Annotated in this window: 50 protein-coding genes and 1 tRNA gene (1 of these 51 only partly in view); 38 read left to right on the top strand and 13 right to left on the bottom strand. The window is 56.4% G+C overall.

The window, feature by feature from the left end:
• Positions 1-264: 264 nt before the first annotated feature.
• Together B4A77_RS10935 and B4A77_RS10930 are read right to left on the bottom strand one after the other, a co-directional pair.
• A complete protein-coding gene (locus tag B4A77_RS10935) occupies positions 265-1,032 on the bottom strand; it encodes a hypothetical protein (protein ID WP_290729031.1) in 768 nt (255 codons plus the stop codon).
• Between the two features lie 42 nt (positions 1,033-1,074).
• Complete coding sequence (locus B4A77_RS10930; RefSeq protein WP_290740662.1) at positions 1,075-1,923, bottom strand: undecaprenyl-diphosphate phosphatase; 849 nt, start codon at positions 1,921-1,923, stop codon at positions 1,075-1,077.
• A 35-nt stretch (positions 1,924-1,958) separates the two neighbouring features.
• Here B4A77_RS10930 and B4A77_RS10925 point away from each other — a divergent pair, with 35 nt between their 5' ends.
• Positions 1,959-2,672: a DUF2334 domain-containing protein gene (locus B4A77_RS10925; RefSeq protein ID WP_290740660.1), complete on the top strand. Its 714-nt coding sequence runs from the start codon at positions 1,959-1,961 to the stop codon at positions 2,670-2,672.
• 19 nt (positions 2,673-2,691) lie between these two features.
• Here the strand turns inward: B4A77_RS10925 and B4A77_RS10920 are convergent, their stop codons facing one another.
• From B4A77_RS10920 to B4A77_RS10910, 3 genes are all read right to left on the bottom strand, one after another.
• Positions 2,692-4,686, bottom strand: coding sequence for a M23 family metallopeptidase (locus B4A77_RS10920; protein WP_290740657.1), 1,995 nt, complete (start codon positions 4,684-4,686; stop codon positions 2,692-2,694).
• Positions 4,687-4,777: 91 nt separating this feature from the next.
• A tRNA-Ala gene (locus tag B4A77_RS10915) sits at positions 4,778-4,850 on the bottom strand.
• 88 nt (positions 4,851-4,938) lie between these two features.
• A complete protein-coding gene (locus B4A77_RS10910) occupies positions 4,939-5,484 on the bottom strand; it encodes a peptidylprolyl isomerase (protein ID WP_173382523.1) in 546 nt (181 codons plus the stop codon).
• A 106-nt stretch (positions 5,485-5,590) separates the two neighbouring features.
• Between B4A77_RS10910 and pyrR the strand changes: the two genes are divergently transcribed.
• The 9 genes from pyrR to pilQ all read left to right on the top strand — a co-directional run bounded on the left by pyrR (position 5,591) and on the right by pilQ (position 15,266).
• Positions 5,591-6,151: a bifunctional pyr operon transcriptional regulator/uracil phosphoribosyltransferase PyrR gene (pyrR, locus tag B4A77_RS10905; RefSeq protein ID WP_290723254.1), complete on the top strand. Its 561-nt coding sequence runs from the start codon at positions 5,591-5,593 to the stop codon at positions 6,149-6,151.
• A gap of 1 nt (position 6,152) precedes the next feature.
• Positions 6,153-7,088 carry an aspartate carbamoyltransferase catalytic subunit gene (locus B4A77_RS10900; RefSeq protein ID WP_290740654.1) on the top strand — a complete coding sequence of 312 codons (936 nt, stop codon included), beginning with the start codon at positions 6,153-6,155 and terminating at the stop codon, positions 7,086-7,088.
• Positions 7,081-8,328 carry a dihydroorotase gene (locus B4A77_RS10895; protein WP_290740651.1) on the top strand — a complete coding sequence of 416 codons (1,248 nt, stop codon included), beginning with the start codon at positions 7,081-7,083 and terminating at the stop codon, positions 8,326-8,328. Before B4A77_RS10900 ends, B4A77_RS10895 begins: the two co-directional genes overlap by 8 nt.
• 3 nt (positions 8,329-8,331) lie before the next feature.
• A complete protein-coding gene (locus B4A77_RS10890) occupies positions 8,332-9,324 on the top strand; it encodes a PilZ domain-containing protein (RefSeq protein ID WP_290729021.1) in 993 nt (330 codons plus the stop codon).
• 121 nt (positions 9,325-9,445) lie between these two features.
• Complete coding sequence (gene pilM, locus B4A77_RS10885) at positions 9,446-10,594, top strand: pilus assembly protein PilM (RefSeq protein ID WP_173365119.1); 1,149 nt, start codon at positions 9,446-9,448, stop codon at positions 10,592-10,594.
• Positions 10,594-11,205 carry a PilN domain-containing protein gene (locus tag B4A77_RS10880; protein ID WP_290740649.1) on the top strand — a complete coding sequence of 204 codons (612 nt, stop codon included), beginning with the start codon at positions 10,594-10,596 and terminating at the stop codon, positions 11,203-11,205. The genes pilM and B4A77_RS10880 overlap by 1 nt, the downstream gene beginning before the upstream one ends.
• A 1-nt stretch (position 11,206) precedes the next feature.
• Complete coding sequence (locus B4A77_RS10875) at positions 11,207-11,806, top strand: type 4a pilus biogenesis protein PilO (RefSeq protein WP_173365121.1); 600 nt, start codon at positions 11,207-11,209, stop codon at positions 11,804-11,806.
• Positions 11,803-13,713, top strand: coding sequence for a hypothetical protein (locus B4A77_RS10870; RefSeq protein WP_290740647.1), 1,911 nt, complete (start codon positions 11,803-11,805; stop codon positions 13,711-13,713). The genes B4A77_RS10875 and B4A77_RS10870 overlap by 4 nt, the downstream gene beginning before the upstream one ends.
• The gene (gene pilQ, locus B4A77_RS10865; protein WP_290729017.1) at positions 13,710-15,266 is read left to right on the top strand and encodes a type IV pilus secretin PilQ; all 1,557 of its coding nucleotides are present in this window, start codon (positions 13,710-13,712) and stop codon (positions 15,264-15,266) included. The genes B4A77_RS10870 and pilQ overlap by 4 nt, the downstream gene beginning before the upstream one ends.
• A 153-nt stretch (positions 15,267-15,419) precedes the next feature.
• On the opposite strand, the gene holA is transcribed toward pilQ, so the two are convergent.
• Together holA and greA are read right to left on the bottom strand one after the other, a co-directional pair.
• Positions 15,420-16,388 (bottom strand): DNA polymerase III subunit delta, encoded by a 969-nt coding sequence (holA, locus tag B4A77_RS10860; protein ID WP_290729015.1) that lies wholly within the window; start codon positions 16,386-16,388, stop codon positions 15,420-15,422.
• 16 nt (positions 16,389-16,404) lie between these two features.
• Positions 16,405-16,872, bottom strand: coding sequence for a transcription elongation factor GreA (gene greA / locus B4A77_RS10855; protein ID WP_173365124.1), 468 nt, complete (start codon positions 16,870-16,872; stop codon positions 16,405-16,407).
• A gap of 74 nt (positions 16,873-16,946) precedes the next feature.
• On the opposite strand from greA, the gene argJ reads away from it, so the two are divergent.
• Positions 16,947-18,164, top strand: a complete 1,218-nt coding sequence (gene argJ / locus B4A77_RS10850; protein ID WP_072808701.1) for a bifunctional glutamate N-acetyltransferase/amino-acid acetyltransferase ArgJ — start codon at positions 16,947-16,949, stop codon at positions 18,162-18,164.
• Between the two features lie 104 nt (positions 18,165-18,268).
• Here argJ and B4A77_RS10845 read toward each other — a convergent pair whose 3' ends face one another.
• Both B4A77_RS10845 and B4A77_RS10840 read right to left on the bottom strand, forming a co-directional pair.
• Positions 18,269-19,195 carry an FISUMP domain-containing protein gene (locus tag B4A77_RS10845; protein ID WP_290740644.1) on the bottom strand — a complete coding sequence of 309 codons (927 nt, stop codon included), beginning with the start codon at positions 19,193-19,195 and terminating at the stop codon, positions 18,269-18,271.
• A gap of 15 nt (positions 19,196-19,210) precedes the next feature.
• Positions 19,211-20,323 (bottom strand): glycosyl hydrolase family 8, encoded by a 1,113-nt coding sequence (locus B4A77_RS10840; RefSeq protein WP_290740640.1) that lies wholly within the window; start codon positions 20,321-20,323, stop codon positions 19,211-19,213.
• 120 nt (positions 20,324-20,443) lie between these two features.
• Between B4A77_RS10840 and B4A77_RS10835 the strand changes: the two genes are divergently transcribed.
• Positions 20,444-21,307 carry an NAD(P)/FAD-dependent oxidoreductase gene (locus tag B4A77_RS10835; RefSeq protein ID WP_290729009.1) on the top strand — a complete coding sequence of 288 codons (864 nt, stop codon included), beginning with the start codon at positions 20,444-20,446 and terminating at the stop codon, positions 21,305-21,307.
• Positions 21,308-21,344: 37 nt separating this feature from the next.
• Positions 21,345-22,139, top strand: coding sequence for a fibrobacter succinogenes major paralogous domain-containing protein (locus B4A77_RS10830; protein WP_173365129.1), 795 nt, complete (start codon positions 21,345-21,347; stop codon positions 22,137-22,139).
• A gap of 101 nt (positions 22,140-22,240) precedes the next feature.
• Here the strand turns inward: B4A77_RS10830 and B4A77_RS10825 are convergent, their stop codons facing one another.
• Positions 22,241-22,549: a hypothetical protein gene (locus tag B4A77_RS10825; protein WP_290723236.1), complete on the bottom strand. Its 309-nt coding sequence runs from the start codon at positions 22,547-22,549 to the stop codon at positions 22,241-22,243.
• A gap of 230 nt (positions 22,550-22,779) precedes the next feature.
• Here B4A77_RS10825 and B4A77_RS10820 point away from each other — a divergent pair, with 230 nt between their 5' ends.
• From B4A77_RS10820 to B4A77_RS10740, 17 genes are all read left to right on the top strand, one after another.
• A complete protein-coding gene (locus B4A77_RS10820) occupies positions 22,780-23,256 on the top strand; it encodes a division/cell wall cluster transcriptional repressor MraZ (RefSeq protein WP_290723235.1) in 477 nt (158 codons plus the stop codon).
• Positions 23,243-24,256 (top strand): 16S rRNA (cytosine(1402)-N(4))-methyltransferase RsmH, encoded by a 1,014-nt coding sequence (gene rsmH, locus B4A77_RS10815; protein WP_290740637.1) that lies wholly within the window; start codon positions 23,243-23,245, stop codon positions 24,254-24,256. The genes B4A77_RS10820 and rsmH overlap by 14 nt, the downstream gene beginning before the upstream one ends.
• The gene (locus B4A77_RS10810; protein WP_173381322.1) at positions 24,253-24,570 is read left to right on the top strand and encodes a hypothetical protein; all 318 of its coding nucleotides are present in this window, start codon (positions 24,253-24,255) and stop codon (positions 24,568-24,570) included. The genes rsmH and B4A77_RS10810 overlap by 4 nt, the downstream gene beginning before the upstream one ends.
• The gene (locus B4A77_RS10805) at positions 24,560-26,491 is read left to right on the top strand and encodes a penicillin-binding transpeptidase domain-containing protein (RefSeq protein WP_290723229.1); all 1,932 of its coding nucleotides are present in this window, start codon (positions 24,560-24,562) and stop codon (positions 26,489-26,491) included. Before B4A77_RS10810 ends, B4A77_RS10805 begins: the two co-directional genes overlap by 11 nt.
• Positions 26,491-27,915, top strand: a complete 1,425-nt coding sequence (locus B4A77_RS10800) for a UDP-N-acetylmuramoyl-L-alanyl-D-glutamate--2,6-diaminopimelate ligase (RefSeq protein WP_290740634.1) — start codon at positions 26,491-26,493, stop codon at positions 27,913-27,915. The genes B4A77_RS10805 and B4A77_RS10800 overlap by 1 nt, the downstream gene beginning before the upstream one ends.
• The gene (locus tag B4A77_RS10795; RefSeq protein ID WP_173365135.1) at positions 27,909-29,297 is read left to right on the top strand and encodes a UDP-N-acetylmuramoyl-tripeptide--D-alanyl-D-alanine ligase; all 1,389 of its coding nucleotides are present in this window, start codon (positions 27,909-27,911) and stop codon (positions 29,295-29,297) included. Before B4A77_RS10800 ends, B4A77_RS10795 begins: the two co-directional genes overlap by 7 nt.
• A gap of 17 nt (positions 29,298-29,314) precedes the next feature.
• Positions 29,315-30,490 (top strand): putative lipid II flippase FtsW, encoded by a 1,176-nt coding sequence (gene ftsW, locus B4A77_RS10790; RefSeq protein WP_173365136.1) that lies wholly within the window; start codon positions 29,315-29,317, stop codon positions 30,488-30,490.
• Positions 30,487-31,557, top strand: coding sequence for an undecaprenyldiphospho-muramoylpentapeptide beta-N-acetylglucosaminyltransferase (gene murG / locus B4A77_RS10785; protein WP_173381319.1), 1,071 nt, complete (start codon positions 30,487-30,489; stop codon positions 31,555-31,557). Before ftsW ends, murG begins: the two co-directional genes overlap by 4 nt.
• Positions 31,557-32,939 carry a UDP-N-acetylmuramate--L-alanine ligase gene (gene murC, locus B4A77_RS10780; RefSeq protein WP_173381318.1) on the top strand — a complete coding sequence of 461 codons (1,383 nt, stop codon included), beginning with the start codon at positions 31,557-31,559 and terminating at the stop codon, positions 32,937-32,939. Before murG ends, murC begins: the two co-directional genes overlap by 1 nt.
• The gene (locus B4A77_RS10775) at positions 32,930-33,778 is read left to right on the top strand and encodes a cell division protein FtsQ/DivIB (RefSeq protein WP_173365139.1); all 849 of its coding nucleotides are present in this window, start codon (positions 32,930-32,932) and stop codon (positions 33,776-33,778) included. The genes murC and B4A77_RS10775 overlap by 10 nt, the downstream gene beginning before the upstream one ends.
• Positions 33,771-35,012, top strand: a complete 1,242-nt coding sequence (ftsA, locus tag B4A77_RS10770) for a cell division protein FtsA (RefSeq protein ID WP_173365140.1) — start codon at positions 33,771-33,773, stop codon at positions 35,010-35,012. Before B4A77_RS10775 ends, ftsA begins: the two co-directional genes overlap by 8 nt.
• A gap of 38 nt (positions 35,013-35,050) precedes the next feature.
• Complete coding sequence (ftsZ, locus tag B4A77_RS10765) at positions 35,051-36,661, top strand: cell division protein FtsZ (RefSeq protein ID WP_290740631.1); 1,611 nt, start codon at positions 35,051-35,053, stop codon at positions 36,659-36,661.
• A 168-nt stretch (positions 36,662-36,829) separates the two neighbouring features.
• Entirely contained in the window at positions 36,830-38,389 is a 1,560-nt protein-coding gene (locus tag B4A77_RS10760) for a hypothetical protein (protein WP_290740629.1), read from the top strand.
• 29 nt (positions 38,390-38,418) lie between these two features.
• Positions 38,419-39,468, top strand: a complete 1,050-nt coding sequence (locus B4A77_RS10755) for a fibrobacter succinogenes major paralogous domain-containing protein (RefSeq protein WP_290740627.1) — start codon at positions 38,419-38,421, stop codon at positions 39,466-39,468.
• 36 nt (positions 39,469-39,504) lie between these two features.
• Complete coding sequence (gene purT / locus B4A77_RS10750) at positions 39,505-40,689, top strand: formate-dependent phosphoribosylglycinamide formyltransferase (RefSeq protein WP_290740625.1); 1,185 nt, start codon at positions 39,505-39,507, stop codon at positions 40,687-40,689.
• Between the two features lie 14 nt (positions 40,690-40,703).
• Positions 40,704-41,876, top strand: coding sequence for a hypothetical protein (locus tag B4A77_RS10745; protein WP_290740622.1), 1,173 nt, complete (start codon positions 40,704-40,706; stop codon positions 41,874-41,876).
• Between the two features lie 8 nt (positions 41,877-41,884).
• Complete coding sequence (locus B4A77_RS10740; RefSeq protein ID WP_290740620.1) at positions 41,885-43,036, top strand: hypothetical protein; 1,152 nt, start codon at positions 41,885-41,887, stop codon at positions 43,034-43,036.
• Between the two features lie 11 nt (positions 43,037-43,047).
• Here the strand turns inward: B4A77_RS10740 and B4A77_RS10735 are convergent, their stop codons facing one another.
• Positions 43,048-43,980 (bottom strand): tyrosine-type recombinase/integrase, encoded by a 933-nt coding sequence (locus B4A77_RS10735; RefSeq protein ID WP_290740617.1) that lies wholly within the window; start codon positions 43,978-43,980, stop codon positions 43,048-43,050.
• Between the two features lie 88 nt (positions 43,981-44,068).
• On the opposite strand from B4A77_RS10735, the gene B4A77_RS10730 reads away from it, so the two are divergent.
• The 5 genes from B4A77_RS10730 to B4A77_RS10710 all read left to right on the top strand — a co-directional run bounded on the left by B4A77_RS10730 (position 44,069) and on the right by B4A77_RS10710 (position 48,806).
• On the top strand, positions 44,069-45,331 hold the full coding sequence (locus B4A77_RS10730) for a hypothetical protein (protein ID WP_290740614.1): 1,263 nt from the start codon (positions 44,069-44,071) through the stop codon (positions 45,329-45,331).
• A 77-nt stretch (positions 45,332-45,408) separates the two neighbouring features.
• Entirely contained in the window at positions 45,409-46,062 is a 654-nt protein-coding gene (locus B4A77_RS10725) for an STAS domain-containing protein (protein ID WP_173381309.1), read from the top strand.
• A gap of 8 nt (positions 46,063-46,070) precedes the next feature.
• Positions 46,071-46,988, top strand: a complete 918-nt coding sequence (locus tag B4A77_RS10720; RefSeq protein ID WP_173365155.1) for a M23 family metallopeptidase — start codon at positions 46,071-46,073, stop codon at positions 46,986-46,988.
• The gene (locus B4A77_RS10715; protein WP_290740611.1) at positions 46,988-48,085 is read left to right on the top strand and encodes a hypothetical protein; all 1,098 of its coding nucleotides are present in this window, start codon (positions 46,988-46,990) and stop codon (positions 48,083-48,085) included. The genes B4A77_RS10720 and B4A77_RS10715 overlap by 1 nt, the downstream gene beginning before the upstream one ends.
• 1 nt (position 48,086) lies before the next feature.
• The gene (locus B4A77_RS10710; protein ID WP_290723194.1) at positions 48,087-48,806 is read left to right on the top strand and encodes an NUDIX domain-containing protein; all 720 of its coding nucleotides are present in this window, start codon (positions 48,087-48,089) and stop codon (positions 48,804-48,806) included.
• Positions 48,807-48,818: 12 nt separating this feature from the next.
• On the opposite strand, the gene B4A77_RS10705 is transcribed toward B4A77_RS10710, so the two are convergent.
• Positions 48,819-49,031, bottom strand: coding sequence for a hypothetical protein (locus B4A77_RS10705; RefSeq protein ID WP_173365158.1), 213 nt, complete (start codon positions 49,029-49,031; stop codon positions 48,819-48,821).
• A gap of 79 nt (positions 49,032-49,110) precedes the next feature.
• On the opposite strand from B4A77_RS10705, the gene rfbD reads away from it, so the two are divergent.
• Both rfbD and B4A77_RS10695 read left to right on the top strand, forming a co-directional pair.
• A complete protein-coding gene (gene rfbD, locus B4A77_RS10700; protein ID WP_173381306.1) occupies positions 49,111-50,025 on the top strand; it encodes a dTDP-4-dehydrorhamnose reductase in 915 nt (304 codons plus the stop codon).
• 2 nt (positions 50,026-50,027) lie between these two features.
• Entirely contained in the window at positions 50,028-50,168 is a 141-nt protein-coding gene (locus B4A77_RS10695; RefSeq protein ID WP_012820363.1) for a hypothetical protein, read from the top strand.
• Positions 50,169-50,177: 9 nt separating this feature from the next.
• On the opposite strand, the gene B4A77_RS10690 is transcribed toward B4A77_RS10695, so the two are convergent.
• Positions 50,178-51,260 carry a S66 peptidase family protein gene (locus B4A77_RS10690; RefSeq protein WP_290728979.1) on the bottom strand — a complete coding sequence of 361 codons (1,083 nt, stop codon included), beginning with the start codon at positions 51,258-51,260 and terminating at the stop codon, positions 50,178-50,180.
• Positions 51,261-51,362: 102 nt separating this feature from the next.
• On the opposite strand from B4A77_RS10690, the gene B4A77_RS10685 reads away from it, so the two are divergent.
• On the top strand, positions 51,363-51,913 hold the start of the coding sequence (locus tag B4A77_RS10685) for a DUF3418 domain-containing protein (RefSeq protein ID WP_290740609.1). 3,487 nt of this gene lie beyond the right edge of the window; 551 of the gene's 4,038 nt are visible here — the first part of the coding sequence; its start codon is at positions 51,363-51,365; the stop codon falls past the right edge of the window.

The following is a 51,913-nucleotide window of genomic DNA, read 5'->3' as shown; positions in this document are numbered from 1 at the left end:
TCGCGGAGGAAGATTTCCTTGTTGCTGTAAAGGGAGTTGATCATCAAGTTCAGCATGTCGCGAACTTCGGTCTGGAATTCCATCTTCTCTGTTGCCATTTTACGTCCTTTCCTTTTTGTCATTCCCGCGCAGGCGGGAATCTCCGTTATGTTTAATTTTCGAGCGGCTTAGACTGCCAAGATGTTTCAAAATGAAACAAAACAACGGTCCTGCCTTGTTTTCGCTATAGAAGATGCAAGAACCGTGCCAAAAATGGTGGGAAAACTACCGGAGGGCGTTGCCTAGCCAAACTCCCAACATTCTAGCGGCAGTGCCGTATTGAAGGTATCCGGCGATAAATTCTAAAGCGAAGATGGGAATGCCGATAGCTATCCCGATGCGTTCCCGTTTTTTGAAAGCCTTTTGGTCATAGTTTGGAACGGCTTTCTTGAGTAGAACGAGGCCGAGTTTTCCGATGAAAAACCAATAGAACAGGCAGACGATAATGACAATGATGGCATATAAAAAGGGACCGAAGGCTAATCCAGAATAATTAGCCTTTGAAAGCATGTAGAATAAAGATTTGGACACGCACTCAATGCCGAATAGGGGCAAAAAGAACTTTGTGCTGAACTTGTCGGTTTTCTTAAGGTACTTGTAGTGGCATAGCCACGAGACGAAAACTCCGGCCAGAATGACACTCCACAGGACGCCTTTTTGACGGAACTGTTGCTCTATGGCGATGTCCTGTTCTTGCCCGGGCCCTATGACGGCAACGGTATCACCCGGTTCAGGAGAGGTTTCGCAAGACTTGATGTCTGACGCACCGGCATCGGGCAAAGTTTCTGTTGCAACAGGCGCTACCTGCTCCACAACGGTCTGCTTGACAACCGGCGGCACGGCAATGCCAGGAGAGGCTTGCGCAGAAGCCTTTTCGGTAAGGGACGGAGCAGGCTCCTTGTTCAGCGGATGCTCTGGATTGAGTGCGTCACACCAGAGGCACCGCGGCATATCGTCTTCGTATTTTCCACCGCATTTATAACAAACAATCATGCGATTGATTCCTCCTAAACCCAATAATCTCCCTTTACGGGACTAGATAAAGATCAGTCCGAGGATACCCACGGCCCATACGTACCAGGCGAAGTGCTGGAACTTGCCCTTCTGCAAGAAGGTCATGAGCCACTTGAGGGCGATGATGCCGAAGATGAAGGACACGAGCATGCCCACCAAAAGTTCGGGGGTAAAGCCACCGGCATCGGCACACTTCAAAGCCTTTTCCGGGTTCTCGAGGGCCATCTGGGCGACCTTCTCGGCGCTCTGGCATTTGGCCCACTTGATGACGTCGAGGAGGGCTGCACCACCCACGGCGGGGATGCTCATGAGGAAGCTGAATTCGCCAGCGTACTTGCGGTTCACGCCCATGAACATCATGGCGCTGATGGTGGAGCCGCTGCGGCTGATGCCCGGGATGCAGGCGATACCCTGTACCACGCCAGTCACGAGTGCTCGCCACCAGTTCATCTTGACGCCAACGCTCTCCGGATGCTTGGCGCCGGTCGGGCCCCACTGGGAGGTAAACAGGAGCAAACCCGTAAAGAGTTCGGCCACGCACACGGCCCGCGGGTTCTCGAAAAGGCCTTCGAGCAAGTCCTTGAAGCCGAGGCCGATCATCGCTGTCGGGATGCTTGCTAGAATGATGTAGCCTGCTTCGCGCAACTGGTCCGGATTACGGCGGATGCAGCCCACGATGATGTCGGTAATCTTCTTGTGGAACACCACGAAGATGGAAAGCAGCGTTCCGGCATGGAGCATGATGTCGAAGAACATGCCCGCCTCGTTCATGCCAAGGAGTTCGTGGCCCAGCACGAGGTGGCCGGAGCTGGAAATGGGGAGGAATTCGGCGAGGCCCTGCAAAAGGCCGAGGATGATGGATTCAATCATGGATGGAAATATAGTATTTTGCTATCTTCTGCGACATGTGCAAACGGTTTCTCCTGTGCTTTCACGATTTGAGCGTCTGGAATTTCCGGACGGTGGTTCCGGTCTTGGGAACGTTGAAAGACCTTTGCGGACGCGCATTCAGCGTCCTCGTGATTCCCTGCACGGACGGAGCAGACGAACGGACTGTCTCTGAATTCCGGGAGGCGCTGCATCTCCTTGTCGCTGACGGCTTTGAACTTTCGCTCCACGGTTACAAGCACAAGGCCGAATTCAGCCAGGGCCGCAGCTATTTTGGTCTCATGAGCATGAACCTCACGGGAGGCGAGGCGGAATTTGCCGGCCTTAGCGAGTTCGAATCCGGGAGGCTCCTGCGCGAGGCGGAATCCGCATGGAAGCAGCTGTTTGCGGGGGGCGAGAGGCCTGCCGCCTTTATCCCGCCCACCTGGTACAGCAACAGGTTCCTGCCCCATCAGGTCCGGAACATGGGTATGCTGTACGAGAACAGGTTCATGGTGGTGAAGGCCAACGGCAAACGCTATTTTTCGCCGGTGACGAGTTTTGCGGGCATTCCCGATGCCTTGATGAACACGGCCTTCGGGTTCGGCAAGTTTATTCTGGACCTGCCGGTGGGGCTTCCGCGGATCGCGCTTCATCCGGTCGACTTCCCGGACCGTAAGGCCAAGGTCTATGACCTGGTGCGTGCGGCGCTCGGCAGCGACCGCAAGCTTGCGCTTTACAGCGAACTCTAGCCGCGGCGAACCCTAGCCGCTACATGCCCGGAATGGTCACGGTGTAGGTGGCCTTGTGCCTGCCTTCGTCGACTATCTGGATGGTGATCTTTTCACCCTCGTCCGGGAGTCTCGCTCCTTCCAGGATAATTTCGCGCGGTTCGGAGTCGTATTCGGCGGCAATCCAGTTCTTGCCGGATTTTACGGTGATGGAGTTCCCGTCGGGGATTCCGTCGTATTTGAAGTTGACTGGAATCTTGAGGGCGGGCTGGTGCAGTCCCCCGATAATCATGTTGTCCCAGTAGGGGAACCCGAGCGTGGGGGGATCCTGGTTGTCGATTGTTGCGATGTCGCGGAGCTCGTTCATGCTGGCGCAACGCTTCTTGCCGGAGGTCTGCTTGCTGAAGATAAACCAGTTGCGGCTCGTCTCTCCAAGCCAGTAGAGCGGGGCCTGGGCCGTATGCGCATCGATGCAGACTTCCCACTTGCCGGTAAACTGCAGTCCCTTGGGGTGGAACTCGTAGAAGTTCAGGCTGTCGGTGATGTTTTTCGTGAAGGCGAGGACAGGAGTCCCGTCGTTCGTCTTTACGGCCATTCCGGTCACCTTCTGCGAGATTTCGAAATCTTCATCCTTGACGGTCCAGCTGGCGGAAGATGCGCCCTTGTTTAGCGTGGTCATGTAGATGGTGTTCTCGCTATTGCCGTTGGAGTAGGCGATCTTCGTGGCGGCAGGGAAGGTTGCCGCAATCTTTCCGAGGAACGTCAACTTGTGGGGGAACACCTTGCAGAGATTCTCGCTGAGCGTGTTGCCGTTCTTGTCGAGAGCCGCGAAGGTGAAACTCGAATCGCAGCGGCCGAGGTCGAGCGCCGGCCTCGAAAGGTAGGTGATGAGGGGTGTCTTCTGGAAGTTCTGTTTCTGGAATTCGGAGTTGTCTTTGCAGTGGGAGCGGATGGAGAACTTCTTCGTGGTCACGTTGCCGGCGTAGTCTTCCACCTCGATGCGGTATTCGGACTGCGGCGGGAAGAGGGCATCCAGGTGGTGCCAGTCGCCTGCGGTGTCGGCTTCCTCGGCCCACAGGAGTTCGTCGCGGATGCGGAGCTGCTTGCTGAAGGGAATGGTATCCTGGATTTTGCTGTAGATTTTTTCGTCGTAGCGGAAAACTTCGATCCTGCGGATGGACATCGGATTTTCCTTGGGCTCGCGGCTGTAGTCCGCAATCTTGAAGGAGATGTGAACGGGAGCGTCGTTCTCGAAGGTGTTCTTGATGGGAGTCGCTATGCATCCTTTGTCGAGCGCCTCGGTTGACGTGAATGCCACGTCGTCCTTGTAGGTGACCGCTGCCGCGAAAATCTGCGGAGCGATGGTGTCGAGGCAGAGCGCGCCCTCCTTGCAGGGCGAGAGTCCCTTGTTGTCGGCGGTCCGGACTTCCAGGTGCAGGTGCGGGTTCCCGATGCCGGTGCTGCCCGCGAAGGAGAGCGTGTCGCCCTTCTTGAACGCGACCTTGGGCGAAATCACGATGTCGTTCTTCTTGGTACTGTACATCTTCTTGTATACGAGTTCGTCGAGCTGGGCGCTGAAGCTGCTCTGGTGCGCGAACACCCATGTCTTGCCGCTGTTGCCCTTGAAGTAGAGCGCTTTGCCGTAGCCGTAGGGGGATGTCTTGATTTCGCTTGCGATGCCGTCCTCGGGGGCGTAGATGACCCAGCCTTCTTCCATCTGCGTCGAATAGTCTATGCCCATGTGGTAGCGCGTCCCGCGGTTCTCGCCGAAGCTGGACGTGAGGTAGGCATCGCGCTTGAAGGGACTGTATTTCTCGTTGGGGTTGATTACCTTGAGTCTTGGGACTCCGTCATCCTTCTTGTCGCCTGTTCCCGGGATGGGCAGGTTGTGTTCGGCGAGGCAGTCCTCGTAGGCGAAGGCGTCCATCATCTTTTCGTCGCATTCTTCCGCGAATGTGGCCGTAAACCCTGCGCAAAGGCAGAGCGCGAAGGCCTTGCGTGCGGTACCGATAAGTTTGTATGAAATGTTCCTCATGTGCTGAAAGATACAAAAATCTTACGGCATGCCGGAGTTTGTCTGTGCGAAGGGCATAAAAAAAGACCCGCTTTTAAGCGAGTCTTTTTAGTGGAGCTAAGGAGAGTCGAACTCCTGACCTCCTGCATGCCATGCAGGCGCTCTACCAACTGAGCTATAACCCCGAAAGGTGAGCCAAATAGAGAAAAATATTTGGCCCTTGTCAAGGGGGCAGAAGACTTTTTTTTCAAAAAATCTCCGCCGCCGTGAAAATTATGCCTTCTCGATGGTCACGGACTCGATAATCACGTCATCGAAGGGGCGGTCGCTACGGTCGGTCTTGACGCCTGCGATTTCGTCCAGAACCTCGAATCCTTCGTAGAGCTGGCCGAACACGGAGTAGCCGTCAGCCGGGCCGGGGCCCACCTGGTCGTGGTCCAAGAAGTGTACGTTGTCGCCGTGGACGATGAAGAACTGGCTACCGATGCTGTTCGGCATGGCGGTCTTTGCCCAGCTGAGGGCGCCGCGCATGTGGGTGAGGCACGGGTCGTACTTGTCGCCGATAGTGGTGCCGGGGCCCTTGGCGGAATGCCCGCCGGTGCCGTTCCTGCGGGTGAAGTCGCCGCCCTGGATCATGAAGTCCTTGATGATGCGGTGGAACGGGGCGCCGTCGTACTTGCCTTGCTTCGCAAGTTCGATGAAGTTCGTTGCGCATTCGCCGACGCGGTCTTCGAAGAGGCGGAGCTTCATTACTCCGTGGTTGGTGGTCATGATGGCGATGGTTTCGCCCGGCTGCGGTTTATCCAGCTGATTGAACATGTAAACTCCAGTGGTTGATAGCTTGTTTCTCTTTGCATTGTATATATACAAAAATAAGGTGCAGTTTTCCTCTTTTTCTATAAAAAATGCTAGATTAAAACACGATATGAAAGACAACTGCAAACGTATCCAGGAATTGCTTTCCGCGCAGGCCATGGAATTCGCCCTCGACGAAATGGCCGCGAAAATCGCAAAAATGCACCCGTCTGCCGAAAACCTGATTGTTCTCGGCATGGCAAGCCGCGGAATCCCGCTGGCAAAGAAACTGAGCGACAGGCTCTCGCAAAAATTCGGCAAGCCCATTGAGATGGGCTGCCTTGACGCGACATTCTACCGCGACGACTTCCACTACCGCAAGCCCAGCGCTTCCACCGAGATGCGCTTTACCGAAATGCCCGCGACCGTCGAAGGCAAGACGGTTATTCTTGTGGACGACGTGCTCTACACAGGTCGCTCTGTCCGTGCCGCCATGCAGGCGATTTTGGACCTCGGGCGCCCCGCCGCCATCCGTCTTTGTGTGCTGGTAGACCGCGGTCACCGCGAACTCCCGATCGCACCGGATTGTGTGGGGCTTACGGTCGAGACGGCGCAGAACCAGGAAGTGCGCGTGATGATTGAACCCATTGACAGTGAAAATTCCGTTTATCTCGTAGAAGTGGAGGCATAGCGTGAGCGCGCTTGAGATTAAACACCTTTTTGGACTGCGCGGGGTATCGAAGCACGATATCCGCATGATTCTCGATAACGCGAAGCAGTTCCGCGAAATTCTGGAACGCCCGGTAAAGAAGGTTCCGAGCCTGCGCGGCATGACGGTTGTGAACCTGTTCTTCGAGAACAGCACCCGCACCCGCACGAGTTTTGAACTTGCAGAAAAACGACTCTCTGCAGATACGGTGAACTTCACGAGTTCGAACTCCAGCGTGAAGAAGGGCGAAACGCTTGTCGATACGCTCCGTAACATCGAGGCCATGAAGATCGACATCGTTGTCGTCCGCCACAAGGGGACGGGCGTCCCGAAGTTCCTCGCTGACAACAGCAATGCGATTGTCGTGAACGCGGGCGACGGTGCGCACGAGCATCCCACACAGGCTTTGCTCGACATGCTCACCATCGAAGAGAAGCTCGGAACTCTCGAAGGCAAGAACGTGACGATTGTGGGCGATATCCGCCACAGCCGCGTGGCCCGCAGCAACCTCTGGGGCATGACGACGATGGGTGCGCACGTGACGCTCTGCGGACCGTCCACCCTGGTCCCGCGCAATACCGAACTCATGGACAAGGTCACCTGGGAGAGCGACGTGAAGAAGGCAGTGAAGGATGCGGATGCCATCATCGCGCTCCGCCTGCAAAAAGAACGCATGGACGATGCGCTTCTCCCGAGCATGCGCGAATACCGCAACACCTTCGGTATCACGCACGAACTCCTGGAATGCGCGAAGGACAAGGTGCTCATCATGCACCCGGGCCCGATCAACCGTGGCGTGGAACTCGACAGCGAAATTGCCGACGGGGAAAATTCAGTTATCCTCAATCAGGTGACCAACGGAGTGGCTGTGCGAATGGCTGTTCTCTTCCTTTTGGCTGGAGGTCGTGCAAATGCGTAATGTGGTTTTGAACAACGTTCGCCCGTTCGTGGACGGGAAGTTCGGCGAGCCGACGAAGATGTGCCTTGTGGATGGCGCGTGGGCAGATTCCGCTCCCGCAGAGACCGACGAATTCGATGCGAAGGGCGCTCTTGCAATTCCTGCGCTCTTCGGCCTCGGCCTCGACTTCAAGGAACCGCTCCGCGACGATATCTACACGTTCAGGGACGGAGTCTCTGCTATGCGCCGTGGCGGCTTCTTCGGCGGGCTGTACGAAAGTTCTGCAAACCCGATTGACGATTCTCAGAAACTCACCGCGATGCAGCAGCTGAGTGCGAAGTCCGGCATGGAGTTCGCCTTCTTGGGAGCCTTCAGCATGGGCTACCAGTGCAAGGACCTGGCCGAAATGGTGGAACTTGCCCAGGGCGGCGCCGTCGGTTTCGGGGACGGCAACAAGGACTGCTCCCGCTCTCGCTTTTTGCGCCTCGCGATGGAATATGGTTCCATGACGGGCAAGCGATTCTTCTTTATGCCGCTCGACGATTCGCTCCGCCACCACGGGCTTGTGCACGAGGGCTGCTACGCCGACACGCTCGGCATGAAGGGAATTCCCCGTATCGCCGAGACGATTGCCGCCTTCAGGATTCTAGAAATGGCGCGTTTCCTCAAGGTGCCGGTGCATTTCAAACAAGTTAGCTGTGGCGATACGCTCAAACTTATCGAGACGGCGCGCGCGCAGGGCGTGGACGTGACCTGCGACGTGGATATCTACCATCTGCTCCTGGACGACTCCTGCCTGTTCGACCTCGACTCGCACTGCAACGTGCCGATGCCGTTCCGTTCTGCCGAAGACCGCGAAGCCTTGTGGCAAGGGCTCGAATCGGGAATCGTGAATGCAATCAGCATGAATCACGACCCGGTGTTGCGTCAGGACAAGGAAGTGAATTTCGAAGATGCGGTGCCGGGAGCGGTTTCGCTGGAGATAGCGCTCGGCGCTATCTGGAAACCGCTCTGCACGCGGCTGTCCGCCGCGCGCGCGGTGGAACTGCTTTCCACCGCTCCGGCACAGTTGGCCGGCGCCTGCCCTTCCGCTATCGCGAAGGGCGGACGGGCGAACCTGGTCCTCCTGGACCCGGACCGCCCGACGAAGGTCGTCCCGACCTTGTTCGCCGGCCAGACGCGCAACACGCCGCTTCTGGGCAAGGAAATTCCGTCTTCCATAGTCGCCTCCTACATCGGCGGGGTGTGGACCGAGGTGTAGCCTATGATTCTGCCGTCTCATCTCCTATTGATAGTAGTGCTCCTGATTTTGGGGCTATTGCTCCTCGTGTTGGTGGAAATACAGCGTTCCAACGACCGTCGCGAGAACGAGGAGATGTTCGGCACGAAGGATTTCGACCTCAAGGTGGCGGAATACAACCTGAGCCCGAAGGAAATTCGCACGCTCGAAAAACTGGTCCGAGCCTCCAAGTTCGAGAACAAGGATGCGGTGCTCAACTCCTCGCATCTGTTCGAGGCTGCGGTTTCGGATTTCTACGAGTTCCGTAACGTGGACGATGTTCGCGACGAGACGCTCGAAGCCGTGGCGCGGCTGCGCGACAAGCTCAAGTTCGATGCGGCAAACCCGTTCTCGGTCATTGCCAGCACGCGCCAGTTCAACGTGGGGAACCGCGTGGACCTGCTCCTGGATAGTGGCGGGGCCAAACTCAAACATTCCGAAATTGTATGGCGTGCGGAGAAGGAATGGGGGGTCTCGTACGACGGAAGTTTCGGCCCGGCGTCCTCCTTTGTGGGGCGCGAGGTGAAGGTCCGCTGGACCCGTCCTGAGGATGCCGTCTATTCTACGACCATCAGGGTTGCGAGGTGCGAACCGGGAATCCTGGTGCTCCGGCATTCCTGCCAGCTTGAAAAACAGCAGCTGCGTCGCTGGCGCCGTGAAATCGTGAATTTCGATGTCGAGGCGGAACTGCCGGACGGGAAAAAGTGCACCGGCCTGCTCTACGACCTTTCGGCGGGCGGTATCCTTATCGGGCTGCCGGTCGAGTGCGCAAGCGGACAGCATATACGGATTCATTTTGAGCTCCCGAGCTTCGGCCCGGAAGATGTGGAAATTGAGATTTTGCGCAGTTTGGGGCAAAAAAACGCTGAACATCCCGAGTTCTATTCCATGACGGCATCCTTCTCCGGAGCCTTCGGTTGGACCCAGGAAAGGGTGCTTCAGTACATATTTGAGCTCCATAAGTCGAAAAAGGGCTGAAAAACACCCCGAAAAATGCGCTAACTATATAATTTTCAATGACTTAGACGTTTTTTTGCTTGACATTTCGATTTTATAAAGGTAGAATTAGGATAGTACTGTTTCCGATCGGAGTTTTACTTTGGCTTTAGGATTAATTGCTCGAATTCGCGGTGAACGCGAGACAATCGGCATCGATGTTGGCCACTACAGCATCAAGTACGTGAAGGTTTACCATAACAGTCGCGGAGGCCGAGTTGTCGTCGAAATCGATACGGAGCCCGTTCCTGAGGGCGCCATTGTCAACGGAGAAATCCAGCGCCGTGAAGGCGATGAGGCCCCGACGGGCCCTGACGGCAAGAAGGAGAAGGATGGCTACGAACTTCTGAGCGAAGCCCTCTCCAAGCTGATGCTTCGCCATCCGCGCGACCCGAATACGGACCTTGTTGCCTGCGTGAACTGCGGTGCTGGCGCCGGTGGCGTGCTGGTGGACCGCCTGAGCGTCAAGGTCCCGAAAAACGGAAACGAGGCCGCCATTATTCTTCAGACCGCGCAGTCCCGTCCGCCCTTCGACGACCAGGACAACGTCATCGACTACGAGGTCGAGTCCAGGGAAGGCGACGAGGTGAAGGCGAACGTAGTCGCCGCGAAGAACGCACTTCTCGATTCCTGGGCACAGTTCTTTACCATCAAGGGACTCAAGCTTACCGCGATGGATGTAGATATTTTCGGTCTCCTGAATGCGTTCGTGGTGACCGCGTCCGAGGACGACCTGAAGCAGACGACCGCCGTTATCAATATTGGCGAGAAGAAGATGAGCATCGGGTTCATCCAGGGGGGCAAGTTCCACTCCATGCGTGCCATGACCGGCGGTTCCATCGATATGATTATCGCAAAACTCGGCGTCACGCTGGGCATCGATGCCGCGAAGTGCCATCAGTTGTTCGAAACGGGCGATCTGGGCATCGTGGACGGGTATTCCGAAGCCGAAGTGGAAGAAGCCCTGAAGCTTTCTTTCGAAGACATCATGGCGCAGGTCGAGTTCGGTATCCGCTACTTCTCCTCGTCCGAAGACTCCGAACCTTTGAACAAGATTCTCTTGGGTGGAGGCGGAGCTTCCATTCCCGGGCTCAGGGCTTTTATTGCCGAGCATTCCGGTGTCGAAACCGATACGGTCAACCCCTTCCGCTATGTGGAATGTGACGCGAGCGTCGTTGGGGAGTCGGGCGTGTCGCTTGCGCTTTCTAACATCCTGGCGCCCGCTCTGGGCCTTGCAATGAGGAAATTCTAATGGCTGCTAAAAAGACAAAGAATGTAGCGAAGAAATCCCTTTGCATATCTATTAACCTTTTGCCCGGTGAATACCGCAAGGCGCAGAAGGATTTCTCGTGGATCACGGACCGCCGTGTGGTATGGCCTACGGTGGCAATGATTGTCGCAATCGTTGCGGCGATGATGCTCTACTCTTTCACGACCGAAACGATATCGGGTCTGCAAAGCGATGTCGAACGCATCAAGTCGGAGGTGGAACGCGAACGTCCGCTGCTCACCAAGATTGGCGAACTCGAACAGAAGCAGGCGATTGTCAATACCAAGATCAACGCGCTCAAGAGCATCCAGGTGAGCAAGAAGCGCTGGGTGGTGCTGTTCGAGAACGTATCCTCGGTGTTGCCTCCCAACATGTGGCTCACGAGCCTCAACCAGGTATCGGAAAACGATCTCGAAATGAAGGGAACGACGTTCGACTTCTCCGAGGTGGCCGAGTATATGGTCAAGCTCGAAAAGCAGGTGAGTATCGACAAGGTTACTTTACTTACAATCGCCACGACGAAGGTCGATGGCGAGGAAGCCTACAGCTTCACCATCAAGGTTGTCCTGAAACAGGATCTGGGGGAGGGCTAGTATGGGAAATATAGATTTCAAGGATAAGAAGAACATATACGCGATAGTCGTAGTCCTTTTGCTTTTGGCTGCGGGCTATTGCCTGTATTCTTATGTGTGGGATCCGTTCGTGCAGGACCGTGATCGACTCGAACGCGAACGCGATGCCGCACAGTCGGAACTCGACAAAATTAATGCAAAGAAGCACCGCATTGCCGAACTCGAACTGCAGCTGGTGCAGGCCGAGAAGGACTTCGAAAAACTGAAGGAGATGTTCCCCGAAGAGGAAAAGGTCCCGCTGCGTTTGCAGGACCTCTACGCCGTGCTCCGCAGCTCCGGCGTGCAAATTCAGAGGTTCAACCCCGAAGGTTCTTCGCCGAAGGAACACTACGTGGAAAACCGCTACTCCATCGCGGTCAATTCCGGTTACCACATGCTTGGCTACCTGTTCGCCGAAATCGCAAACTTCAACTATCCGACTGCGATTACGAACCTCCGCTTGAACCGCTACTCGGGAATTGCTGCAGAACTCCAGAAGGCTGAAACGCACGGCTGGACGCCTATTACGGTGTCGGTCTCGTTCAACCTGACCACCTATACATCCAAGAAGGTTGCCCAATGATAAAGAACAAATTAATTGCTTTGTTCCTGTTCGTCGCGGTGGCCGCCAATGCAGCCCAGATCAAGGATGTGCGTTTTAACTGCGATTCCAAGAAATGCGCGATGACGTTCCAGTTTGCGTCGGATTCCGATTTGCCGACGTTCTTCCAGAAATATGACGCCAAGACCCACAGGCTCACGCTCGGATTCTCCGCGACGACTTTCGCCCTTGGCGAGGGTGTGTTCGATGTGGACGCCTCCAGCGATTGGGTGAAGGCTATCCGCGTTTTCAAGGAACCGTTCCACGGGACGGATTTCTTGAAGGTGGAAATGGCTGTCGGTTCGGCCATCAATACGGACAAGAATGCCATTGCTCTTGAAAAGTCTGACTTCAAGCTGACTTTCAACGGCAAGAACGGAAAGTCCTGGACGCTCTCCAAGTTGTTTGCCGACCGCAAGAAGGCTGCCGAGAAGCAGGCCGCGCTCGACAAGAAGGCAGCGGAAAAGGCCGCCCTCGAAGAAAAGAAGCGCCTCGCCGAAGAGAAGAAGGCCGCTGCGAAGCAGGCTGCGCTTGACAAGAAGGCAGCGGAAAAGGCCGCCCTCGAAGAAAAGAAGCGTCTTGCCGAAGAAAAGAAGGCCGCTGAAAAGCGTGCCCTCGAAGAAAAGAAGGCTGCAGAAAAGGCTGCTCTCGAAGAACGCAAGCGCGAAGCTGCCGAAAGGAAGGAAGCCGAGAAGCGCGCCCTCGAAGAGAAGAAGGCTGCGGAAAAGGCTGCGAAGGAAGAAGAAAAGCGTCTCGCCGAGGAACAGAAGAACCTTGACAAGGCCATCAGGGAAGGTGGCAAGATTTCGGCGCTGCTTCCGAACCTTAAGGAAATGACGGTGCTTGTCGGCTCGGGCATGGAACAGTTCCGCCTGGTGGCGACGACTCCGATTGAAATCCAGAACGTTTCTGGCCCGGACAAGGCGGCCGTCATCACGATTGGCCTTGCGGGTCCGCAGAAGTCCCCGATATTCAAGATTGGCGCAGGCACTCTCGTAAAGCATGTCACCTGGGGCGCAAACGGTCTCAAGGTCCAGCTCAAGGCCGGTGTTGCTCCGGTAATCGTGGTGCAGGAAGGCGCCCTGATTTTGCAGGTCCGCGAAACGACCATCAAGAAGGACGGGTTCCTTTTCTGGAGCGCCCATCCGGATGGAATTTTCGTTCGCGACTGGATGAAGTCTTCCGAAGAGAAGCCTTCGTTTGAGTCTTTCGTGAACAAGCACGACAAGGAAAGCAAGAAGCTGGTCTCTGGCTCGCAGACATTCCACCTGCGTCCGGTCGTCCGCGAACTCATCGTCGTCGCCGACGAAATCGAACTCTTTGCCGCGCCCAACGACAATTCCCAGGTGCTGAAGCGCCTTACCTTCGGCGAACGCCTGGTGAGCCTCGACGTTTCGGGTCTCTACTGCAAGGTGCAGCACGGTAGCCACATCGGTTTCGTGAACAAGCGCGCCGTGAGCTACATGGACGAACTTTCCGCCGTGCAGATTGAACGCCTGAAACAGGTCGACAAGGAAAGGGGCGAAATTGTTTCCGAGGGTGGCGAGGTTGCCGGAAGCCAGCTTGATGGCCTCTATGATGACCGCGTTACTTACAGTTCTTTCGGCCGTCGCGACCCGTTCGTCGAAATCAAGGGCCTTGTCGAAGAAGGCATCAACATCGACCAGGTCGAACTTGTCGGTATCATCTGGGAATCCGATGTCCCGATGGCGCTCCTCGTGGAATCCAAGAATCCTTCCATCTCCTACACGCTCAAGGAAGGCGACAAGATTCTCAACGGAAAAGTTCTTAAAATCACACAAACAGACGTGCTCTTCCTTATTCAAGAATTTGGCGTGAGCCGTCGCTACTCTATGGGTCTTCCCGATAAATTTGGGGGTCAAAAGTGAAAAAGCTGATTAAAATACTCATGGTCCTGTCCCTGGTTTTGGGACTCTCCTCGGTCTGTGCTGCCCCCGCGTCGGGTTCCGTGGAACCCAACAAGAAGCTGTACGACTTCTCGTTCGTGGATACGGACTTCAGTGCCGTGTTCCGCTCGGTGTCCGTGGTTGCGGGTGTCGATATCTTGCTCGCTCCCGATGTGAAGGGCAAGATGAGCCTCAAGGTCACGAAGAAGACTTGGCAGGAAACACTTGACATTATCTGCGAAATCAACGACCTGACCTGGGTTATCCAGGACAAGTACATCGTGGTGCAGCGCTTGAGCACTTACCAGGCGAAGCAGAAGAAGATTGCCGACGAAGAAAAGCAGCAGGAAGATACGGCTCCGCTCGTCCGCAAGAACTTCCAGATTCACCACGCGAAGGCCGATGAACTCGTGAAGGTGCTTGAAAGCATGAAGAGTGGCCGTGGCCGCATTACGGTCGTGGAACGCACGAACTCCATCATCGTCTACGATACCGATTCGAAAATCGAGCAGATGGAAAATGCCCTTACCGAACTCGATGTGGAAACGCTCCAGATCATGATTACCGCGAAACTCGTGGTGGTGAACAGCCAGCGCGCCCGCGAACTCGGTGTGGACTGGACGGCTACCATGGGCAATGGAACCGTGCTTACGCCGGGAACTGCGAGTGCTGCGAACGGAACCGCCGCGAATGCTACCCGTGCCGGAGCCGTGGTTCAGTCTTTCCCGAACAACGGTGTTTCGCCTGCTGTGAGCGGCGCTTCCACCGCTATTACCACGAGCCTCCTCGACAACCATCTCCAGCTTGCGATTTCGAACTTGATGGGCGACGCTTCGACCGAAGTGCTGGCGTCTCCGCAGGTCTCCACCCTCGACAATACCGAAGCCCAGGTGTTCATGGGTGACAAGGTCTCTATCCGCGTGATTGACGACAGCGGTGAATCTTCGACGCAGCTCGTGGAAACGGGTATCAAGCTGACGGTGACCCCGCACGTTTCGGGCGACAACCGCATCTTGCTCGACCTGCATCCCGAGAACAACTCCTACGATTACGACTCCAAGGGCGAAATCGTGATCAGCACTCAGGAAGCGAAGACGAAGGTCGTGGTGGCCGACGGCGAAACCGTGATTATCGGAGGCCTGACCCGCAACGAAACCCAGGAATCCGAAAGCGGCATCCCGTTCCTCAAGGATATCCCGTTCTTCGGCAACCTCTTCAAGTATTCGCGCAAGTCCGTCACCAAGAAGGACCTCGTGATTTTCGTGACGCCGCGTATCATCCGCAACTACATCGGCAACGTGGATATCTCTGAACCCGCTGCCGAAGTGAAGGACCAGCAGGAAGCCCCGCAGGCGAAGAAGGTTGAACAGCCCGCGCAGGAAGCGGCTCCCGCGGCTCAGCCTGCGGCCGAACCCGCTCCGGCTCCTGCCGCAGAACCTGCCCCGGCTGCCGAAGAGCCTGCTCCGGCCGAGGAACCTGCTGCCGCTGCTCCGGCTGTTCCTGCTACCGAAGAAGTCCAGGACGACTGGAACTAAGTCGTTCTGTCAAGAACTTAAGAAGCCCGCTTCCAGCGGGCTTTTCTGTTTATTCAACGCTTATGCTTGCGTAAGCGCGAGGCAAGTTTGCTTGCCGAAGTTTATTCTCGTTGTTCGGGAGAGCAAACCCCATAGGTGCTCTCCCTAGTTTCATTACCGGATAACGAGGGCCGCGAGCGCGAGTTCCTGCGCAATGCGGGTGCTGCAGAGTCCGCTTTTGAATTCGTAATCGAGGTCGGCGAGTCGGCGGATGACGCGGCAGAGGAGCGGCTTGCTCCAGCGTCGCGCACATTCGGGGGCGCGGCCTTTCACGTTGAAGATGTAGTCGTTCTTGCCGAGTTCTGCGGCTGCATCCTTCGGCGTCATCCCCTTGTCTAGGAGGGAGGAGAAGTTCAGCAGGTCGACGGAGTAACGGTAGAGCGAACCCGCGATCTGGATGGCGTTCACTCCGTTGTTCAAGAGCTCGTTGAGCATGCGGGCGTATTGTTTTGCGTCGCGCAGCCCGAACGAATCGTTGATTTCGTACGATACCATCTCGCGTTGCGGCACGATCATGGTGCGGACGAGGTCGAGCGTAATCTTCTTGCAGTCCGGAGCGAAAAGCAGCACCTTCTCGACTTCTTCGCAGACGAGCTTGGTGTCGGTGCCGAGAGCCTCGGCGAGGTAGCGGCTTGCGTCGCGGTCAATCGCCTTGTTGAAGTGCGAGGGGATGGCGGCGTCGATCCATTCGGCCATCTTGTACTGCTTGGGTTCCTCGAATTTCTCGATTTCGCCTGCGCCCTTGAGCGCCTTGAACAGTTCGCCGCGGGCATCGAGCTTCTCGAATTCGAAGAGGAGCTTGCACTGGGGATTGTGGCTCAGCCACTTGGCGAGGGCCTTGCTGTCGTCTGCCTTGAGCGCTTCGCCCTTGCGGACGACGACAACCTGTTCGGGGGCGAACATGGAGACGGAATCGCAGGCGGTGATGACGGCATCGGCGATGGAAGGGATGTTGGTGTCCGTGGCAAAGAGGATTTGCCTGGACATCGGGTCGTCCTTGCGGTCGCCGAGGGCTTCCTCGAGGAATTTCCCGATTCGAGCTTCCTTGCTGAATTCGTCCTTGCCGATGAGCGTGACAATCATGCGGGTTGGGGGTACCTTAGCTGAAGTCGACGATTTCGAACTTGTTGACGCCTCTCGGGGTTGTCACCTCGACGGTTTCTCCCTTCTTCTTGCCCATGAGGGCGGCGCCGATGGGGCTCTTGAAGCTGATTTTGCCGTTGAGGGCGTCGGCTTCTTCGGGGCTCACCAGCTGGTAGACGACGTTTTTCTTGGTCTTGGCGTTGATGAGCGTGACCTTCGCGCCGAAGCGGATGGTGTCGGAGTTCGGGTCGAACGCGACGACTTCGGCCCTGGCCAGCTGGTCCTGGAGCTTGGGCATTTCGATATTGTCGATGGAGGCGAGACGTTCCTTCGCGGCATGGTATTCGGCGTTCTCGCTCAAATCGCCCTGTGCACGGGCATCAACTAATTCTTGCAGGACGCGCGGGCGTTCTACATTTTTTAAATTTTCGAGTGCTTTGACGAGCTGGTCGTAAGCTTCTTGTGTAAACGGGATCTTTTCCATGCTCTACAAGGTAAAAATTTTAACGGGCGTTGCGAGCCCCGAATCGCAAAGAAAGCTTCTTTTTAGGAGATACTATGTACACTGTGCTGGAAAAAGGCGGCGTTTGCTCCCCCAAGGGCTTTACCGCATCTGGAATTTGCGCTGGCATCAAGGCCAGCGGTAACGCCGACATGGCGCTTTTGAAAAGCGAGAAGGCGGCCCGTTGCTTCGCCGTCTTTACCACCAACAAGGTGAAGGCCGCTCCGGTACTGTACGACAAGGCTGCGCTTGAACATGCCCATTTCGCGACTGCGGTCGTAGTGAACAGCGGCAATGCGAACGCCTGCACCGGCGAACAGGGCTACAAGGATGCCGAACGCATGGCCGTGATGACCGAAGAGGCCCTTGGCCTTACCCCGAAGAGCGTGCTCGTTTGCAGCACGGGCGTGATTGGCCACCTGATGCCGATGGACAAGATCGAGGCGGGAATCCCGAAGCTCGTGGAAAAGCTGCACGCCGACGCTTCCGAGGAATTCGGGCGCGCGATCCTCACGACCGACCTTGCCCTCAAGAGCCACGCCGTGGAAATCCAGACGGAAAAGGGCGTGATTACGATTGGCGGCGCCTGCAAGGGTTCGGGCATGATTCACCCGAACATGGCGACGATGCTTGCCTTCATCACGACCGATATCTCGCTCCCCATCGACTTCTTCGCCGAATTCCGTGCCGACATTGCGGATTCCTTCAACGCGATTACCGTCGACGGCGACACCAGCACGAACGACACGTGCATCTTGCTTGCGAACGGCATGAGCGGACTCCGTTACGAAGACCTGAGCTTGAGCGAACAGGGCGAGTTCCGTGCAGCCCTCATGCTCATCATGCAGAGCCTCGCGAAAGACATCGTGCGTGATGGCGAAGGTGCCACCAAGCTTATCGAACTGCGTATCGAGAAGGCCGAAAGCCACGAAGAAGCGCTCCGCATGGCCCGCTTCATCGGGACATCCAACCTCGCGAAGTGCGCGATGTTCGGTGAAGACCCGAACTGGGGCCGCATCCTCAGCAGTGCGGGTTCCAGCGGTTGCAACATGGTGGCCGAACACACCGACCTGTACTTTGGCGACGTGAAGGTGCTTGAAGGCGGGCGCCCGCTCCAGCTCGACGAAGCTCAGACGGCGGCACTCCATGCTGTGGTTCGCCAGCGTGAATACAAAGTAACGCTCGTGCTCAACATCGGTCAGGCATCCGCAAGCGCGTTCACCTGCGACCTGAGCTACGGCTACGTGAAGATCAACGCGGAATATACGACGTAGTTGTTAGTCATTAGTTATTGGTCATTAGGATTGTAATGGCAAAGCCCTCGGCAGCGACCGAGGGCTTTACTTATAAAGTGAAAAGACTGAAGTGAGAACGCTAGCTAGTCTTTCAGGCAGCGGAGGCTCGCTCCGAATTCGGGATTGAACTTCTCGAACTTCGCGATGTCCTTGTCGTGGTAGAACACGAGCACTTCGCCTTCGGCCGTCCAGAGGTAGGCCTTCTTGCCGGCGTCTTCGAACTTGCGTTCCTTCAGCGGAACATCGCTCTTTGCGAAGTGGGCGCCACCGGCCTTCACGCCGAACCCGAGCTCGTCCTTGCCGTTGCCGTAGTCATTGCCGCCTTCCTTGATGGGATCCCAGCCGAAACCGGCCTTGAGCACGGTGCCGACCTTGCCGCTTGTCTCGGCGAAGGTGAGGAGCGTCTTCCATTCTTCCTTGGTGGGCATGTGGAAGCCGTCGAGGCAGGCCTTCTTCGCGTTCTCGAAGTTGTAGAGGCGGCCCCAGTGGTTGCACTGGTTGCACACGGAACCTTCGAAGGTGCCGAAGTTCATGTTCTCGGCGGTCCACACCTGGGTGCCGATGCGGATCCACTGGTAGGCGTAGCCGTCGCGCGGGTCCTTGTAGCTGCCGTCTGTCGCGGGAGAACCATCCGGATCGTACATTTCGCCGAATTCAATCTGCTTGTTCTTCTGGTATTTGGCCTTGGAAGCGAGCTTGCCGTTCTTGTGGTACTTGACGACTTCGCCTTCGATGTAGCCGTCGGCATACGGAGTTTCGGCCTGGAGGGTGCCGTCTTCGTAGTATTCCTTCTGCACGCCTTCCTTGCGGTCTGCGTTGAAGTTCGTTTCGCGCCTGAGGGTTCCGCTATTGTAGTATTCCTTTTCGATACCCTGCTTCTTGTCGTTGACATAGGTGGATTCCATGCGCACCTTGCCATCGGAAAATTCCTGCGTGCGGATGTCGTCGCAGGCGGTGAAAGCGAGAGCTGCCGTAAGCGACAGGCCGATGAGCAATGTTCTCTGTTTCATTTGGATCTCCTTGTTTTAGAATTCAATTTTTCCGGCAGTTGCCAAGAGCCCGATGATGTAGAGCATGCCGTCGTAGTAGCGCCAGAAGCGGAACGGGACGGAAAGTGCCGCGAGGTCTTTGACGAAAGGCTTTACCAGCGGGTCTTCGGAATCGAGGACTTGTGTCGCGGCCGCGTTCATCGCGATGATGCCCGGCGTAGCGTTGCGGCCCTGGCGCGGGTAGGGCCCGCCGTCGGTCGCGTAGTCAGAGAGGTAGGGCCTCCTGTTCTCGAAGAAGTTCAGCAGGCGCGTGCAGATTTCCTTTTCGCTCTCGTCGCCGCCAAAGAGTGCGTAGTCGAGGCTCAGGTTGAGCGCCACGCGCCAGGCGTCGCCGCTGAAGCAGTTGCTCTCGGGAAACCAGGGCATGGCTTTGGGCGTGCCGTCGTATTCGGAGTAGTCGCCGCAGAGGCCCGTTTCGGGGTGGGCGGCTTTCTTCAGGTACTCGATGCTGTTTTTTGCAATCTCGAGCCACTCGCTATCGCCGGTCGCATCGGCGTAGGCACGGTAGAATGCGATGGTGTGGTAGCTCGGGTCGGTAAAGTCGTTGCCGAGCACGGGCGAGAACTTGATGAGTTTACGTTCGGGGTCGATCATCGGGCCGACGAGTTCGTTGAACGGCTTGTTCTTGATGCAGTTGATGAGCTCGATGGCCTCCTGCTTGTAGTCGTCGCGGCCAAACTTCTTTGCGGCGATGAGGAGGGCTGCCGCGATGTATTCCTCGCCGTCGGGGGCTGCACCCGGGTCCATCATCGAGAAGTCGGTGGTGGAGACTTGCCAGGAGTAGTAGCCCTTGTGCGGGCCGTCGTCGTTGCGCAGGTATTTCTTCGCGAAGTTCCAGAGTTTCTGGAAAAGCTTGTCGTGGCCGGTGAGGGCGGCAATGAACATGCCGTAGCTCATGCCTTCGGAGCGGATGTCGTCGTGGCCGATGTCGATGATGTATGCCATGTCGTCGGCGGCCTCGAAGCACACGCGCTCGTCGATGGGGTCGCCCTCGAAGAGTTTGCTGAATGCGTTCTGGATTAGCTGGTCGGCGAAGTTCGGGCCGTAGCCTGCTTCGACGAACATGTCGCGGGGCTTTTTACGTTCCATATAAAATCCTCTATTCTATTATCTAAAATAACTTAATTTGCCCCGTATGCAAAACCGCTTTTTGAAAACAAGTGTAAAAAAATGTGTGGAAATTTCGTATTTTTACAACGAGAGGTATTTATGGCAGATATGTTGATTATTGGTCAGGGCCCAGCGGGCGTTTCGGCATCGCTTTATGCGTTGCGTGCCGGCTTGGACGTTATCTTGGTCGGGAAGGGCGCCGGTGCGCTCGAAAAGGCGCACATGATAGAGAATTATTACGGCCTGGAGAAACCGCTGACGGGCGCAGAACTCTATGAGGTGGGCAAGAACCAGGCCGAGCGGCTCGGGGCGAACCTTGTAGAGGACGAGGTGACCGACCTGTTTTTCGACGGGAAGGAATTCGTGGCGACGGGGCTCAAGGGCGAGTACCGTGGTCGCGCGTGCATCATGGCGACGGGTTCTGCCCGCAAGAAGACTCCTCTCCCGGGTATGGCCGAGATGGAAGGCCACGGCGTGAGCTACTGCGCGGTGTGCGATGCGTTCTTTTACCGCGGGAAGGATGTCGCGGTTCTTGGGTCGGGCGAGTATGCCCTGCATGAATGCAATGAACTCCTGAATGTGGTCGGAAGTGTGACGCTCCTTACGAATGGTGCGGAACCGACGGCTGAATTCACAGACAAAGTAAGAATTGACAAGCGAAAGCTCGCGGGCCTTGTGGGCGAGGGAACGTTTGGCGGCGTAAAGTTCGATGATGGCGAGGAACTGAAACTCGACGGGCTGTTTGTCGCCCTCGGCAGCGCAAGTGCCATGGATCTTGCGCGGAAGGCGGGAGCCGCCTTCGACGGCGGCAGCGTCGTGCTGGACAAGGATTACATGACGACGGTTCCCGGCCTGTTTGCCGCGGGGGACTGCACCGGCGGTACGTTGCAGGTTGCTGTCGCCGTGGGCGAGGGCGCCATTGCTAGCCTTGCCGCCATCAAGTATTTGCGCGAGACTCGATAAGCGCTATATTTTTGGACGCATTTTTTAAGGAGGACGAATGCGTGTCTTGAAAGTTTTGTTTGTATTGCTTTTGCCCGTGATGTTTGTCGCCTGTAGCGATGACGATAGCGGCTTTATCTCGCGTCCGGACGGGAAGGATTCTTCGCCCAGCGTCACACCGAAGTCGAGCGATAGCAAGACAAGTGTGCCCACTGGAACTATGACCGACTCCCGCGACGGCCAGACGTATAGGACCGTGAAAATCGGCACCCAAACTTGGATGGCCGAAAACCTTAACTACGCATACACCGGTGTCCCTTATAACCATAGTGGCAACACCCTCGATTCTACTAGTTGGTACTACGACAACGACGCATCCTACAGCACCAAGTACGGTCGCCTATACACCTGGGCTGCAGCCATGGATAGCGTTGGTACGTGGAGCACAAACGGCAAGGGCTGCGGTTACAGTGTAATCGGTATGACCTGCTCGCCGGACTATCTGGTACGTGGTGTTTGTCCCGAGGGTTGGCACCTGCCGGACTCCACGGAATGGAATACGTTGATTACGACAGTTGGTGGTTCCAGTACAGCGGGTAAGGTACTCAAGTCCACTAGCGGCTGGAACAGCAGTGGCAACGGCACCGATGCTTTCGGCTTTTCCGCGTTGCCCGCCGGCTTCAGGGACATCTTTGATTACTACAGAGAGGGTGACGTAGTGAGGTTCTGGAGTTCTACTGAATACGATGGCTACAGCGCGTTCTTCATGGACTTGTACTACGACCTCGACAATGCGGGACTGACTCACAACGGCAAGTACGAAGGGCTTTCTGTTCGTTGCCTTAAGGACTAGGGCGTAAACCTTGCCTTCCCAAAAATAGACCGGCAATGACAGCTTTTAACCGATTTGGTCTGCTAAAATGTCAAAATGAAGGCTTTTAGCCCTCCCTTGTCTCACTTATCAAGCCCTTGGTATTTTCTTTTGGGCTTGTTGTCCTTTCCCTTATTCTTTTTCATGCTCTTTAGCGCCTTGTCGAAATCGTCTTCGACCACGTATTCGTATGGCTTGGCTCCAGGAGGGAGCGCTCCGGCATTGCACATGATGAAAATGGCAAGGCCGAACCAGATGGTAGAGGGCAGGGCTAGCATGCCGAAGAGCGTGGTTTCGTCAAAATAGATGTTGTGCCCTACGACTAGGGTAGGGTACAGTAGGACAATCGCGATAATCTTGATCTTCAGTTTGGTGAGCTTGAACTTTTTCATAGCGTAGTCAAAATTTAGTTTGATAAATCCAACTTGGCCCGATAGGGTCTTTTTTTTGTTAATGCTCATCTGAACACCAAAACGAAATCGGACCTCGGTACGAGGTATGCTTTCTGTAAGTTTTCCGGTTTCTGGGGGCGATATTCCAAAATTTTATTGCCGTAGTGGTAGAAAATGTTTAATTTTACCATGTGTTATAAGTGTTGTGGCAAAGTGTGTCAAGGAATTAAATGAATTTACCGTATTTCATAGGTAACGCCAAGACGGCGATAGACGGAAAGGGAAGGTCTTCCTTCCCCAGGGAACTCCGTCGCCAGCTGTGGCCTACCGAAGGGACTGAGTTCGTGATCGCTCGCGACCCGAACCACACCCTCCGGTTGTACATGTTGCCCGAGTACGTGAAGTTCATGGCCGAACTCGACGCGTTCAAAGATCGCCGTCGAGCCGATGTATTCCGGAAACAGCTCGATGCCAGCCCAGTTGAAATGGATGGCCAGAACCGCATTCTCATTCCCAAGAAGTTCTTGGATTATGCGGGTCTTACGACCGAAGTGGTTTACACTCCCGGTCGCGGACGGTCTCTGGAATTGTGGAACCCCGAACGATTCGAGAAGGAGCGCAACATGGATTCTGTTGAAGCTCAGAACGCGTTCGATGAGATGTTCTACTTGATCGGTTCGTCGGAGGGTCTTGATGACAAACGCTGACCTCAGACAAACTAATTTACAGACAAACGAATATTCTGCGGCTCTTGCCGGCGCTACCGATGGCGTGTTCTATCACGACCCCGTGATGCTTGCCGAATGCCTTGATGGGCTGAACATCAGGCCTGATGGTACCTATGGCGACTGCACGCTCGGCGGTGGCGGACATTCCTACGCGATTGCGAACAAATTAAACGAAGGCGGAACGCTCCACGCGTTTGACCGTGACGAGGAAGCCGTTGCGTTTGCGACCAAGCGCCTTGCGGGTGTGAAGTGCAAGTTCGTTGTGCATCCGGTGCGCTTCGGTGAACTGAAGAACGAGATTGCACCGAATACTCTCGACGGCATTCTTTACGATTTGGGAATCAGCAGCCACCAGGTTGACGATTCCAAGCGCGGGTTCACCTTTGTGGGCGATAATCCGCTCGATCTCCGCATGGACCGCCGTGAAGGTGTATCTGCGCAGGAATGGCTCAAGAATGTCGATGCAGAAACGCTTGCCGCGGCCCTCCGCAAGAATGCGGATATGGACCGTGCGTTCAAGCTTGCAACCCGCCTTGTAGAAATGGCGGGCACGGTGAAGGCCGGGAACCGCGATATTCTCCCTTCCGACGTGAAGGCCGTGGTGGAATCGGTATTCCCCGACAAGAAGCGCGAAGTGAACGGCCTTTTGGCACGCGTTTTCCAGGCTATACGCATGGAAGTGAATGGCGAACTCAAGGAGATTGAAGATAGCCTGAGCGCCGCGGTGGACTGCCTCAAGGTGGGTGGTCGCCTGGTGGTGATGAGCTACCATTCGGTGGAGGACCGCTGCGTGAAGGAAACCGCCGCGAAGTTCGAGAGGGCCTGCATTTGCCCCGAACGCCAGCCGGTGTGCACGTGCGGCGGCAATCACCAGCGCCTGCGCAAGGTGAACCGCAAGCCGATTTTGCCGACAAGTGAAGAGATTGCAAGGAACAGCAGGGCTCGCTCTGCGAAACTGAGGGTGTACGAACGGGTATGAGCGCTACGGATAAATTGCCGGTACCGAAGACGAACAGGGCGACCTTCCTGATCGTTGCGGTTGTGTTCGTGCTGATTGTCATCGGCCTCGTGACTCCCTTGTACCTTCAGAACAGGGTGAATGCGCTCTATTCGAAGTCCTATGCGCTTTCGAACGAGATCGTTTTTTTGAAGCGCGACATTTTGATGCTGGACCTAAAAATAAATCAGTATTCGTCGCTCGAATACCTGTGCAGTTTTGCCGACTCGGTGGGGCTTGGGCTCAATGGAGTCCCCGTGAAGGTGATGGATGCGGGAGGTCCCGGTGTACAATAGGGTAAAATTGGAACCGCTGGCCTTCCTCAAGTGGGTCGTGATGAGCCTCGTCGGCGTGCTGATGTGGCAGACTTTCAACATCCAGGTGCTCAACAGCGAAGTCTACCAGACCAAGACGAAGGATCGCGTGACGAGTACGCGCAACGTGTATGCGGGTCGCGGACGCATCATGGACAGGAACGGTATTGTGTTTGCCGACAACTATCGCGATACCACGAAGGGTGTCGATGACTATAGCCGCATATTCTTGCAAGGGCATCTGGCGAGCCAGATTGTCGGGAAACTCGATTTCAACGGCCGCGGCAACATGGGCATGGAGAAGGTGTTCGACACCACGTTGAGCGGAATCGAAGGGATACGCGTGGGCGTGCGCGATGTCCAGAAGCGCGAAATTTACAGCCGCTCCGAGGAAGTGGCGAAGGCGGAACCGGGACTGAACCTGGTCCTCACCATCGACCGCAACATGCAGGAAATTGTCGAGAAGGCCTTGAAGGATGGCGTCGAGGAGTTTCAGGCGGCAAGTGCAAGCGCGGTGGTCATCGAGCCCGTTACGGGAGAAATCCTCGCGATGGCGAGTTATCCGACGTTTGACCCGAATTCTAGAACGCAGGGCGTGGGGCGCATGGCCAAGAATGACATCGTTTCGCTTCCCTACGAGCCGGGCTCTACCTTCAAGGTGATTACGGCTGCCGCCGCCCTCGAAGACGGCATTGTTTCGCCGGACAAGGTTTACCCGAGCAATGGCGGGCGCTGCTGGGAATGGTGGGAAGGCAATCCGAAGTTCAAGAACGAGAAGCCGATTTGCGATTCCCATGTCATCGGGGAGGTGGATATGCCCGAGGCCATGGCACAGTCCTCGAACGTGTACTTTGCGAGGGTCGCGGATGCGGTTGGCGCCGACAGGTTCTATCGCATGGCGCGCAGCTTCGGTATTGGCATCCAGACTTCGGAATATTTCCAGGGCGAGGAAAGCGGACGCCTGTTGAAGCCCTTCGAACTGGAACGCGATGCGCGTACGCTCATGACGATGGGCTACGGGCATGCCGTGATGGTGACCCCGATACAGATGGCGATGGCGTATGCGGCAATCGCGAACGGCGGTGTTCTCATGGAACCGATGATTGTGAAGGAATGGCGCGATTGGCAGGGCAACGTGGTCGACAAGAAAAAGCCGACGGCCGTTCGCCGCGTGATTTCGGAGAAGACTGCGGCCTCTATCCGCAAGATGCTCCAGCGCGTGGTGTATGACAAGAAGGGAACGGCAAAGCAGGCGATGAGCAAGAAGATTCCGAATGTGATTTTTGGTGGCAAGACGGGTACGGCCGAAAAGTATAACCACGTGACGCGCAAGTACGACAAGAATCGCCAGGTTGCTTCGCTTATTGGCCTTGCTCCGATCGAGGATGTTCGCTACGTGTGCATGGTCTTGGTCGATGACCCGAATATGGACAAGGACCGCGGACATACGGGTGGCGTCACGGCGGGCCCTATTTTCCGTCGGATTATGGAAGGGATCTACTTCCATCCGCAACTTTCGCCGATTTCGTATAACCTGGCGCAGGTGAAACGCGATACTCCCTGCGATGTCGATTTTATGGGAATGCCGCTCGATGGCGCGAAAAAGGTTGCAAGCGACAGGAACTGCAAGGTGGCTTTTGACGGCGTGGGTTCCCGCGTTATTTCCCAGCGCCAGAACACATCCGATACGGCGGGCGTGACGCTTGTCCTTGGCGAGATGGCCGCATCGAAGATGCCTGACTTGAAGGGGCTTTCGCTGCGCGACGCCATGGAAATTATGGGCAACATCCGCGTGAACGTGGAATACGAGGGCAAGGGCCATGTCGTAGCGCAGTCCCCGATGCCGGAGGAAGAACTACGCAAGGGTACAATTTGCAAGCTGAAGCTTAAGGAGAGAGGTTGATGATTTCGGAAGCTTTGATGCAGAATTTGTCTGTCAAGGGACTTTGCGACGATTCCCGCCGCGTGAAGGCGCAGGACCTGTTCTTCTCCATGCCCGCGGATGGCTATGAAGAATTTGCGCGCAGCGCCCTTGCTTCGGGTGCCGTTGCCGTGGTGAGCGAACAGGCTGCCCCTGCAGGGCTTGCCTCCAAGTGGATCCAGGTCTCGGACGTGAAGGAAGCTCGCCTGGAAGCGGCCCGTGTATTTTACAAGGATCCGTTCGCGAAGCTCCGCTGCCATGCGGTGACAGGTACGAACGGCAAGACGACCAGCGCCTTCCTCATGAATGCGATGCTTGAATCGGCAGGCCGGAAAACGGCTCTCCTCGGCACCATCAAGAACAAGATTGGCGAATCGTCCGTTCCCGCGACGCTCACGACTCCGGGCCTTTTGGATTTGTTCGCGTTCGCCTCGAAGGCTGTTGCGGCCGGATGCACCGACCTCGTCATGGAAACGTCGAGCCATTCGCTGCACCAGGGGCGCGTGGCCGGAATTCGCTTCAGGAGCGGGCTCTTCAGCAACCTCACGCAAGACCATCTCGATTACCACAAGACGATGGATGCCTATTTCGAGGCCAAGAAACTCCTCTTTACGAAATACCTTGCCGATGATGGCGTTGCCGTGGTGAACATCGACGATGCGCACGGCGAGAGACTTTTTGATGAACTGAAGACGCTCGGGAAAAATGCCGTCGCGGTTTCGAGGCTCGGGAATGCGAAGGCCTCCGTGAAGCCGGAAGGCGACGTGCAGAATACCGAGAACGGCCTCGTGTTCAGCCTGCCTGCCGTTGCGAAGGAAAAATTCGAGACGCCCCTCTGTGGCGACTTTAACGTGGATAACGTGTTGCTTGTGCTCGCCTGGGCGAATGCGGTCGGAATCCCGGAACTCTCGATGCGTGCTGCGCTTGCGAGCGTCCGCGTGCCGGGCCGTTTCGAGAAGGTATGGAACAAGGACGGAAAGCATGTCGTGGTCGACTATGCGCATACGCCCGACGCCCTGGAACGCGTGCTTACGACGGCGCGCAAACTCTGCCGCGGGACGCTCTCTACGGTATTCGGCTGCGGAGGTGACCGCGACCGCACCAAGCGCCCCATCATGGGCCACATCGCGGAAACGATTGCCGACAAGGCTTGGCTCACTTCCGACAACCCGCGCACGGAAGACCCGCTCGCGATTATCGAGGATGTGCGCGCGGGAATGAGTACGGACAAGTTTGAGGTCGTGGCGGACCGTGCGGAAGCCATCCGCAAGGCATGTGTCGCGCTGAAGGATGGCGATTGGCTCGTAATTGCGGGCAAGGGCCACGAAGATTACCAGATCGTCGGCAAGACGAAGCATCATTTTGACGACCGCGAAGAAGCGGTGAAGGCGATGGAAGAATGTTAAAGCTTGATTTGACAGTCCGCGAAATGCTGGAAATCCTGGAAACATCCGCCGTGGGTGTTCCGGCCAGCGTCTTGAAGCGGAAAGTGAATCTCTGCATGGATTCACGCGAGAAGGCCAAGGGCGTAGTGTTCTGGCCTATAAAGGGAGCGCGTTTCGATGCGCACAAGTTTGTCTCTCAAATGGAAAAGGATGGTGCGCTGATGAGCGTTGTGAACCAGGAATCCGTAGAAAGCAATTCCATCAAGATGTATGCCCCGGTGGAAGATACCACCAAGGCGCTGCTCAAGCTCGCCAAGGGCTACCAGAGGCTCTTCAAGGTGAAGAAGGTCGCCATTACCGGAAGCAACGGCAAGACGACCACCAAGGAGATGACGAAGGCCGTGCTCTCCATGAAATACAAGACCCATGCGACGCAGGGCAACTTCAACAACCATATTGGCGTGCCGATGACGCTGTTCCAGCTGAAGCACAGCCATGAGGCTGCTGTCGTCGAGATGGGCACGAGCGGTCCCGATGAAATCCGCCCGCTTTCGCTGGCCGCAGAACCCGATGTCGCCGTGATTACGAACATCGGCGCTTCGCATCTGGAACGCCTTGGCGATTTGGACGGCGTGTTCCGCGAAAAAATTACCATCAAGGATGGCCTCAAGACGAACGGCACCTTGATCGTGAATGCCGATGACCCGCGCCTCTGCAAGGTGCGTTCGACAAAGAACATGAAGGTCGTCACGTTCGGCGTGCATCGCGGAATCGTGAAGCCCGAAAGGCTCACCTGGAACGAGAACGCCTGTGCCGATTTCTATGTCGGCCGCACGCATTTCGAACTGAGCGTGCCGGGGACGCACAACCTCTACAATGCGCTTGCGGCGATTGCCGTGGGCGAGGCTTTCCGCGTGCCGAAGGCCGATATCGCGAAGGCGCTCAAGGCTTTCCATGCGACAAACATGCGCATGGAATTCCGCAAGGGCAACGGATTTAAGATTGTTTCGGACTGCTACAACGCGAACCCCTCTTCTACCCGCATGGCGCTTCAGACCATCGGCAACATGAACGTGCGCGGCTGCCGTATCGCAGTCCTCGGCGACATGCTGGAACTCGGAAAGGCGAGTCGCGAAATGCACCGCGAAATCGGAAAGCTCGTTCCCGAGATGAATTTCGACCTGCTGCTCGCTGTGGGCGAGGATGCGAAGGAATATGTGAAAGGCGCCAAGGAAGGCGGCCTGGAGCAGGCTTTCCATTTCGATTCTGTGCAGGACGTGATTGAGTTTTTGGGCGAAGTGGTCTGCGAAGGCGACGTGCTCCTCGTGAAGGGCAGCCGCGGAATGCATATGGAACAGGTGGTGGATGCCCTGCTCAAGCAGGCTCCGGTTTCTAAGGCGTAAGGTATCGAGAAGTTAAGATGAGCAACCAGACTACAGGCGTAAACAAGCTGCTTCTGCTGTCAACACTCTTGTTGATGAGCTTTGGCATCGTTGTCGTTTATACGGCCTGTACCCAGCATGCGCTCAGGATGGGACTTGCCCCGGAATACTACCTGAAGAAGCATTGCATGATGGTGCTGGTAACGCTGCTTGTCATGCTCTTTGCTGCAAAAATCGATTATTCGGTCTGGAAAAAATTCTCGCGCGTCATCTTTGCGGGGGGCTGCGCCCTGACGGTATACTGCCTCATTTTCGGGAAGGCGCATCTTGGTGCCAAACGCTGGGTGGATTTTGGATTCTTCCAGCTGCAGCCTTCCGAGGTGCTGAAGTTCGGGCTAATCGTGATGGTGGCGGTCAAGCTTTCGGAGGCGGGCTCCGAAATAAAGAGCTTGAAGTGCAGCTTAATCCAGCCCGGAATTCCTTTTGCGATTGCGGCAATCCTCCTGATTTTGCAGCCCAATTTCTCGATGCTGATCATGTTCGCAAGCATTGTCGTGGCCATGCTTCTTGTTGCCGGCGTGAACTTCAAGCACTTGCTGCCGGCGTTGGGGGGCGGGCTCCTGATGGGTGTAATCATGCTTCTGGTGAAAAGCCATTCTTCGAAGCGCATTGCCGCGTTCCTGGATCCGTCGATGCACCAGGACAGTGCTTACCAGGCGGAACGTTCTCTGGAAGCCCTCGGCAATGGCGGTTTTTTTGGAACAGGAGTTGGCATGGGCATCCAGAAACTCGGATACCTTCCGGAGGCACACAAGGACGTGGTGTATTCGGTCATAGGCGAGGAATTTGGATTTATCGGGACGTTCTGCGTGCTGTTCGTTTTTGGAGTGCTCTTCTACCAGGGATTCGAGATTGCGAGGAATTCTTCGACTCGCTTCGGAAAGTATATGGCGGTGGCGCTGACGACATCCCTGTTCCTGAACTTTATCGTCCATGTGTGCGTGAGTACGGGGCTCATCCCGACAACGGGCCAGCCGCTTCCGTTCCTCAGCTTTGGCGGGACGAACCTGATTGTTTCCGGCCTGTTCATAGGAGTCCTGTTGAATATTTCCAAGTCCGGGACGGGAAAGAGAATAGACGAGCCCTATGTGGGCGGCGAGAAAACGAACGTCTATACGTTCGGCGGTTTTGATATAACGAGGGCTGAATCATGAAAAAGTTCCTGTTTGTGTGCGGTGGCACCGGTGGCCACATTTTCCCGGCAGTTGCGATTGCCGAAAGCCTAAAGAAAAAGGGCTATACGGACATCACGTTCGCCGGTCGTAAGGATTCTATGGAAGAACGCCTTGTGGCTGGCAACTGGCCTTATGAATATATCACGGCGGAACCGCTCCACCGCGGTCCGTTCCTCAAGAATTTGGCTCTTCCGTTCAAGCTTTCGAAGTCGCTGGTGCGTGCGAAGAGCGTCGTGAAGAAAGTGAATCCCGATGTGGTCGTGGCGACGGGCGGCTACGTGTCGCTCCCGATTGTGATGGCGGCAGGCCGTCTCGGAATCCCCGTCTACCTGCAGGAACAGAATGCCGTTGCCGGTGTCGCGAACAAGGTCGGGTCTCGCTATGCGAAGACTGTGTTTGTGACCTCCGATGATGCGGCGAAGTTCTTCCCCGCAGAAAAGTGCATGGTCTTTGGAAACCCCGTGCGCAAGCTGCCCGATGGCGATTCGCTTGCTCGTCCGGCCGAGTTTGCCCCAGGCAAGAAGGCCGTGTTTATTGTGGGCGGTTCGCAGGGCGCAGCCGGTATCAACAACAAGATTGAAGAAAGCATCAAGACGATTGCCGCCCGCGACGACGTGTCTGTCGTGTGGCAGGTGGGCGTGAAGAATGTCGAAGCCATCTCGGAACGTGTCGGCAATGTGCCGAATGTCGCCATCCGCGGGTTCCTCGACGGAATCTACGCCTACATGAAGCATGCCGACCTGATAATCAGCCGTGCCGGGGCTTCCGCCCTGGCCGAGATCCTCGCGTTCGGAAAGCCGTCGATTCTGCTCCCGTTCCCGCATGCGACTGCGAACCACCAGGAACACAACGCCCGCGTGGTCGAAAAGGCGGGGGCATGCCTCGTCGAGCTCGATGCCGAAGAGAACCACCTGTGGGAAAAGGTGGAGCAGCTTCTGGCGAATGAAACCCGTTTGAATGCTATGGCCGCTGCCGCGAAGGGGCTGGGAATGCCCGATGCCGCCGACCAGATCGCGAAGGCCATCTTGGAAAAGGAAGAAGCGTAATGCAGATCAATGATTGTAAACGTGTTCGTCGTCTCCACTTTGTGGGCATCGGTGGCGCCGGGATGTCCGGCATTGCCGAGGTGCTGCATGCGAATGGATTTGAAGTGTCGGGTTCCGATACGGGTGAAAGTCCCGTCATCGACTACCTCAAGGGTCTTGGCATCAAGATTGCGCCGAAGCACGAAGCGAAGAACGTGGAAAATGCCGACCTGGTCGTGTATTCGTCCGCCGTTCCGCACGATAATCCTGAACTCGTGGAAGCGCACAACCGCCGCATCCCCGTCATTCGCCGCGCCGAAATGCTCGGCGAACTCATGCGCATGAAGTATACGCTCTCGATTTGCGGGACGCACGGGAAGACGACGACAACCTCCATCGTCGGTGAAATCTGGGAAGAAGCCGGTCTCGACCCGACGATTATCGTGGGTGGCGTGGTGAAGGGCAAGGGCTCGGGTGCCAAGGTGGGCAAGGGCGACTACCTGATTGCCGAAAGCGACGAGTTCGACCGCAGTTTCCTTTCGATGATGCCGTCTTCGGCCATCGTGACAAACATCGATGCCGACCATCTGGATACTTACGAGAATATTGAGGATATCAAGGATGCGTTCGTGCAGTTCGTGAACAAGATTCCGTTCTACGGCCAGGCAATCCTCTGCCTCGACGACCCGAACGTGCAGGCGATTCTCTCGCGCGTCAGGAAACCGGTGATAACATATGGCTTTACTCGACAGGCCAAGTATCGCGTGGACAACCTTCGCTTCGAGAAGGGGTATCCCGTATTTGAAATATTGAACGACGGCGAAAACCTGGGCGAATTCCGCCTCCAGATTCCGGGCCGCCACAACGTGCTCAATGCGACCGCCGCCGTGGCGCTTGCTATCGAGGAAGGCATTTCTGCCGATGTGGCCCGCAAGGCGTGTGCCGCGTTCCAGGGCGTGACGCGCCGCTTCGAATTCATGGGCGAGAAGAACGGCGTGATGGTGTTCAACGACTACGCGCACCACCCGACTGAAGCGACCGCGACGCTGCTTGGCTTCCGCGAGGCTTTCCCGGACAAGAGGATTGTCGTTGCGTTCCAGCCGCACCTTTTCAGTCGCACCCGCGACCAGCACGAAGCTTTCGGTATGGCTTTCGCGAACTGCGATGTGCTTTTGGTGACGGATATCTATCCGGCGCGTGAACGCCCCATCGAAGGCGTGACAGGCGCGCTTGTCGCAAACAGCGCGAGCGACCGCGGCCACCGCAATGCCCGTTTCGTGGGCGACCAGATGAACCTGCTTCCGATCCTGAAGGAGGAACTCAAGGCGGGCGACGTGGTGGTGCTGATGGGCGCCGGAAGCATCTACAAGTTGGGAGACCGTATTTTGGAGGAATGCATTTGACCGAATCCAGGACGACATTCCTCGGCCGTCGCATCGGCTACAACGAGAGCAAGCGCAAGGAGGCCCGCGTTCAAAAGCTGAAACGCGGCTTCAAGGGCGCCGCTCGTTGGTTCGTGCGCCGTGGCTGGATTGTTGCAATCCTGCTGGTTGTCGCCGGTGTCGCTCTCTGGACGAACCGATTCTACGTGCAGCGATTCAACCCGCTCGAACTGCGCCATTTGCAGTATATCGATATCGAGGGGAATCGCATGCTCTCGTGGGAAGACGTTATCCAGAATGCGCAGGTGGAACCGGGAATGCTCATGTCGGAACTCGAACCTGATTCGGTAGAAAAAATGCTGATGCAGATGCCGCTCATCCGTTCGGCGGAAGTGGAGAAGAAGTTCCCCTCCTCCGTGACAATCCGTTTGCAGGAGGCGGATCCCGTGGCTTCGTTCTTCGAAGGGGGCAAGGCGACTGTCTATTCCGAACGCGGAGTGCCCATGCCGCTATCGATGTCGACTGCGCTCAGGCTTCCGATAGTGGAACCCGGTTCCATGGACGAAATCAAGCGCATATGCAAGTTTCTCTCCGAAATGCGCAAGATCGATTCCAAGCTTTTCGGCCAGATTTCCCAGGTGGGCTGGGATTCGGAAGACAAGGCCTTCGAGGTGTTCTTCCGCGATGTCGAGTTTCATGTGCTGTTTCCGCAGTCGGGTTGGAACAGCGATCTCTTCGCCCTGTACGAGATGGTCAAGGCGGGTTTCCCGAAGGATTTGCGTTGTGCCGGTGAATTGGACATGCGTTATGCCGGCTTTGCCTATGTAAGGAATTTTGACAAGAGGTGTGTCAATGGATGAAGCAAGGAATGAAATGAGGAAAGAGGACCTGATATTCGGTCTGGATATCGGAGCCTCGAAAATTAACCTGTTCGTCGGCATGGTGGACGGTGCCTCCGTGCGCGTGTTGGAATGCGGGGATTTCCCGTTGACCAATGCGGACGAGTTCGATCACGTGGTCGAGACGCTCAAGAATGCGGCCCAGTCCATCGAGTCGACGGTCGGCGTGGATGTCCACGACGTGTACGTGGGTATCGCCGGAAAGCATGTCTCCTCGTTCAACTACAGGGGACTCATTACGCTTCCGACCGGAGAAGTCCGCAGCCAGGATATCGAAACGGTCAAGGACCAGGCGAGCACGATTCCCGAATCGGCCGGGCAGATTATCCACGTGTTCCCGGGCGAATACACGCTCGACGACCAGCCGGGCATCCGCAACCCGAAGGGCCTCAACGGCCGCCGCCTCGGCGTCGAAGTCCAGGTGGTTACCTCGCGCCCGAACGCCATCCAGAACCTGGACAAGTGCGTAAAGAGCGCCGGTCTCCACACGATGGAATTTGTGCTGGAACCCCTTGCTGCCGCCTATGCCGTGCTCACCGAGGATGAAAAGGAACTGGGAGTCGCCCTGATTGACATTGGCGCCGGTTCTGCCGACGTGGCCGTGTTCGTGGGCGAGTCCGTTCGCTATACGGTTTCCCTTGACCTTGCTGGGAACAGTATCACGAGCGATATCAGCAAGTGCCTCCAGGTTCCCATTTCGCTTTCGAAGGCCGAAGAAATCAAGAAGAAATACGGCACCTGCAAAATCAACAACCTCATAGAGGACGAAACTTTCCCGGTCCCGGGCGTGGGCGACCGCGGGGACGTGCAGTGCTCCCGCAAGCTCCTTGCGCGCGTAATCACGGCCCGTGTCGCCGAGATTTTTAAGATGCTGAGCGATGACCTCCAGAAGCACAAAATCGACGGCCTCATCAACGGCGGAATCGTGCTGACGGGCGGCTGCTGCGCCCTCGAAGGAATCGACGAGATTGCCGAGAAGGTGTTCCACAAGCCGGTGCGCATCGGGCTTCCCAAGTTCTTCAGCGGAATCCAGGAAGCGTTCCGCAAGCCCTCCTACGCGACAGGCATCGGGCTCCTGCATTACGCCGCCCGTAAGCAGCGCGAGAACAGAAGGAACGAGACGGGTAAGCAGATTACGGTATCCGTCAAGAAAGGTCTTCAGTGGATCAAGGATTTGGTCCAGACATACTTTTAAACAACAAAAACAACCACTCAATCCCAGGGAGAAAAACTATGAGTGAATACATGAACGGGACATCCCATATCGAAATGGATGAATCCACCCTCAACAACGCGAAGGTGAAGGTGTTCGGTGTCGGCGGTGCCGGCGGCAACACCGTGAACCGCATGGTCGGCATGAACATTCAGGGCGTGGAATACTACGCCGTGAATACCGATGCCATGGCCTTGGAACTGAGCCTTGCCGATCACAAGATCGCCATTGGCCAGAAGACCACCAAGACTCTCGGCGCCGGCGCAAAGCCGGACGTGGGCCGCAAGGCTGCCGAAGAAAGCGTCGAGGAACTGAAGGAGGCCATGAAGGGGGCCGACCTCATCTTCGTCACTGCCGGCATGGGCGGTGGAACCGGAACGGGTGCAGCCCCGGTGATTGGCGCTGCTGCTCGTGAACTCGGTATCCTTACCATAGCCGTAGTCACCAAGCCTTTCAGGCACGAAGGCCCTGTCCGCTCCAGGAATGCAGAAAAGGGCATCAAGAACCTGAGGGACACGGTTGACACCATGATTGTGGTTGACAACAAGAAGCTCATGAACGTGGTCGAGAATACCGACAAGAACATGACCCTCGAAGGCGCGTTCAAGCTGACCGACGACATTCTCGGTAACGCCGTCCGCAGCATTTGCGACATCATGTTCCGCCATGGCCTTATCCACGTTGACTTTGCCGACGTGAAGACCGTGATGACCAACGGCGGCTCCGCCCTCATGGGCACGGGCATTGCCGAAGGCGAAAACCGCGGCATCAAGGCTGTTGACATGGCCCTCTCTTCTCCGCTTCTCGAAGATGTGAACGTGGAAGGCGCTACCGGCGTGCTGGTGAATGTTTCCCACGGCGAAAGTTTCTCCATGATCGAATACAGCGAGGCCATGGAACATATCTACGAGGCCGTAGGCGACATGGGTGACCCGAATATCATCATCGGCGATATCCTCCTCCCGGAACTCGGCGACAAGGTTTGCATCACGATTATCGCGACAGGCTGCGGCAACACCGGCATTCAGCAGTCCGCTTCTGCCCAGGTGGCTCAGCAGCCCTACGTGGCTCCGACACCCCGCCCGAGCGACCTGGTGAACACCATCGGTAGCCCTGCAGGCTTCTCGCAGGCCCCGGTCCAGCAGGCTCCCGTCGCGCCGCAGCCGGTGCAGCCGACTCCGCGTCCGACCAGCCTGAATTTCGTTGCCCTTGCGCACAACACGGTTGCCATGCCGGCCGTCGCTCCTGCCGCTCCGCAGGCGACGTTCACACAGCAGGGTGCCGTGCAGCAGCCCGCTCAGGGCTATGCTGCTCCTGAATTCTCGGCTACGGCTCCCGCTGCCGAAGAATCCATTCTCGGGACTCCCAACGCCTCCCTTCCCGAAACGCAGGAATTCTCTGCCGTCGCGGATGTGGACGACATGAACGGTGTCCATGAGACTGCTTCTGTGAGCGCCATGCGCGAAGAACCGACCAACCTCGGCACTCCGACTTTTATCCGCCAGCAGGCCCTCGCGGCTGCCCCCGCGGCAAAGTCCACGCAGTACGAAGCCGGTTCCCTCAAGAGCAACGGTGTTGACTACGACGTGCCCGCCTTCCTCCGCGGAAACGCCCTGAGCGATATCTTCTAATGATGTCTCTGAAGAACTTCTAGAAAGAAGAATAACACACACACAGGGTGTGCGTATTCCACGCACATCCCCACAACACACAAGGGACTACCTGGGTCTCCCTGCCTGGGTAGTCCTTTTTCGTGTTTTGAATGTCCCTGTTCGGGAATCTTTGCTATTTTAGCGTTCATGAGGTCCGGTGCCCACATCTTCGCTCTCTGTGCGCTCGCTTTTGCGGTCACTTGCCTTGCGTACCCGGCGCCCCCGCAGTCGGGCGAACGCGGCTATTTCCAGATAGGCACCGATTTCGACTTCGGGTTCAACGGCGGCCCGACCGACCCCACCTTCGCGGTAGATACCGCCGACTGGTTCGGGGGCAACTGGCGCGGCCTGCAGATTCCGCTTGAAAATGCCCGCAGTTACGAGGAACATCTGGACCCGTTCTTCACCCTCAGTTTCCGCGCCGGCTACAAGAACTTCCACGTGCTTCTGGAAGCCCCGCTCCGGCGTGATCTCGAAGCCTGGTATCAGGACGACCTTCACAAGAATTTCACCTATGACCCGAGCGAACTCGACATAAATGTTCCGAACAACGCCTACGCCGTGTGGGAGAACTCCGCGGGCTACGTGCAGTTCGGGCGGTTCGCGCTCGACGACCTAATGGTCTCGAAGAACGACATCCTGGTGGGCGGCGCTCCCTACCACGACGGCCTGCGCTGGAAATTCGCTGCCGGCATGTTCCGCTACGACTTCCTGTTCAGTTCGCTCAACGCCTGGCTCTACGGCGACGTGATAGACCATTCGACCGGCTGCCCGCCCGTGGGTACCGAGGCCTACGCGCAAAAATGCACCGAGCGCGACAACCAGGTGGCAAACCAGCGCAACCGCACGTACGACGACAACATCAAGACCTTCATGTTCCACAAGTTCGGCATCGAAACCGAAAAGTTCTGGATTTACATCGCAGAGCAGAGCATGATAGGCGGCAAGGCTCCCGAGTTCCGCTCCATGAGCCCGTTCATCTACTGGCACGACAACTACGCGACCGGCTACACGTCGGCGGCGACCTCCGTGGAACTCGGCTACAAGACGAGCAACGGCGCGAAGTTCTATAGCCAGATAAACATGGAAGACATCAACAGCCCGGTGGGTGAGGACGATGACAAGGGCACGAGCCGCTCCGTAATCAACTACCTTGTGGGCTACTATCACGAACTTTCGACCGCGCTCTACGGCAAGTTCAGCTGGAGGCTCGACGTGGTACGCACCGACCCCGTGGCTGGCAACAGCAGGCTCCCGCTCCTCAAGTACACGAGCCGCCGCAACTACCGCAGCAACTACCGCGAACAGGACGACCCCGATTACGCCGACGCCTACTTTGTGGATTACCCGATAGGCTACCGCCGTGGCGCCGACGCTCTCGACCTGTGGTTCGATTTCGGCTGGCAGTACGGCAAGCACTCGCTCGTGCTTACGCTCGCATGGCTGCGCCAGGGCGACAAGGAAATGTACACCGACTACAACGTGGCCCTCGCCGGCGGCGAGAATTCTCCCTCCGGCGTGGAAGAAGCCCAGTACCTGGTAGATGCGCTCTACAGGATGAAGGTGAACGGCTGGTTCGGCTTTTATGTGGGAGGCGGTTTCCGCAAGTACGAAAATCTCGCGCACGTGAAGGGCGACGACGGTTACGACGGCTGGCTGCGTTCCGGCGTGAAGTTCACCTTCAACCCGGTCGATACGAAGTTCTAAAAGAAGCTAACCCCTTCAAAGGAGCACCCATGTCCCTGAAACACTCTTTAACCCGAATTGTGGCGTTAACAGCCACGCTCCTTGTAGCCTGCGGCGATGAAGTCACCGAAGTGACCGAAGTCCACGAGACCGGCATGAAGATTGTCGAAGAGGGCGAGAAGTTGCCCGAGTGCACCACGGAAAACGAAGGCACGATGGTTTATGCGCTGGATTCTGCTGCGTCGTACGCCTGCATCAACCGCAAATGGACTTCGTTCAACGGTAAGGACGGCGCCGACGGTAAGGATGGCCGTGACGGTAAAGACGGCGAAGATGGTGCGAAAGGCGACAAGGGCGAAGCTGGTACTTCTTGCACAATGGAGTCCTTGCTCGATAGCAGCGGTTTCAAGGTCATCTGTGGCGGAGATTCCGTCGGCGTTGTGCTGAACGGCGAAAAAGGAGAACAAGGCGAAGACGGCAACGATGGTAAAGATGGTCAAGACGGCAAGAGCATTGAAGGGGCCGAGAACTTTTTCATAGATGCTCGTGACAAGCAGATATACAAGAAGGTGACCATCGGCACCCAGACGTGGATGGCCGAGAACCTCAATTACGAAACGGCGAATAGCCTTTGCTACATGGATTCCTGTGCCAAGTACGGTCGCTATTACACTTGGGCGGATGCCATGGACAGTGCAGCTGTATTTTCGGATAATGCCAAGGGTTGTGGCTATGATGTAGAATGTACCATAAAGACTCCTGCGCGTGGTATTTGCCCGGAAGGTTGGCATATCCCGGATTCTACGGAATGGAGAACGCTGTATAGCGTGATGGGCAAATCGTCGAATGCCATGCAGGCGAAGGGCTTTGACAATTGGCCTGATGCAACCGATGCGTACGGGTTTTCCGCGCTTCCTGCCGGCGGCTACATGCGTAGCGCTTTCTACGATGTCGGCGGGTACGCCCGCTTCTGGAGTGCCGCTGAGTTTACTGAGTATGATAACCATTCCGCTGACTACTGGTACTTGAATGCGATCGGTGCGACCCTCAGCTTCGCTGACGAGAACTTCAGTTTATCAGTCCGTTGCATCAAGGACTAACTATATTTATATTATTCCTAAACCAAGGAGTTTTTTATGGCAGAAATCGGTACACCTCTAAGTTCTAGCGCCACTAAGGTGCTGTTTTGCGGAGCTGGCGAACTCGGCAAGGAAGTCATCATCGAGATGATGCGTCTCGGCGTCGAGGTCATCGCCGTGGACCGTTATGCCAACGCCCCGGGCATGCAGGTGGCCCACCGTAGCCACGTCATCAACATGCTCGACGGAGCCGAACTCCGCCGCGTGATTGAACTGGAGAAGCCCGACTACATCGTCCCGGAAGTCGAGGCGATTGCGACCGACACGCTCGTGGAACTTGAGAAGGAAGGCTTCAACGTCATCCCGACCGCGAAGGCTACCAAGCTCACGATGAACCGCGAGGGCATCCGTCGCCTTGCCGCTGAGGAACTGGGCCTCAAGACGAGCCCGTACCGCTTTGCCGACAGTTTCGAGGAATTCCAGAAGGCTGTCAAGGAAATCGGTATCCCCTGCGTGGTGAAGCCGGTGATGAGTTCTTCGGGCCACGGTCAGAGCGTCATCAAGACGGAGGCCGACATCCAGAAGTCGTGGGACATTTCCCAGCACGAGGGCCGCACCGGACATGCCAGCCGCGTGATTGTGGAAGGTTTCGTGCCGTTCGATTACGAGATTACATTGCTTACGGTTCGCCATGTGGGCGGAACCAGCTTCCTTGAACCGGTGGGTCACCATCAGGTGGGCGGCGACTACCAGGAATCCTGGCAGCCCCAGCCGATGAAGCCGGAACTCCTGGAACAGGCGAAGGACATCGCGAAGAAGATTACCGACGCTCTCGGTGGCCGCGGCATCTTCGGTGTGGAACTTTTCGTGTGCAAGGACCAGGTGCTCTTCAGCGAAGTTTCTCCGCGCCCGCACGATACCGGCATGGTGACGCTTATTTCGCAGGACCTTTCCGAATTCGCGTTGCATGCACGCGCCATTCTTGGCCTGCCTATCCCGAACATCGCATTCCACGGCCCGAGCGCCTCGAAGGCTATTGTGGTGGACGGCAATTCCGACCACGTGAAGTTCGGCGGCCTGGAAGATGTGCTTGCAGAACCTGACACTGCGCTTCGCCTGTTCGGCAAGCCCGAACTCAAGGGCCACCGCCGCCTGGGCGTGCTGCTTGCCCGCCGCGACACGGTGGAAGAGGCCAAGGCGCAAGTTATGGCCATGCGCGAAAAAGTAAAGGTCACTCTGTAAATATTTACGTGTCGATGAAAAAACTGTTTGAATTACTCCTGCCTGCACTGCTGCTTATCGCGTGCTACTCGCCGGAACCTTTCGAGGCCGAATCGGTCGAGTCCGCGTCCAGTGGTAAGTCCGATATCGGGACGGTCTTCCCGGTGAACACGCAGAAGCAGATTTGCAACCCTTCCGTGTCCCAGGATACGGCGAACTATCCTGCTGCGATGCTCTGGCTGAACTTTGGCGGTACGCTCAAGGTGACTCCGCCGGATTCTGGCTTTACGACAAGCGGGGTAATCCAGCACGACCGCCTGACTATTTCAGATACTTCGGGCAAGGTGCTCTGGTACATGATGCGCGATACGTCTGCGGGCGAATGCCAGTTCCAGGACCCGGAATGGAGTACGCACGCCGACTACGCCGTTGCGCTCCGCGCCTACGACTTGGACGGGAAGAAGGCCTGCGAGAATCTGGACTACGGAATTTTCGCCGTGCGCATGTCGGATAGCAAGCGGTTCTGGTTCTACGACAAGGATATTATTGAGACGGCGTCCCCGCACCTGTGGGTTTCGCCGGATGCCTCCGTAGACGAGAGTGCCGCGGATTCCACGGTGGAAGGCTTCTTTGGCACCGACAAGGTGCGCCTGACCTACGTGGACGGCGACGACAAGATTGTGTTTGTCGATTTTGCGAACGGCGGGCTCGATAAGGCGAAGACGCTTGCAAGGCCTTCCGGCAAGTCCGGCTGGAGCATCGATGCCCCGATGATTTCGCCGGACGGAAACTTCATTGTCTATAACGTGCTCGAGAATCCGACGACGTGGGAAGCCTACATCCAGGAACTTTCCGCAAATTCTTCGCCGGTGAAAATCGAACGCGGGCAGAACTCGCTTTCGGAACCCGCACAGCCGCACTGGTTTGCGTTTGGTGGCAGGCTGTTTGTGATGTGGACGGAATTCCCGCAGGGCTCGCAGATGCTCAACAAGAACGACCTCACGCAGGAATCCGTGCAGGACGGCTCCGTGGGTCGCACGGTGATGCGCGAAGTCCGCCTGAATGCGGGTGCCCCGAGCGACCTTGCGGTAGAGTGGGTCGGAGATGTTCGTGAAATTGCCTCCATTCCCATGATTGGCGGGCGCTCTCCCGATGGCAGGTTCCTTGCCACCGGTACAAACTACGGCTATTTGCTGGAACTTCCGTGAGGTGGACGATGAAGAATTCCTTATTGAAGTCCGGTAAAAAATTTGGCAAAAAATTCGGTGCGGTCGCATCTCTCGCGGCTGTCGCTACCTGCGCTTTCCTTGCGGCATACAACGCTCCGGTTGAACCCGCTACCCCCTGGGAATCCATTGGCGGGTGCGGTGCCGGCGGTTCCGGTGGCGGCGCTGGCGATGGTATCAAGTGGATTGGCCAGGGCGTTTCGGGCGGCTACCTGGAAACGGAAGTGTTTACCAAGTACAGCGTCGGCCAGAATTTCTCGGGCCTCACGCTCACCCCGCATTTTTCCATCAAGCCTACATGGTCCACGAAACTCGGCGTGTCCATACCGTTTGTTTCGCACCAGGGTGAAGTCCAGTACCGCAGTAACCAGGCTCCGACCGACCGCAGTACCGGCGGGCTCGGCGATATCTCTTTTGACTTTAGCAAGACGATTGGTAGCGGGGGAGCGGCGTCGCTTTCTGCATCGCTCACGATTCCTACCGGCCAGTACGATATCAAGCGCGGTACCGATGCTTCCGAAGAAATCTTGCCTGCAAGTTTCCAGAAGGGCTCGGGCCTGTATTCGCTCACTCTCGGCTGGGACTACAGCCGCGATACCGACAAGGGAATCTGGCTTTACGGGCTTACGTTCACGTACCCGTTCGCGATGCACCTGATTTCGGGCGAGAACGAGTTCAACGACAGCTACTGGAAAAATATCGAACACGATGGCGACCGTTTTGAATACCGCTTCAAACCGTATGGCGAAAACGACCTCGGTGCCTTCACTCCGCCTTCTGTGGGCGCATCGGTGGCTTACGGTTACCGCGGGCGTGCAGGAATCGTGCAGAGCCTGGGTGTTAACTTGTCTGTACCGCTGGGCGTTGCATGGATTAGTTCCGAGAAGGCGGGCACGTATGACCCGCGTCCCGACCCCGATCATCAGGCGTGGTCTGTGGCGCTTGCCTATGGTATCGAGTTCTCGAATGCGGACTTCCCGGTGTTCCTCGCACTCTCCGTGCCCATACACGACAAGGCGAATGCGGCTGACCCGAGCGACGAGTACGATGAATCCCCGATGCGCGAATGGAACGCTCCCGACTGGGGCGACATTCTGCAGCAGTGGACCATCGCTGTCGGCATCAAGGGGAGTTTCTTCTAAGCTCGCGGGAATTATGCTCGCGGGTGCGTCTTCTTGAAGGCGGCGCGTAGGCGTTCTGCATTTACATGCGTATAGACTTGAGTGGTGGAGATGTTCGAATGCCCGAGCATCTCCTTTACGCTCATGATTTCGGCACCGTTTTCGAGCAGGTGCGTGGCAAAACTGTGGCGCAGCACGTGCGGGCTCGCCTTGCCCTCCCAGCCGATGTCGCGCAGCAGGTCGTGGATGTCGTTCCGGAGCGTGCGCAGCCCGAACGGCTTGCCGTCTTCGCTGAGGAATACATATCCCGTTGCGGTGGGGAGGTGGCCCGCTTCAGCTTCCATCTGCTTGAAGTTCGCGATGCGGTCGATGAAACTTTCGGTGAGCGGCACGATGCGTTCCTTGTTGCCCTTGCCGAGCACGCGCACGAGTTTCGCGTTAACGTCGATGCGGTCCCACGTGAGGTTCTGGCATTCCGAGATACGCAGGCCCGAGCCGTAGATGAGTTCGAGCAGGATGCGGGCGCGTACCTGCTGTAGCGTCGGAGGGTCCGGCAGCTCCGGGAATCTTTCGGGCGCGAGGTCTTTTTGCCCGAGCACGTTCACGAGCCGCTTGGGCCGCTTTGGCATCGGGACTACTTCGGCGGGATTTGTTTCCAGCACTTTCGAACGCACCAGGTACTTGCCGAAGCTTTTTAATGCGGCGAGGTGCTCGCAGATGCTAGTGGGCGCCAGTTTCTGCTTCATCTTCAGGTCCCACACGAAGCCCTTTACATTCATCTCGGAAAATGCCGAAAGCGCGGGCACATTCTCGACGCCCGCTTTGCCCGCGGGTATGGGCGTGCAGCCCAGGTGCTCGAGGAACTTCGTGAGCGACTTCTTGTAGGTGTCTACCGTGCGGGGTGAAAAACGTCGCCGCTCCGCAATATACTGCAAGAATTGCTCGATGTGTTCCGGAAGGTTCATGCCGCATAATTTAACAAACAAAAGACCATAATAAAGGGGCTCCTTGTTGGTCACGCCCTTGCGAAAAATCTATTTTAGAGGGTAAGGTATGAATTTCGCGTGCAAACTTGACACACCGACGCTTGTGGACTGCCGCCGATGGGCGGTGGTCGCTTTGGCTGCGACCCTGCTGCTTGCGGGTGTGTCCTCTGCTGCCGACCGCGTGGTGGGGGCGAATGCGACGCTTGACATGGAACCGGGAGCCCGTTCTGCAGCCCTTGGTTCTGCGACGATGGCGGTCGACGGGGATTACCTGGGGCTCACGGCCAACCCGTACCAGCTCGCAAACGTGAACTACGCCTGGGCGTCTTTCTCGCATACGGAATACTACGAAGATACCAAGTTCGATTTCGCTTCGGCGGCGATTCCGCTGTCCGAGGGCCAGGGCATTGGCGTGTCCTTCTCGCGTTTCGCTGCGGACGACATTCCCTATATCCGCGAGGGCGAACCGCTCCCCGAAGGTAGCGACTACAAGACACTTTCGATTGCCGACTGGGTGTTTTCTGTTTCGTGGGGCCGACGCCTCACCGATCGGCTGGACTTGGGCGTGGGCTTCCACCTGCTGTATCGTGATATGGACCAGACGGGCTTTGGCTTCCGGGGCGATGCGGGACTCCGCTTCCGGGCTGTCGACAGCCTTTTCGTGTCGGCGATGTTGAAGGGCTGGACTTCTTCTGCGACAACATGGGAATCGGGGGAGTTCGAGTATTCTGCTCCCGAAGTCTATCTGGCGGTAAGCTACAGCTTGCCGGTGGCCTACCTTTACGGCAAGTTGAATTTCTACTGGCAGGGGGCCGGGCTCTTCCATCACGAAGCCCGAGCGCTAGATTTTGAAACCGATGAGGAAGTGGGGGGGCCCATCTGGGAAAGCCCGCTCGACTGGCTTTCGGGCGGTCGGGGCGGCGTCGAGTTCGCCTTCGATTTCGGGCTCAGCGTCCGTGCGGGGCTTTCGAGTTTCACCACCTTTAAAAGCTTTACTGCTGGTGCCGGACTTGTCATTGCGAAGTTCCTGAAGGTCGACTACGCCTTCGAATCGCACCCGGTGTTTTCGCCGGTTCACCGCGTGAGCATCAGCGTGAGCCCTTACCTGTTCGCCCACGCACCCCGTCCGGAACCGAAACGCGAGCGTGGCCCGTCCAAATACAAGGGCTCCCTGCTAGAAGAGGAACCCCATCCCGAGGAATCGGCCCCGGAGGCTCCTGCTGCAGAACAGGCTCAGTCTGAGGCCGCCCCGGCGGCTCCGGTGGTCGAGGATGCGTCGGAAGAGGTGCTCGAAGAGCGTCCCGCCGGCGGAACCTACTGGGAAGAATAGGGCGAAAATTAACTTTTTTTGCATTTTATTGGCGATATCCATCACATTACGAAAAAATTAGTCTATATTTCAATCGTATGACGGAATTAAAGAACTATCGCGAAGTCGGCATTTTTGACTTGTTGTCTGCACCCCTGAACCCTATCGGGGCGTTCGATGCGGAGCAGTTCAAGAAGGATGCCCGGAAGCTGATCGATGACAACCCCGACGACAAGTTTGTCGCCGTTGACCTGACGGGTCTCGATTTTGTCTATAGCGATGCCTATAATGCGTTTGTCCAGTTCCAGGGTGAACTTTCGGGAAAGGGTGGCATGCTCGCTCTCCTAAGCAACAGCGCGACGATAGCGGACGGCCTCAAGAAGGCTGGCCTCGACCGCTCGCTCAAGGTGTTCGCGGCCGAAGCGGAGATGATGTCTTTCTCGTTGCATAGCCATGGCCCGGCAGAACCGCTTCCTCCTGCATCGCCGGTTCCGGAACCGGAAGTCGCGCCGGTCGCGTCCCAGAATGTCCATTCGGCCTTGGATGCCGAACAGCCCCGTGCAGAACGCCGCACTGGTCACAACCGTCGCTTTACCAAGAGTTTCAACGCGGTCGTCAAGGACGAGAAGAAACTGGCCGCCAAGGGCATGAACATGCCGTTCGAGGAAGAATCTTCGTCGGGAAAGACGGTCTTCTTCATCATTCTGATACTCCTGGTGCTCGGTGGCGCCGTCGCCTACTTCCTGATGTGATTTGACCGATGTCGGAAGGCTTCTCGGAGCATCACTGCAAGAAAAAGTACAAGTCACGCCGCCGTAACATCCCCGTTGTACGGCTGCTCTTGTTTGGCATCCTCCTGTTCCTCTTCATCAAGCTGGGAATTGCCGAGAAGGTGGTGAACCTCCTCCCGTTGCCAGGAAATTCTGAAACGGCAGAGGTGACCTGGGATTCGCGGTGCAAGGAATTGCATGGCAGGGCTTTCGAACTCAAGAACGGCCTTGGCCAGTGCTCCTGGGTGCTCTCCGATTCCATATTCTATCTGCCCAACAGTTTTTTGCGCTACCTTTCGCAGACGACTAGGTCTTCGCGTCCGCGCTTGCACTGGGTGGCTCCCCGTGATAATTTCTCGGAGGCGACTCTTGTCCAGGTGGAAGATTCTGTGGTGTCTACCTACCTCCATGTTCTCGGGGCGGATTCCTCGTTTTATTGGGTGAACATGGATGACGGATGCCGGTTCCCGGGGCTTTGCCCCAAGCAGCCGCTGGATTGGTCTGCGCTTCCGATTACGGAAGACTTTGACTTCGAGGGCCAGGAATCGCTTCTGGCGATGGATGCTCTCCTCGGGATTGGCGAAGCGCCGGTGCATCCAATTTTGCCTGGCATTGTGCTTGCCGCGGGGAAGGATTCCATGGGCAACTTCATCGAACTTGACCATGGGAACAACGTTGTCTCAAAGATGTCCGGGCTGTATCCGTCGAAAGTTTCTGATTCGCTCAAGGTCGGAGATTCCGTCGATGTCGCAACTACGGTCGGGAGGCTTGCGCCTAGGGACAGCTCGACGTTTTTCCTTTCGGTCCGTCGCAACGGCCTTTTCGTGCGCTGGAAGGATTTCTATTCCGAAGCGCATCCCTTGGAGAAGACCGAAATTGCTAGATTCGTAAAAGATATAGATTTTTGATGGGTCCGGGAATGTGCAGGCGTTTTTTCGATCGGTTTTTTAAGATTGCGGCGGCTTCTGTCGCCTTTGCCGCTGCTCCATTTTTTTTGGCTGCCTGCACGCAGGGCGACGATGGGCCGATTCCCGTTTCCGCGGAAGACGATAGCTTTGTAGGGACGGGTTTTTTCCGCAAGGCCACCCTGGATTCCGGGGCGTTCATCCACCTCGTCTCCGACACGCTTTTTATCAATCTCGATAGCCTCTGGAGTTATTCCAACTGCGCTCTCAAGCGCATTGAGCTCGATGCTTCGAACGATGGCGGCTCCTTGGTAATCTCTCCGAAGATAATTATCGAATCCGATGGGGAGGATTGCCCGTCCCCGTTCCTTCATCCCGATACGACCGTCAAGCTTCTGCTGGATGCCGACGACGTTTCCGGCGCATCCGTACTCCGCATCCGCAACGATGAAGGGCGCGAACTCGATACAATCCTCCTGCGTCGTGGACGCTTCGAACGGGACACCTTCGCCATCTATGTGGATTCCCTTTTTGATTCTGTGTCGGCCTTGCCGCTGCGTACCAAGGGCTCGCCTTCGATTCTGAAGGTTGTCGATAGCCTCACTCCGCGTGTCTTTTACTGGCGGCCGATAAAATCCGAATGTGGCCTGATTGTCGACAAGTGCGGCTCGGTCGTGGCGGATACGATTTTCCCGACGGTGTGGAACATGTCCGATACGGCCCTGGTTCCCATCCGCAAGTCGTGTGCGCTGGGAGATTCGACCTATTGCTCGAATAACCGCTGGGTGGACGATTCCAGTTCGATAGGCGATGTGCAGGAGCGGACCGACACCCTATGGCATACGAGCTTCTATTATGTCGAAGAAATTCCCGATTGCGCGTCGATGAACGCCTTTGCGTTTGACGCATTCTCCGTGGGGCGAAAAGTGAACTTTGCCCGCGAAATCATGGTTCCCGATGAATCCGAAACGGCGTGCGGCCCGTCTGCGCTTCGCGATGTCTTCATTTATGATATCGGACGCAACCGCGTGTTTCCCGATTCTCTCGATGCCGATTCACTTTATGGCCTGTGGAAATCCGAGGCCCGCAAGATAAAGTAACATGCAAGAAATAGAATATTCGTTCTCTCCTGAAATTGCCGAAGCGGACCGCCCGGTGGTCCTGGAATCCCGCATCTACAGGGAATGGCTGGAAGCGTCGCAAAAGAAATTTGTCGTGACCAAGGTCCACTTTTCTTCGGTCGATTTCTTGCGGAAAGGACGCCAGCCGCTCTTTATAAAGCTGACTGCGACTGCGACGCTTCCGGATGGGCGCCCGGTGCACGGAATTGTGCTGGTCCGCGGCAACGCGGTTGGAATCTTGGTGGTGCTCCGCTGCGAAGGCAAGAAATACCTGCTTCTGGTGCGGCAACCGCGTTTTGCCATTAGCGAGCAGGCATCGCTCGAAATTCCGGCGGGGATCCTCGACTGGACAGGGGACTACCGCAAGGTGGCCCTCTCCGAACTCAAGGAAGAAGCGCAGATAGATGCCGAGGAATCGGAACTCATTGACCTCATGGATTTCTGGTACCAGGGAAAAAGCGACGGCTTTGCTGCCAGTTGTGGACTCCTGGACGAACGTATTCGCTTGTATGCGATAGAGCGTGACGTGACACCCGAACAGCTGAGGGCGATGGACGGGAAAGACCAGCAGTATACCGAGGAAATCGAGTGGATCCGGACAGAAGTGCTGCCTTACGAGGAGGCTGCCCGCCAGTTCGTGGACGGAAAAAACCTCATTGCGCTGTTCCTGTACGAACGCTGGCTGCAGAGCCGCAAGTGAGAACGCGGGCCTCTACCAGTTCCCTAAATTGTTGACGGTCAACCCGACGAAGAAGAACGTCAGGTAGCCGTACCAGAGCGCAGTGAGGACGTAGTTGAGTCCGCGCTTGTAGGCCTTGGGTTCGTTTTTGTTTTTCTCGTGGATGGCGATAACGTTTTTGCGACAGAAATAGGCGCATACGGCAAGGCCGACAATGGATGCGAGAATCAGAAGAACATAAGCCATGCGTTAAATATAGTAAAAGAAAGGAACCGTAGTTCGAGGGCTTTAGGATTAACTATCTTTTTGCACAAGAGGTTTTACTATGAAATTTTTTGTGACGGGTGTTGGTGGCCAGCTGGGCCACGACGTGATGAATGAACTTGCGAAGCGCGGGCATACGGGCGTGGGCTCGGACATGGCTCCCGCCTACAGCGGCGTTGCCGATGGCAGTGCAGTGACGACGATGCCCTACGTGCAGCTCGACATTACGGATGCCGCTGCTGTCGAAAAGGCGATTTCGGAAGTGAACCCGGATGCGGTGATTCATTGTGCTGCATGGACTGCAGTCGATATGGCCGAAGACGATGCGAATGTGGCGAAGGTCCGTGCGGTGAACGCGGGCGGTACGCAGAACATCGCGAATGCCTGCAAGAAACTCGGCTGCAAGATGACCTACATCAGCACGGACTACGTGTTTGATGGCCAGGGAACGGAACCCTGGAAGCCCGACTGCAAGGATTACAAGCCTCTCAATGTTTACGGCCAGACCAAGCTCGAGGGCGAACTTGCCGTGAGCGGGACTCTCGAAAAATTCTTTATTGTGCGTATCGCGTGGGTGTTCGGCCTCAACGGCAAGAACTTCATCAAGACGATGCTCAATGTGGGCAAAACTCACGACACCGTGCGCGTGGTGAACGACCAGATTGGAACGCCGACATACACGCTCGACCTTTCTCGCCTGCTCATCGACATGAACGAAACCGAAAAATACGGTTACTACCATGCCACAAACGAGGGCGGGTTCATCAGCTGGTACGACTTTACCTGCGAAATCTACAGGCAGGCTGGGCTTGCGACGAAGGTCGTTCCGGTGACTACGGCCGAATATGGCCTCAGCAAGGCTGCGCGCCCGTTCAACAGCAGGCTCGACAAGAGCAAACTCGTGGAAGCCGGTTTCAAGCCGCTCCCCACATGGCAGGACGCCCTTGCTCGTTACCTGAAGGAAATCGGGGGCTAGCGATGGAAGAGAAGAAAACCTACCGCGAAGTGATGCCGGGAGAACTCCCGTGTGAAGTGCCGGAATGCGACGGCGTGATGGTCGTCGACCCCGACAACAGCTACAAGCTCACCTGCGACAAGTGCGGGCACATCAAGGAGTGAATCTAGGGTCTATCTGGACCTGTTCGCCTTGAAGATAAAGTCGTCGGTGAAGATGGTTTCTTTTTTGCCGTCGACATTGAACGATAGGGTTGCCCCGAAATCGGAAACATCCATCTCTACTTCTGCGCCCATGATGAGCGGCAGGTTTTCGTTTCCGTGACCGGCCGGGAATCCGCTGATGACGGGGATGTTGTATTTCTTGAGGCGCTCGGCAAGCATGGCCTGCGCGCTATCGACATCGAGGTCGGTATCGCAGTCGGTGAAATCGCCCATGATGACGCCCTTCACGTTTCCCATGATGCCACGGAGTTCCAGCGAGCTGAACATGCGGTCGACATTCCGCATGGTTTCTTCTAGCTCTTCGACAAAGAGGATGATGCTGTCCCTGGAGTAGACGTCGATGGGCGTGCCGATGAGGGGGACGAAGGATGCCATGTTGCCGCCGACGAGGATTCCCTTGGCGTGTCCCTTCTGGTTCAGGATGTTGGCGGGAATCTTGTAGGTGGGTATATTCCCGAGGAGGATGTCTTTCACGAGAAGGCTACCCGCATCGCGTCCGGCGGACTTCCCGATGAATGCGCTCATGGTGCCGTGGATGCTCATGTTGCCCATCTTTGCTTCCAGTGCGTGCAGGGTGGAAATTTCACTGAAGCCGACAAGCCATTTGGGATTCTTCGCGATATCGTCGAAGTTGATGAGGTCGATCAGGTGCATGGCGCCGAAACCGCCGCGGTTGCAGATGATGGCCTTGATGCTTGTGTCGCGGATGGCGTTGATGAAGTCGTTTGCGCGTTCTTCGGGCGTCCCGGAATATTTGCCCATGTAGAGTTTGCTGACGTTTTCTCCGATGACAGGGACGAAGCCCCATTCCTTAAGGACTTTGGCGGTGTTGTAGGTGTTGGAATCGGGTGTGTTGTAGGCAGGGGAAACGAGCGCAATTTTGTCGCCCTTCTTGAGGAATGCGGGCGCTTTGGCGGGAGGGACTGCCGTCTTTTCGTTGGTGATTCGGATGACGGCGGGCTTTTGTTCCTTGCAGGCGGTGAGGGCAAGGAACGTCAAGATAAAGAGCAGGGGAAAAACGATTTTTTTCATTTTCAATTCTGTAGCTAGGGGCTTGCCTTAAAGATAAAACTTTTTTGAAAAAGATGGTGCCGATTTTAATATATTTGGGTGGAACGTAGTCGCTTTGCTCTTATGGATTTGTCCACCTTGAAAATCGTGTATCCGGAGCTTCCCGTTGTCGAACATCGTGAAGAGTTTTTCGAGATGCTCGAAAAGCACCAGGTAGTGATTGTCAAGGCAGATACCGGTTCCGGCAAGTCGACGCAGTTGCCAAAGTTTCTTTTAGAGTGGTATGCTACAGTTCGTCATTCTCGCGAAGGCGAGAATCTCGTGGATGGTGTTCGAGAAGGGGATCCCCGCGAAGGCGGGGATGACATGAGTGGTTTCAAAATCGGTGTGACGGAGCCCCGCCGGCTGGCGGCGATTTCGATTGCGGACCGCCTGCGCGAAGAACTCAAGGACGAGACGCTTGTCTCCACGAAAATCCGATTCTGGGAACAGGGCCAGAGCGATGCCCCCATCAAGGTGATGACGGACGGCATTTTGTTGCAGGAATTCCGCCGCGACAGGCTCTTTAGGCAGTATTCGGCCGTCGTGATTGACGAAGCACACGAACGCTCGCTGAACATCGACATTTTGCTCGGCATTTTCAAGACGGTTCTGCATGAACGCCCCGATTTCAA

Origin of the sequence: Fibrobacter sp. UBA3718 (genome assembly GCF_002371935.1) — a bacterium.
Taxonomy (GTDB): domain Bacteria; phylum Fibrobacterota; class Fibrobacteria; order Fibrobacterales; family Fibrobacteraceae; genus Fibrobacter.
The sequence above is the reverse complement of the archived record's forward strand: the minus strand, read 5'-3'. Positions and strand labels throughout refer to the sequence as shown.

Coding starts and splice junctions, on each gene's coding strand:
- B4A77_RS10710 (WP_290723194.1), top strand. CDS start 48,087: ATGCAAGAAATAGAATATTCGTTCTCTCCTGAAATTGCCGAAGCGGAC.
- B4A77_RS10745 (WP_290740622.1), top strand. CDS start 40,704: ATGAAAAAACTGTTTGAATTACTCCTGCCTGCACTGCTGCTTATCGCG.
- B4A77_RS10715 (WP_290740611.1), top strand. CDS start 46,988: ATGGGTCCGGGAATGTGCAGGCGTTTTTTCGATCGGTTTTTTAAGATT.
- argJ (WP_072808701.1), top strand. CDS start 16,947: ATGTACACTGTGCTGGAAAAAGGCGGCGTTTGCTCCCCCAAGGGCTTT.
- purT (WP_290740625.1), top strand. CDS start 39,505: ATGGCAGAAATCGGTACACCTCTAAGTTCTAGCGCCACTAAGGTGCTG.
- B4A77_RS10690 (WP_290728979.1), bottom strand. CDS start 51,260: ATGAAAAAAATCGTTTTTCCCCTGCTCTTTATCTTGACGTTCCTTGCC.
- B4A77_RS10930 (WP_290740662.1), bottom strand. CDS start 1,923: ATGATTGAATCCATCATCCTCGGCCTTTTGCAGGGCCTCGCCGAATTC.
- B4A77_RS10800 (WP_290740634.1), top strand. CDS start 26,491: ATGATTTCGGAAGCTTTGATGCAGAATTTGTCTGTCAAGGGACTTTGC.
- B4A77_RS10810 (WP_173381322.1), top strand. CDS start 24,253: ATGAGCGCTACGGATAAATTGCCGGTACCGAAGACGAACAGGGCGACC.
- B4A77_RS10755 (WP_290740627.1), top strand. CDS start 38,419: ATGTCCCTGAAACACTCTTTAACCCGAATTGTGGCGTTAACAGCCACG.
- rsmH (WP_290740637.1), top strand. CDS start 23,243: ATGACAAACGCTGACCTCAGACAAACTAATTTACAGACAAACGAATAT.
- B4A77_RS10775 (WP_173365139.1), top strand. CDS start 32,930: ATGCATTTGACCGAATCCAGGACGACATTCCTCGGCCGTCGCATCGGC.
- pyrR (WP_290723254.1), top strand. CDS start 5,591: ATGAAAGACAACTGCAAACGTATCCAGGAATTGCTTTCCGCGCAGGCC.
- B4A77_RS10760 (WP_290740629.1), top strand. CDS start 36,830: ATGAGGTCCGGTGCCCACATCTTCGCTCTCTGTGCGCTCGCTTTTGCG.
- B4A77_RS10840 (WP_290740640.1), bottom strand. CDS start 20,323: ATGGAACGTAAAAAGCCCCGCGACATGTTCGTCGAAGCAGGCTACGGC.
- B4A77_RS10920 (WP_290740657.1), bottom strand. CDS start 4,686: ATGAGGAACATTTCATACAAACTTATCGGTACCGCACGCAAGGCCTTC.
- B4A77_RS10730 (WP_290740614.1), top strand. CDS start 44,069: ATGAATTTCGCGTGCAAACTTGACACACCGACGCTTGTGGACTGCCGC.
- B4A77_RS10895 (WP_290740651.1), top strand. CDS start 7,081: ATGCGTAATGTGGTTTTGAACAACGTTCGCCCGTTCGTGGACGGGAAG.
- B4A77_RS10875 (WP_173365121.1), top strand. CDS start 11,207: ATGGGAAATATAGATTTCAAGGATAAGAAGAACATATACGCGATAGTC.
- B4A77_RS10830 (WP_173365129.1), top strand. CDS start 21,345: ATGCGTGTCTTGAAAGTTTTGTTTGTATTGCTTTTGCCCGTGATGTTT.
- B4A77_RS10695 (WP_012820363.1), top strand. CDS start 50,028: ATGGAAGAGAAGAAAACCTACCGCGAAGTGATGCCGGGAGAACTCCCG.
- B4A77_RS10735 (WP_290740617.1), bottom strand. CDS start 43,980: ATGAACCTTCCGGAACACATCGAGCAATTCTTGCAGTATATTGCGGAG.
- B4A77_RS10825 (WP_290723236.1), bottom strand. CDS start 22,549: ATGAAAAAGTTCAAGCTCACCAAACTGAAGATCAAGATTATCGCGATT.
- B4A77_RS10720 (WP_173365155.1), top strand. CDS start 46,071: ATGTCGGAAGGCTTCTCGGAGCATCACTGCAAGAAAAAGTACAAGTCA.
- B4A77_RS10795 (WP_173365135.1), top strand. CDS start 27,909: ATGTTAAAGCTTGATTTGACAGTCCGCGAAATGCTGGAAATCCTGGAA.
- ftsA (WP_173365140.1), top strand. CDS start 33,771: ATGGATGAAGCAAGGAATGAAATGAGGAAAGAGGACCTGATATTCGGT.
- B4A77_RS10835 (WP_290729009.1), top strand. CDS start 20,444: ATGGCAGATATGTTGATTATTGGTCAGGGCCCAGCGGGCGTTTCGGCA.
- B4A77_RS10890 (WP_290729021.1), top strand. CDS start 8,332: ATGATTCTGCCGTCTCATCTCCTATTGATAGTAGTGCTCCTGATTTTG.
- B4A77_RS10725 (WP_173381309.1), top strand. CDS start 45,409: ATGACGGAATTAAAGAACTATCGCGAAGTCGGCATTTTTGACTTGTTG.
- greA (WP_173365124.1), bottom strand. CDS start 16,872: ATGGAAAAGATCCCGTTTACACAAGAAGCTTACGACCAGCTCGTCAAA.
- ftsW (WP_173365136.1), top strand. CDS start 29,315: ATGAGCAACCAGACTACAGGCGTAAACAAGCTGCTTCTGCTGTCAACA.
- B4A77_RS10880 (WP_290740649.1), top strand. CDS start 10,594: ATGGCTGCTAAAAAGACAAAGAATGTAGCGAAGAAATCCCTTTGCATA.
- murC (WP_173381318.1), top strand. CDS start 31,557: ATGCAGATCAATGATTGTAAACGTGTTCGTCGTCTCCACTTTGTGGGC.
- B4A77_RS10925 (WP_290740660.1), top strand. CDS start 1,959: ATGTGCAAACGGTTTCTCCTGTGCTTTCACGATTTGAGCGTCTGGAAT.
- B4A77_RS10870 (WP_290740647.1), top strand. CDS start 11,803: ATGATAAAGAACAAATTAATTGCTTTGTTCCTGTTCGTCGCGGTGGCC.
- B4A77_RS10705 (WP_173365158.1), bottom strand. CDS start 49,031: ATGGCTTATGTTCTTCTGATTCTCGCATCCATTGTCGGCCTTGCCGTA.
- murG (WP_173381319.1), top strand. CDS start 30,487: ATGAAAAAGTTCCTGTTTGTGTGCGGTGGCACCGGTGGCCACATTTTC.
- B4A77_RS10910 (WP_173382523.1), bottom strand. CDS start 5,484: ATGTTCAATCAGCTGGATAAACCGCAGCCGGGCGAAACCATCGCCATC.
- B4A77_RS10935 (WP_290729031.1), bottom strand. CDS start 1,032: ATGATTGTTTGTTATAAATGCGGTGGAAAATACGAAGACGATATGCCG.
- B4A77_RS10845 (WP_290740644.1), bottom strand. CDS start 19,195: ATGAAACAGAGAACATTGCTCATCGGCCTGTCGCTTACGGCAGCTCTC.
- B4A77_RS10820 (WP_290723235.1), top strand. CDS start 22,780: ATGAATTTACCGTATTTCATAGGTAACGCCAAGACGGCGATAGACGGA.
- ftsZ (WP_290740631.1), top strand. CDS start 35,051: ATGAGTGAATACATGAACGGGACATCCCATATCGAAATGGATGAATCC.
- holA (WP_290729015.1), bottom strand. CDS start 16,388: ATGATTGTCACGCTCATCGGCAAGGACGAATTCAGCAAGGAAGCTCGA.
- B4A77_RS10740 (WP_290740620.1), top strand. CDS start 41,885: ATGAAGAATTCCTTATTGAAGTCCGGTAAAAAATTTGGCAAAAAATTC.
- rfbD (WP_173381306.1), top strand. CDS start 49,111: ATGAAATTTTTTGTGACGGGTGTTGGTGGCCAGCTGGGCCACGACGTG.